This is a genomic window from Cryobacterium aureum (genome assembly GCF_002954245.1).
Taxonomy (GTDB): Bacteria; Actinomycetota; Actinomycetes; order Actinomycetales; family Microbacteriaceae; genus Cryobacterium; species Cryobacterium aureum.
In genome coordinates this window covers 1-56,423 of record NZ_PPTG01000046.1, presented here as the reverse complement: position 1 = coordinate 56,423, position 56,423 = coordinate 1, and the positions used below count along the sequence as shown (strand labels likewise).

At 64.8% G+C, this 56,423-nt stretch carries 55 protein-coding genes and 1 tRNA gene (1 of these 56 running past the window's edge); 29 read left to right on the top strand and 27 right to left on the bottom strand.

The window, feature by feature from the left end; all coding sequences use genetic code 11:
• The 10 genes from CJ028_RS16215 to CJ028_RS16170 form a co-directional block, all read left to right on the top strand.
• Window positions 1-365, top strand: the 3' portion of a protein-coding gene (locus tag CJ028_RS16215; protein ID WP_105036260.1) for an SDR family NAD(P)-dependent oxidoreductase. 298 nt of this gene lie to the left of the window's left edge; 365 of the gene's 663 nt are visible here — the last part of the coding sequence; its start codon lies off the left edge, out of view; it ends in the stop codon at window positions 363-365.
• A gap of 204 nt (window positions 366-569) precedes the next feature.
• Window positions 570-1,715 (top strand): hypothetical protein, encoded by a 1,146-nt coding sequence (locus tag CJ028_RS16210; protein ID WP_105036259.1) that lies wholly within the window; start codon window positions 570-572, stop codon window positions 1,713-1,715.
• Between the two features lie 69 nt (window positions 1,716-1,784).
• Window positions 1,785-3,104: a sensor histidine kinase gene (locus CJ028_RS16205; protein WP_105036258.1), complete on the top strand. Its 1,320-nt coding sequence runs from the start codon at window positions 1,785-1,787 to the stop codon at window positions 3,102-3,104.
• Window positions 3,101-3,799: a response regulator gene (locus tag CJ028_RS16200; protein ID WP_105036257.1), complete on the top strand. Its 699-nt coding sequence runs from the start codon at window positions 3,101-3,103 to the stop codon at window positions 3,797-3,799. The genes CJ028_RS16205 and CJ028_RS16200 overlap by 4 nt, the downstream gene beginning before the upstream one ends.
• A gap of 90 nt (window positions 3,800-3,889) precedes the next feature.
• A complete protein-coding gene (locus tag CJ028_RS16195) occupies window positions 3,890-4,858 on the top strand; it encodes an ABC transporter ATP-binding protein (RefSeq protein WP_161499011.1) in 969 nt (322 codons plus the stop codon).
• 110 nt (window positions 4,859-4,968) lie between these two features.
• Window positions 4,969-5,898, top strand: coding sequence for an ABC transporter permease (locus tag CJ028_RS16190; protein ID WP_161499010.1), 930 nt, complete (start codon window positions 4,969-4,971; stop codon window positions 5,896-5,898).
• 119 nt (window positions 5,899-6,017) lie between these two features.
• Complete coding sequence (locus CJ028_RS16185) at window positions 6,018-6,902, top strand: ABC transporter ATP-binding protein (protein WP_105036254.1); 885 nt, start codon at window positions 6,018-6,020, stop codon at window positions 6,900-6,902.
• Window positions 6,899-8,011, top strand: a complete 1,113-nt coding sequence (locus CJ028_RS16180) for an ABC transporter permease (protein WP_105036253.1) — start codon at window positions 6,899-6,901, stop codon at window positions 8,009-8,011. Before CJ028_RS16185 ends, CJ028_RS16180 begins: the two co-directional genes overlap by 4 nt.
• Before the next feature lie 16 nt (window positions 8,012-8,027).
• Window positions 8,028-9,110, top strand: coding sequence for a threonine aldolase family protein (locus tag CJ028_RS16175; protein WP_105036252.1), 1,083 nt, complete (start codon window positions 8,028-8,030; stop codon window positions 9,108-9,110).
• A complete protein-coding gene (locus tag CJ028_RS16170; protein WP_105036251.1) occupies window positions 9,107-10,792 on the top strand; it encodes a long-chain-fatty-acid--CoA ligase in 1,686 nt (561 codons plus the stop codon). The genes CJ028_RS16175 and CJ028_RS16170 overlap by 4 nt, the downstream gene beginning before the upstream one ends.
• Before the next feature lie 9 nt (window positions 10,793-10,801).
• On the opposite strand, the gene CJ028_RS16165 is transcribed toward CJ028_RS16170, so the two are convergent.
• Window positions 10,802-11,470: a hypothetical protein gene (locus CJ028_RS16165; protein ID WP_105036250.1), complete on the bottom strand. Its 669-nt coding sequence runs from the start codon at window positions 11,468-11,470 to the stop codon at window positions 10,802-10,804.
• Between the two features lie 122 nt (window positions 11,471-11,592).
• On the opposite strand from CJ028_RS16165, the gene CJ028_RS16160 reads away from it, so the two are divergent.
• Entirely contained in the window at window positions 11,593-12,183 is a 591-nt protein-coding gene (locus CJ028_RS16160) for a nitroreductase family protein (RefSeq protein WP_105036249.1), read from the top strand.
• Here the strand turns inward: CJ028_RS16160 and CJ028_RS16155 are convergent.
• From CJ028_RS16155 to CJ028_RS16140, 4 genes are all read right to left on the bottom strand, one after another.
• Window positions 12,163-12,660 (bottom strand): hypothetical protein, encoded by a 498-nt coding sequence (locus CJ028_RS16155; RefSeq protein ID WP_105036248.1) that lies wholly within the window; start codon window positions 12,658-12,660, stop codon window positions 12,163-12,165. The genes CJ028_RS16160 and CJ028_RS16155 overlap by 21 nt on opposite strands.
• A gap of 22 nt (window positions 12,661-12,682) precedes the next feature.
• On the bottom strand, window positions 12,683-13,732 hold the full coding sequence (locus CJ028_RS16150; protein WP_105036247.1) for a zinc-dependent alcohol dehydrogenase family protein: 1,050 nt from the start codon (window positions 13,730-13,732) through the stop codon (window positions 12,683-12,685).
• Window positions 13,733-13,857: 125 nt separating this feature from the next.
• Window positions 13,858-15,162 carry a leucine-rich repeat domain-containing protein gene (locus tag CJ028_RS16145; protein WP_205684072.1) on the bottom strand — a complete coding sequence of 435 codons (1,305 nt, stop codon included), beginning with the start codon at window positions 15,160-15,162 and terminating at the stop codon, window positions 13,858-13,860.
• A gap of 354 nt (window positions 15,163-15,516) precedes the next feature.
• Window positions 15,517-17,697 carry an ATP-dependent Clp protease ATP-binding subunit gene (locus CJ028_RS16140; protein WP_105036245.1) on the bottom strand — a complete coding sequence of 727 codons (2,181 nt, stop codon included), beginning with the start codon at window positions 17,695-17,697 and terminating at the stop codon, window positions 15,517-15,519.
• A 269-nt stretch (window positions 17,698-17,966) separates the two neighbouring features.
• On the opposite strand from CJ028_RS16140, the gene hisC reads away from it, so the two are divergent.
• The 4 genes from hisC (at window position 17,967) to CJ028_RS16120 (ending at window position 21,839) form a co-directional block, all read left to right on the top strand.
• Window positions 17,967-19,034 (top strand): histidinol-phosphate transaminase, encoded by a 1,068-nt coding sequence (gene hisC, locus CJ028_RS16135; protein ID WP_205684071.1) that lies wholly within the window; start codon window positions 17,967-17,969, stop codon window positions 19,032-19,034.
• A 79-nt stretch (window positions 19,035-19,113) separates the two neighbouring features.
• Entirely contained in the window at window positions 19,114-20,109 is a 996-nt protein-coding gene (locus tag CJ028_RS16130; RefSeq protein WP_105036243.1) for an ABC transporter substrate-binding protein, read from the top strand.
• Between the two features lie 31 nt (window positions 20,110-20,140).
• Window positions 20,141-21,040: an ABC transporter permease gene (locus CJ028_RS16125; protein WP_105036242.1), complete on the top strand. Its 900-nt coding sequence runs from the start codon at window positions 20,141-20,143 to the stop codon at window positions 21,038-21,040.
• 7 nt (window positions 21,041-21,047) lie between these two features.
• Window positions 21,048-21,839, top strand: a complete 792-nt coding sequence (locus CJ028_RS16120) for an ABC transporter ATP-binding protein (protein ID WP_105036241.1) — start codon at window positions 21,048-21,050, stop codon at window positions 21,837-21,839.
• A 339-nt stretch (window positions 21,840-22,178) separates the two neighbouring features.
• Here the strand turns inward: CJ028_RS16120 and CJ028_RS16115 are convergent, their stop codons facing one another.
• Genes CJ028_RS16115 through CJ028_RS16095 form a run of 5 tightly spaced genes read right to left on the bottom strand, consistent with a single transcriptional unit; the run spans window position 22,179 to window position 25,585 of the window.
• On the bottom strand, window positions 22,179-22,406 hold the full coding sequence (locus tag CJ028_RS16115; protein ID WP_105036240.1) for an MmyB family transcriptional regulator: 228 nt from the start codon (window positions 22,404-22,406) through the stop codon (window positions 22,179-22,181).
• Between the two features lie 2 nt (window positions 22,407-22,408).
• On the bottom strand, window positions 22,409-23,188 hold the full coding sequence (locus tag CJ028_RS16110) for an alpha/beta fold hydrolase (protein ID WP_105036239.1): 780 nt from the start codon (window positions 23,186-23,188) through the stop codon (window positions 22,409-22,411).
• Entirely contained in the window at window positions 23,178-23,507 is a 330-nt protein-coding gene (locus CJ028_RS16105; RefSeq protein ID WP_105036238.1) for a biotin/lipoyl-containing protein, read from the bottom strand. The genes CJ028_RS16110 and CJ028_RS16105 overlap by 11 nt, the downstream gene beginning before the upstream one ends.
• Window positions 23,500-24,534 (bottom strand): alpha-ketoacid dehydrogenase subunit beta, encoded by a 1,035-nt coding sequence (locus CJ028_RS16100; protein ID WP_105036237.1) that lies wholly within the window; start codon window positions 24,532-24,534, stop codon window positions 23,500-23,502. Before CJ028_RS16100 ends, CJ028_RS16105 begins: the two co-directional genes overlap by 8 nt.
• Window positions 24,527-25,585, bottom strand: coding sequence for a thiamine pyrophosphate-dependent enzyme (locus tag CJ028_RS16095; RefSeq protein WP_105036236.1), 1,059 nt, complete (start codon window positions 25,583-25,585; stop codon window positions 24,527-24,529). Before CJ028_RS16095 ends, CJ028_RS16100 begins: the two co-directional genes overlap by 8 nt.
• Before the next feature lie 191 nt (window positions 25,586-25,776).
• On the opposite strand from CJ028_RS16095, the gene CJ028_RS16090 reads away from it, so the two are divergent.
• From CJ028_RS16090 to CJ028_RS16075, 4 genes are all read left to right on the top strand, one after another.
• On the top strand, window positions 25,777-26,265 hold the full coding sequence (locus CJ028_RS16090; RefSeq protein WP_105036235.1) for an Lrp/AsnC family transcriptional regulator: 489 nt from the start codon (window positions 25,777-25,779) through the stop codon (window positions 26,263-26,265).
• A gap of 184 nt (window positions 26,266-26,449) precedes the next feature.
• A complete protein-coding gene (locus CJ028_RS20725; RefSeq protein ID WP_129590528.1) occupies window positions 26,450-29,995 on the top strand; it encodes a DEAD/DEAH box helicase in 3,546 nt (1,181 codons plus the stop codon).
• Window positions 29,996-30,193: 198 nt separating this feature from the next.
• The gene (locus CJ028_RS21525) at window positions 30,194-31,501 is read left to right on the top strand and encodes a glycosyltransferase 87 family protein (RefSeq protein WP_105036234.1); all 1,308 of its coding nucleotides are present in this window, start codon (window positions 30,194-30,196) and stop codon (window positions 31,499-31,501) included.
• Between the two features lie 4 nt (window positions 31,502-31,505).
• Window positions 31,506-32,099 carry a histidine phosphatase family protein gene (locus CJ028_RS16075; RefSeq protein WP_240607359.1) on the top strand — a complete coding sequence of 198 codons (594 nt, stop codon included), beginning with the start codon at window positions 31,506-31,508 and terminating at the stop codon, window positions 32,097-32,099.
• A gap of 14 nt (window positions 32,100-32,113) precedes the next feature.
• Here the strand turns inward: CJ028_RS16075 and CJ028_RS16070 are convergent, their stop codons facing one another.
• The 5 genes from CJ028_RS16070 to dnaK all read right to left on the bottom strand — a co-directional run bounded on the left by CJ028_RS16070 (window position 32,114) and on the right by dnaK (window position 37,289).
• On the bottom strand, window positions 32,114-33,238 hold the full coding sequence (locus CJ028_RS16070) for a class I SAM-dependent methyltransferase (RefSeq protein ID WP_240607358.1): 1,125 nt from the start codon (window positions 33,236-33,238) through the stop codon (window positions 32,114-32,116).
• 130 nt (window positions 33,239-33,368) lie between these two features.
• Complete coding sequence (locus tag CJ028_RS16065) at window positions 33,369-33,782, bottom strand: heat shock protein transcriptional repressor HspR (RefSeq protein ID WP_092338270.1); 414 nt, start codon at window positions 33,780-33,782, stop codon at window positions 33,369-33,371.
• Between the two features lie 2 nt (window positions 33,783-33,784).
• A complete protein-coding gene (locus CJ028_RS16060; RefSeq protein ID WP_105036231.1) occupies window positions 33,785-34,786 on the bottom strand; it encodes a DnaJ C-terminal domain-containing protein in 1,002 nt (333 codons plus the stop codon).
• Window positions 34,779-35,405 (bottom strand): nucleotide exchange factor GrpE, encoded by a 627-nt coding sequence (locus CJ028_RS16055; RefSeq protein WP_105036230.1) that lies wholly within the window; start codon window positions 35,403-35,405, stop codon window positions 34,779-34,781. The genes CJ028_RS16060 and CJ028_RS16055 overlap by 8 nt, the downstream gene beginning before the upstream one ends.
• A 9-nt stretch (window positions 35,406-35,414) precedes the next feature.
• On the bottom strand, window positions 35,415-37,289 hold the full coding sequence (gene dnaK, locus CJ028_RS16050; RefSeq protein WP_105036229.1) for a molecular chaperone DnaK: 1,875 nt from the start codon (window positions 37,287-37,289) through the stop codon (window positions 35,415-35,417).
• A 205-nt stretch (window positions 37,290-37,494) separates the two neighbouring features.
• Here dnaK and CJ028_RS16045 point away from each other — a divergent pair, with 205 nt between their 5' ends.
• Window positions 37,495-38,877 (top strand): MFS transporter, encoded by a 1,383-nt coding sequence (locus CJ028_RS16045; RefSeq protein WP_105036228.1) that lies wholly within the window; start codon window positions 37,495-37,497, stop codon window positions 38,875-38,877.
• 101 nt (window positions 38,878-38,978) lie between these two features.
• Here the strand turns inward: CJ028_RS16045 and CJ028_RS16040 are convergent, their stop codons facing one another.
• The 6 genes from CJ028_RS16040 to CJ028_RS16015 are packed head-to-tail and all read right to left on the bottom strand — an operon-like array spanning window position 38,979 to window position 45,216.
• Window positions 38,979-40,082 carry a C45 family autoproteolytic acyltransferase/hydrolase gene (locus CJ028_RS16040; protein WP_105036227.1) on the bottom strand — a complete coding sequence of 368 codons (1,104 nt, stop codon included), beginning with the start codon at window positions 40,080-40,082 and terminating at the stop codon, window positions 38,979-38,981.
• Window positions 40,079-40,930 (bottom strand): ABC transporter ATP-binding protein, encoded by an 852-nt coding sequence (locus tag CJ028_RS16035; RefSeq protein ID WP_105036226.1) that lies wholly within the window; start codon window positions 40,928-40,930, stop codon window positions 40,079-40,081. The genes CJ028_RS16040 and CJ028_RS16035 overlap by 4 nt, the downstream gene beginning before the upstream one ends.
• Window positions 40,927-41,730, bottom strand: a complete 804-nt coding sequence (locus CJ028_RS16030; RefSeq protein WP_105036225.1) for an ABC transporter ATP-binding protein — start codon at window positions 41,728-41,730, stop codon at window positions 40,927-40,929. The genes CJ028_RS16035 and CJ028_RS16030 overlap by 4 nt, the downstream gene beginning before the upstream one ends.
• Window positions 41,730-42,617 (bottom strand): ABC transporter permease, encoded by an 888-nt coding sequence (locus tag CJ028_RS16025; protein ID WP_105036224.1) that lies wholly within the window; start codon window positions 42,615-42,617, stop codon window positions 41,730-41,732. The genes CJ028_RS16030 and CJ028_RS16025 overlap by 1 nt, the downstream gene beginning before the upstream one ends.
• Entirely contained in the window at window positions 42,614-43,552 is a 939-nt protein-coding gene (locus CJ028_RS16020) for an ABC transporter permease (protein WP_240607375.1), read from the bottom strand. Before CJ028_RS16020 ends, CJ028_RS16025 begins: the two co-directional genes overlap by 4 nt.
• 35 nt (window positions 43,553-43,587) lie before the next feature.
• On the bottom strand, window positions 43,588-45,216 hold the full coding sequence (locus CJ028_RS16015) for an ABC transporter substrate-binding protein (protein WP_105036222.1): 1,629 nt from the start codon (window positions 45,214-45,216) through the stop codon (window positions 43,588-43,590).
• A gap of 129 nt (window positions 45,217-45,345) precedes the next feature.
• Here CJ028_RS16015 and CJ028_RS16010 point away from each other — a divergent pair, with 129 nt between their 5' ends.
• Complete coding sequence (locus CJ028_RS16010) at window positions 45,346-46,392, top strand: LacI family DNA-binding transcriptional regulator (protein WP_105036221.1); 1,047 nt, start codon at window positions 45,346-45,348, stop codon at window positions 46,390-46,392.
• A 133-nt stretch (window positions 46,393-46,525) separates the two neighbouring features.
• A complete protein-coding gene (locus CJ028_RS16005; protein WP_105036220.1) occupies window positions 46,526-47,326 on the top strand; it encodes an isocitrate lyase/PEP mutase family protein in 801 nt (266 codons plus the stop codon).
• A gap of 35 nt (window positions 47,327-47,361) precedes the next feature.
• Here CJ028_RS16005 and CJ028_RS16000 read toward each other — a convergent pair whose 3' ends face one another.
• Together CJ028_RS16000 and dcd are read right to left on the bottom strand one after the other, a co-directional pair.
• Window positions 47,362-47,883 carry a hypothetical protein gene (locus CJ028_RS16000; RefSeq protein ID WP_105036219.1) on the bottom strand — a complete coding sequence of 174 codons (522 nt, stop codon included), beginning with the start codon at window positions 47,881-47,883 and terminating at the stop codon, window positions 47,362-47,364.
• A gap of 78 nt (window positions 47,884-47,961) precedes the next feature.
• On the bottom strand, window positions 47,962-48,543 hold the full coding sequence (dcd, locus tag CJ028_RS15995) for a dCTP deaminase (RefSeq protein WP_105036218.1): 582 nt from the start codon (window positions 48,541-48,543) through the stop codon (window positions 47,962-47,964).
• Between the two features lie 71 nt (window positions 48,544-48,614).
• Between dcd and CJ028_RS15990 the strand changes: the two genes are divergently transcribed.
• Window positions 48,615-48,688, top strand: a tRNA-Gly gene (locus tag CJ028_RS15990).
• Between the two features lie 74 nt (window positions 48,689-48,762).
• Here the strand turns inward: CJ028_RS15990 and CJ028_RS15985 are convergent.
• Both CJ028_RS15985 and CJ028_RS15980 read right to left on the bottom strand, forming a co-directional pair.
• Window positions 48,763-49,383 carry a dihydrofolate reductase family protein gene (locus CJ028_RS15985; RefSeq protein ID WP_105036217.1) on the bottom strand — a complete coding sequence of 207 codons (621 nt, stop codon included), beginning with the start codon at window positions 49,381-49,383 and terminating at the stop codon, window positions 48,763-48,765.
• Window positions 49,384-49,558: 175 nt separating this feature from the next.
• A complete protein-coding gene (locus CJ028_RS15980) occupies window positions 49,559-50,080 on the bottom strand; it encodes a DinB family protein (RefSeq protein ID WP_105036216.1) in 522 nt (173 codons plus the stop codon).
• A gap of 87 nt (window positions 50,081-50,167) precedes the next feature.
• Between CJ028_RS15980 and CJ028_RS15975 the strand changes: the two genes are divergently transcribed.
• The gene (locus tag CJ028_RS15975; RefSeq protein ID WP_105036215.1) at window positions 50,168-51,031 is read left to right on the top strand and encodes a Rossmann-fold NAD(P)-binding domain-containing protein; all 864 of its coding nucleotides are present in this window, start codon (window positions 50,168-50,170) and stop codon (window positions 51,029-51,031) included.
• A gap of 20 nt (window positions 51,032-51,051) precedes the next feature.
• On the opposite strand, the gene CJ028_RS15970 is transcribed toward CJ028_RS15975, so the two are convergent.
• The gene (locus CJ028_RS15970) at window positions 51,052-51,528 is read right to left on the bottom strand and encodes a MarR family winged helix-turn-helix transcriptional regulator (RefSeq protein WP_105036214.1); all 477 of its coding nucleotides are present in this window, start codon (window positions 51,526-51,528) and stop codon (window positions 51,052-51,054) included.
• 228 nt (window positions 51,529-51,756) lie between these two features.
• Between CJ028_RS15970 and CJ028_RS15965 the strand changes: the two genes are divergently transcribed.
• From CJ028_RS15965 to CJ028_RS15950, 4 genes are all read left to right on the top strand, one after another.
• The gene (locus CJ028_RS15965) at window positions 51,757-52,044 is read left to right on the top strand and encodes a hypothetical protein (protein ID WP_129590527.1); all 288 of its coding nucleotides are present in this window, start codon (window positions 51,757-51,759) and stop codon (window positions 52,042-52,044) included.
• Window positions 52,045-52,198: 154 nt separating this feature from the next.
• A complete protein-coding gene (locus CJ028_RS15960; RefSeq protein ID WP_105036212.1) occupies window positions 52,199-52,468 on the top strand; it encodes a GlsB/YeaQ/YmgE family stress response membrane protein in 270 nt (89 codons plus the stop codon).
• Between the two features lie 191 nt (window positions 52,469-52,659).
• Window positions 52,660-53,070, top strand: a complete 411-nt coding sequence (locus tag CJ028_RS15955) for a DUF4383 domain-containing protein (RefSeq protein ID WP_105036211.1) — start codon at window positions 52,660-52,662, stop codon at window positions 53,068-53,070.
• Between the two features lie 62 nt (window positions 53,071-53,132).
• A complete protein-coding gene (locus tag CJ028_RS15950; RefSeq protein ID WP_105036210.1) occupies window positions 53,133-53,672 on the top strand; it encodes a hypothetical protein in 540 nt (179 codons plus the stop codon).
• Window positions 53,673-53,723: 51 nt separating this feature from the next.
• Here the strand turns inward: CJ028_RS15950 and CJ028_RS15945 are convergent, their stop codons facing one another.
• A complete protein-coding gene (locus tag CJ028_RS15945; protein ID WP_105036209.1) occupies window positions 53,724-55,079 on the bottom strand; it encodes an ATP-dependent DNA helicase in 1,356 nt (451 codons plus the stop codon).
• Between the two features lie 133 nt (window positions 55,080-55,212).
• On the opposite strand from CJ028_RS15945, the gene CJ028_RS15940 reads away from it, so the two are divergent.
• Window positions 55,213-56,295: a hypothetical protein gene (locus CJ028_RS15940; protein WP_105036208.1), complete on the top strand. Its 1,083-nt coding sequence runs from the start codon at window positions 55,213-55,215 to the stop codon at window positions 56,293-56,295.
• The last annotated feature ends 128 nt before the right edge of the window (window positions 56,296-56,423 follow it).

Sequence of the window (56,423 nt, the reverse complement as noted above, 5' to 3'; positions counted from 1 at the left end):
ACGAGGACTGGGATTTTTTGCACTCGCACGTGGTCACCACACTGAGGAACACCACCCGGGCGTTCAACGCCCACGTGTTGGCCTCGCCCGCCGGGCGGCTCGCCATCGTGTCGAGCGTGTCGGTCGACCGGCCGGCTGCCGGCGGCGCGAACTATGCGGCCGCAAAGTCCGCGGCCGAAACCTGGGTGCGCGCGGTCGGTGCGGGGTTTGCGAAAGCCGGCGACCGGGCCGCGGTCGTGATTTTCGTCGTGCTTTCGCTCGACGGGCTCGAAACCGAGCTGGCTACCCGCGTGAGCGGTCTGTGGGACGAGGCAGCGGCATCCGCTAATGGCAGTCGGGTCGTGCTCGCGCCTCCCGAAACCTGACGCTTACTCGCGTAGCGGCCCCGTTTCCACCCCCAGTAGGGCCGGAAACCGTTTTGGGCCGGGACTTTTCCCTAGGCTCAATCGGGGCTCTCGCATCACCACAGCATTCTGTGGCCAGAACTTGAACCAGCGGACAGGCAGACACCCCAGCCGACGGTCCCGTCACCAGTGTGATCCACACGTCCAGCTTCAGGATTGGCCCCAATGACTTCCGCACGTGTTCGTTTTCGAAATCGCGGCTCCGCCGTCGCCCTGACCGTCGCGGCCGTACTCGTGTTCGGCACCCTATTCGCCGCGCCGGCCAGCGCCGTTATTGTCGAATCCGGTCCGATCACCATCGTTGGGGATGCCATCGTTGGACAGACGTTGACTATCAACGAAGGCACTTGGGGCGGTGATTCGCTAAATCACACGTACCAGTGGTACGGAGTAAGTCTCTCTCCTTCGGCCGATACCGCGATCGACGGCGCGACCAGCTCGTCATTCACTGTTACCGAGGCGTTTCTTGGTCAGCAACTCTTCATCGAAGTGACGGGACTCGGCTCGGATGGACTCGAAATCGTCAGGAGCGAGCCGACGGCCACAGTCACTTCGGCCGCCTTGCCCGTTCTGACGGCAGGTACCGTCACGATCTCGGGCTCGCCCGTTGTCGGCAGCGTGCTGACCGCGACCTCCACCGGCTGGCCGACTGGTACGGCCCTCTCCTATGAATGGTTCTACAGTGGCGGCGAGTTCGGCGGCGGCATCGACGGTGCGACATCGAGCACGTACACCGTGACCGATGAGTACGTCGGACTGACCATCGGCATCAACGTGACCGGCACCCTCGAGGGCTTCGAACCGTCGGCCGTCTTCGGCACGACGGGTGCTCTCGTCACCGCCCCGAAGACCGCTGCCGCTGCCGCCCCGGTCGCCAACTCGACGGACCTCGCCGCCTTCCTCAGCACAGCGGGCGTTGAAATCGCGACCCCGGCATCCGCTGGACTGCCAGCCGGTTCGCTGAACCCGGGTCAGCCGTACACGGCCACCGTGGAATGGATCTCCGGCGACTCGTTCGTCGACGTCTACGCGTACTCCACGCCGACACTCGTCGGCACGTTCCCCGTCGTCAATGGCAAGGTGCAGGTCGTTCTGAGCCCCGCCATGCTCGCACTGCTCGCCTCGGGCTCACACACCCTGGTCTTCACCGGCCAGTCCTCGGGTGCCGTGTCGGCCGTTGCGTTCAGCATCAGCAAGACCCTCGCCGCCACCGGCGTCGATCCCATCGTGCCGCTCGGCTCCGCCGCGCTGCTGCTGATGCTCGGTGCCGCGCTCATCATCGTGCGCCGCCGCCGCCGCACGCTCGCATAACGCAGCAACAACATGAAGGGGCGTGGCCAACTGGCCGCGCCCCTTTTGCGTGCACGCTAGCGTGTAGTCATGAGCTCCACCGACTCCCACCTCAGCGACGAGTGGCAGAGGCCCAGCCCCGTCGGGCCGAGCCTGCGTAAAGACCTGTGGGTTGCGCTGGTTCTGGCTGGCGCTACCGCCCTAAGCGTCTCACTCACTCGCAGCGCCGGCGTCTTCACCGAAGCGCCAGTCTGGCACGTGGCGCTCTGGGTAGCGCTCATCAGCCTGCCGCTCGCGCTGCGTCGTCGGTGGCCCGAAGTTGTGGCCATAACGGCATCCGTGGTCTTCACCGCTGGCGCAATGCTCGAGGCGAGCGACATGCTCTTCTCCAACATCTGCCTGTATATCGCTCTCTACTCGATTGGGGCCTGGAGCCGCCACCGAGTGGCCGCCAAGTGGGTGCGGGTCGCGATCGTGGTCGGCATGTTCATCTGGCTGTTCGCGCAACTCATCGTGCAGGCCAACCAGCTCACCATGATGCCCGACCTCTCTCGCGATGGCTTCTTCTCCCCCTATGCGGCGTTCGGGGTGCTGCAGGTCTTGATCAACCTGGTCTATTTCGGTGCGGCCTGGTATTTCGGGGAATCGGCCTGGAACTCCGCCCGCAAGGGCGCTGCCCTGAAGAACAGCACCGCCGAGCTCGCAGCCGAGCGCGAGCGCACGGCCGCCCAGGCCATCACCCTGGAACGGGTGCGCATCGCCCGCGAGTTGCACGACGTCGTCGCCCACCACGTCTCGGTCATGGGCGTGCAGGCCGGCGCGGCCCGCCGCATCCTCTCGAGTGACCCCGGGCAGGCGGCCGACGCGCTCACCATCATCGAACAGAGCGCGCGCAGCGCGGTCGACGAACTGCACACCATGCTCGGAGCCCTGCGTGGCGATGATGCGCCAGGCCTCGAACAGACCAGCCAGAGCAGCAGCACCCGCGGCATCGCCCAGCTCGGTGAACTTGCCGACGAATCCCGCACCGCCGGTGTTCCCGTGCGTCTCTCGATCGTAGGCGAGGAGCGCGCGATTCCCGCCACAATCGGCCTCAGCATCTATCGCATCGCGCAGGAAGCCCTGACCAACACTCGCAAGCACGCCGGTCCCGGCGTCAGCACCGACCTGCGTCTGCGCTACGAAACGGATGCCGTCGAGCTCGAGATCACCGACGACGGCGTCGGTCCCCGACGGCAATTCGCTGCGGCAGTTACCAGTGGTGCGAGCGCCGAAACGACCGGGCTCGGCCAGCGGGGCATGCGCGAACGGGTCGCAGCCGTCGGCGGCGAACTGCACCTCGGCGGACGACCACGCGGCGGCTACCTCGTGCGCGCCCGGTTTCCGCTCATGAATCGAGAGAACGCATGAGCGAGCCAGCCGGCATCCGCGTGCTGCTCGTCGACGACCAGGCGCTCGTGCGCGCTGGGTTTCACATCATTCTGCAATCCGAGCCGGGCATTCACGTCGTCGGCGAGGCCTCGGACGGCGCCGCCGCTCTCGTTTTGGCCCGAACGCTTCAGCCCGACGTCATCTGCATGGACGTGCAGATGCCCGGCGTCGACGGCCTCACCGCTACCCAATCCATCGTCGACGACCCGTCGATCCACGCCGCAGTGCTCATGCTCACGACCTTCGACCGCGAGGACTACCTTTTTGCCGCGCTGCAACACGGCGCGAGCGGATTCATCCTGAAGAACTCCACCCCCGAAGCGCTGATCGAGGCCGTTCAGGTGCTCGCCCGCGGCGATGCACTGCTGGCCCCCGACGTGACCCGGCGCGTGATTGAGCGGTGCGTAAATCCGGGCGGGGCATCCGTTGTGGCGGTTGCAGCGGCGCCGAGCGAACTGCAGGACCTCACCGAACGCGAGTCCGAGGTGTTCTCGCTGCTCGCCCAGGGCCTCGCCAACGCCGAGATCGCCACGCAGCTCTTTCTCGGTGAGGCCACGGTGAAATCGCACGTCTCCAAGGTGCTGATGAAGCTGGGACTGCGCGACCGCATTCAGGCCGTCGTCTACGCCTACGAGCACCGCGTGATCGTGCCCGGCGGCGCGCTCGAAGCGTAGCTCCGCCGCCCGGCGGAGACCGGTTCACCCGCCAGAGGGATGTGCCGACTGAAGGCTCCGCGCTACCGTGAAGGGAACAAGGGGGCGGGCATGCTCGACAACAGAGACAGCACTTCGGGCCTGGCAGAAGATGTGGTGACACTGACCGGTGTGAGCAAGTCGTACGGATCCAAACTCGTTGTGGACGACGTGTCATTCAGGGTGCGACGAGGGGAAATCTTCGGTTTGCTGGGGCCGAACGGTGCCGGCAAATCGACGCTGCTTGAGAGCATCGTCGGCTTGCGGTCGGTCAGCGCTGGCACCATATCGGTGCTGGGGGCCGAACCGGTCAGGCAACGCGCGTTCATCACCGCGAATGTCTCGATTCAACCGCAATCGGCGAGTCTGTTCGACACGCTGTCCGTACGTGAGACGTTGCGGTTGTACGCCTCCTTCCATAGCCGCCCCGGCGATGTGGACGAGGTGATGCAGAGGGTCGGGCTCGCCAACCAGGCCGACACGTGGGCACGGAACCTCTCCGGCGGTCAGCTCAGGCGTCTACTTGTCGGAGTCGCCATCGTCGGCAGACCACAGATTGTCGTGCTCGATGAGCCTTCAGCCGGACTGGACCCCGGGGCCAGGCAGAGCTTGCTCGGTTTGATCCGAGGGCTGAAGGAGTCAGGGACCACGGTTCTCTTCTCCACGCACGACATGCAGGAGGCCAGTGACCTGTGCGACCGAGTCGCGATCCTCGCCGGGGGTCGGATCCAGGCGCTGGGCAGTCCAGACGAACTGATTCGCCTCAGCGATGCGACCAGCACCGTGTCATTCCTCGTTCCGGCTGACACCGACCTCTCGTTCCTCGACGAGCAATTTGATAGCAGCGCGTTCTCTCGATCGACGGTCTCGATTGGAATCAGAGTTGTGGTCACCACCTCCGACCCCGACGCGATACTTCGCCAGCTCACATTCAGATGCCGAGTAGCCGCCCGCGAATACAGCGTGCGGCAGAGCACCCTGGAAGACTACTTCCTCAAAATTGTGGCAACCAGCAGCGCTGCAACGAGCGATCTCCGATGACTACCTCCCGGGCAACGACGCCAAGGGTCCGCTCCGCGTTCTATGAACTCAGCGCATCAAATGCGAGAGAGCTGTACCGCAATAAGAAGGGATCGTTCTCGATTCTTTTCATGTTCTTCTTTCTTTTGCTACTCATCGTGGGCCTCAACTTTGCTGTGAATGACGGAAACAGGCCGGAACCGATCGTGGCAGTCACCGGAGCTGCCGCAGGCATGACGCCTCTGCTGGTTACCCTCGATTCTCGAGGTGTCGAGGCAACATCGGCCCGCATCACCGGCGAAGAGAACGCCACCATCAACGTGAATGACAATCACGCTGCGGTTGTACTGACGGGGCAGGACCCACCACGATGGATCCCCCTGGTCGAAGCCATCGAGGCATCCGGAATCCCCTACGCCAACATCGCAGTCCAGGACGAGTCAGGGTTTGCCCAGGTCGACCTTCTCCGCGCCAACCTTCCCGCCGTCGCCGCGATCGGCTTCATGGCGATTGCCTTTATGGGTACGGCTGTGCCGCTGGTCTCGCTTCGCCAGCGCGGCACGCTTCGCCTCCTTGGCACCACCCCCGTCAAGAAACTGACCTTCATCGCTGCCCAGACGCCGGTTCGCTTCGCCTCGGGGATGGTAGTCGCGTTGCTGGTGTCGGTGATTTCCATAGCGATGGGTTACGTCAGCGTCGTGGGCCTGGCACGACTCACGGCGACGTTCCTGCTCGGGCTGCTGATGTTCTTTGCCTTCGCCTACTTACTCGCGTCTCGATCACGGAATGCCGAACTGATCAACCACATCTCAGCCGTCATCCCGGTTCTGGCCCTGTTCGCATCAGGGGAGGTCTTTCCCAAGCAAATATTGCCGGAGCCCGTTCTGGTGGCGCTCAATGTGCTACCGACAACCTGGTTCGCGCAAGCCGCCGGAACGGACCTCTCGGGAACGACGCCATTCATAGACGTTTACCTGCTGTGGGCCATGATGCTGGCAGTGACGATTGGCGTGGCACTTCTGGCCGCGCGAATCTTCGTCTGGGATGACCGGGACCGCTGAGCGCGTCTTCGTGTTCTGACCGACTCCACCGTGCGGCGGAGACCGATTCACCCGCCAGACGGATGCGCCGGCTGAAGACTCCGCGCTAGCGTGAAGACACGCACAACGAAAGGGCGGTAATGCTCGACATCAGGGGAGTCACCAAGAGCTACGGCACGAGAGAGGTGCTGACCGACGTGAGCTTCACTGTCGGGGACGGCTGCATGACCGGCTTCGTCGGCGCCAACGGCGCCGGCAAAACCACGACAATGCGCATCATTCTCGGCGTACTCTCGCCGGACGAAGGCACCGTTCTTATCGACAGCGTGCCGGTCACCGCGAGCGACCGCCGCCGGTTCGGCTACATGCCCGAGGAGCGCGGCCTCTACCCGAAGATGAAGGTCGCCGAGCAGCTGGTGTACCTGGCGCGCCTGCATGGGTTGTCACCGGCATCCGCTCGCCGCAATACTGCCGACCTGCTCGAGCGTCTCGGACTCACCGAACGCGCCGGCGACACCGTCGAGTCGCTCTCGCTCGGCAACCAGCAACGCGCCCAGATCGCGGCCGCACTCGTGCACGACCCCGAGTTTCTCGTGCTCGACGAGCCGTTCTCCGGCCTCGATCCACTCGCGGTGGAGGTGGTGATGAGCGTGCTCGCCGGCTACGCCGCCCAGGGCGCGCCCGTGCTGTTCTCCTCGCACCAGCTTGATATTGTCGAACGGCTCTGCGACGACCTCGTTATCATCGCCGACGGCGAAATTCGCGCGAACGGCTCCGGCGAGGCCCTGCGCGAGCAGCACAGCAGCCCCCGCTTCGAAATTCGTACCGAAGGCGACACCGGCTGGATCCGCTCACAGCCGGGCATCACCGTGATCGACTTCGACGGCGACTTCGCCGTCTTTGAAGCCGAAACGGATGCCGCCAGCCAGGCCGTCCTGCGGCACGCGATCACGCTCGGAGCGGTCCAGACGTTCAGTCAGCAGAGACCGTCACTCGCCACCATCTTCAAGGAGGTCATCGCATGAGCAACACCACCCGCCCGGTGCACACCGCGCCCACCTTCGCCCAGAGCGTCTGGCTGGTTTCCAACCGCGAGATCACGGCACGCCTCCGCAGCAAATCCTTTCTTATCGCGACCGGCATTCTGCTTCTCATCTCCGTGGCGTCGGTCGTCGTCGGCAGTCTGCTCAGTCAGAATGAAAGCCTGACCAAGGTCGCCGTAGTCGGCACAGCCATCAGCGTCGTCGAACAGACCGAAGCCTTCGATATCGTGGAATCCGACACTGTCAAGGAGGCCGAAGCACTCGTGCGCGACGGCACGGTCGACGCGGCCGTTGTGCCGTCAGACGGCGCCGATTCGCTGCTCGGCATCACCGTGATCGGCTTGGACTCGACGCCGAGCGAAGTTCTTGGCACGCTCAGCGTGAGCCCCGACCTGAAAATTCTCGAGCCTGCCTCGCAGGACGGTTTTCTCGCCTACCTCGTTGCCATTGGCTTCGGCATCATCTTTCTGATGTCGGCGACCACCTTCGGTGCCACGATCGCGCAGAGTGTGGTCGAAGAGAAGCAGACCCGCATCGTGGAGATTCTCATGTCGACCATCTCGGTGCGGGCGCTGCTCGCCGGCAAGGTGCTCGGCAATAGTCTCATGGCCTTCGGGCAGATCGTGGCCATCGGGCTGCTGGTCTCCGTGGGTTTGGCGGTAACCGGGCAACGGGTGCTGCTGGCCGATGTGGGCCCGGCCATCGTGTGGTTCGCCGCGTTCTTCGCCTTCGGATTCGTGCTGCTCGCCGCGCTCTACGCGGCTACGGCCTCGATGGTGTCGCGGCAGGAAGACGTCGGCTCGGCGACCTCACCGGTGCTGTTCCTCGTCATGATCCCGTACTTTCTGGTGGTCTTCTTCAATGACAACCCGCTCGTGCTGGCGATTATGTCGTACGTTCCGTTCTCGGCGCCGGTCGGGATGCCGGTGCGCATCTTCCTCGGTCAGGCCGAATGGTGGGAGCCCGTGCTCTCGCTGATCGTGCTGGTCCTGTCGACGATGGTGGTGATTTTGATCGGGTCACGCATCTACTCCAATGCTCTGCTGCGCATGGGTGCCCGCGTCTCGCTGCGCGAGGCCTTGCACAGGTAGGGTGACGACCAGCAGAATGCGGGAGGATGGAGGAGTGACCCAACTCCATGATTTGTCCTCCCGCGGTTTTGCCTCCGACAACTACTCCGGAATTCATCCGGAAATTCTGGAGGCGATTGTCTTGGCCAACGGCGCCCACCAGATCGCCTACGGCGAAGACGTCTACACAGCCCGGTTGCACGAGGTCTTCGTCGAACAGTTCGGTGAAGGCGTCGAAGCCTTTCCCGTTTTCAACGGCACCGGCGCCAACGTCACCGGGCTGCAGTCGATGCTGCCGCGCTGGGGCGCCGTGATCTGCTCGGCCACCGCACACATCCACAACGACGAGGGCGGCGCCCCCGAACACGTCGGCGGATTCAAGCTGCTGCCGGTGACCACCCCCGACGGCAAGCTCACCCCCGAACTCATCGACCAGGAGGCCTGGGGCTGGGGCGATGAACACCGCGCCCAGCCGCTCGTCGTGGCTATCACCCAGACCACTGAGCTTGGCACCGCGTACACCGTCGACGAGGTGCGTGCCATCGCCGATCACGCCCATTCCAAGGGCATGACGCTGCACATGGACGGCGCGCGCATCTCCAACGCCGCTGCGAGCCTCGGGGTTCCGCTTCGGGCGTTCACCCGCGATGCTGGCGTCGACGTGCTCAGCTTTGGCGGTACCAAGAACGGCATGATGCTGGGTGAGTGCATCGTGGTACTGAACCCGGCGGCATCCACTGGTTTGAAGTTTCTGCGCAAGTCGAACATGCAGCTCTCCAGCAAGATGCGTTTCGTCTCGGCGCAGCTGATCGCGCTGCTCGACGGGGACCTGTGGCTGCGCAACGCCGCCCACTCCAATGCGATGGCCGCCCGACTGCGCGGGGCGCTCGAGGGCGCAATCGCCGACGGCACCATCACGGGGCTGGCCTTCAGCCAGGCCACCCAGGCCAACGCCATCTTCGCCACCCTGCCGGCCGGTGTCGCCGACCGCCTACGCGAGCACTTTCGGTTCTACGACTGGAACGCATCCAAGAACGAGGTTCGCTGGATGTGCGGCTTCGACACCACGGAAGACGACATCGACCAGTTCGTCGCCGCCATCACCCGGGAGCTGTCATGACTTTCAAGGACCAGCCCTGGCTCGCCTCCTATGCGCCGGGAGTTCCCGGAACGATCGCCGAGACCACCGAAACCCTCACCGACATGATGGAGACCTCGGCTGAGCGGTTTGTGCCGTGCATCGCCCTGGACTTCTTCGGCTCCACCACCACCTACGCCGAGCTCGGCGAGCAGATCTCGCGCGCCGCCAACGGCCTGCGCAAACTCGGAGTGAGCCCCGGCGACCGCGTTGCCATCGTGCTGCCGAACTGTCCGCAGCACGTCGTCGCGTTCTATGCGGTGCTGCGCCTCGGCGCCATCGTGGTCGAGCACAATCCGCTCTACACCGACCGCGAGCTGCGTCACCAGTTCGAAGACCACGGCGCGAAGGTCGCAATTGTCTGGGACAAGGTCTACGAGTCGGTGCGCACTTTTCCCAAAGACATGGGCGTAGCGGATATCGTCACCGTCGACCTCACCCGTGCGATGCCGTTCTCCAAACGGCTGGCTCTCAGGCTGCCGATCAAGAAGGCGCAGGAGGCCCGCGCCTCGCTGACCACCGCACCCGCAAAGGGCGCAATCGCCTGGGAGTCCATCGTGGGCGCTCGCAAGCTGCACCACTCGCATCAGCGTCCGCTGCTCACGGACACCGCCGTGCTGCAGTACACCAGCGGCACGACCGGCACCCCGAAGGGCGCCATTTTGAGCCACTACAACCTGCGCGCCAATGCCGCGCAGGGTTCCGCCTGGGTGGCGGGCCTTCGCCCCGGCGACGAAACCGTCTACGGTGTGCTGCCGATGTTCCACGCCTACGGCCTTACCCTGTGTCTCACCTTCGCGATGAGCATCGGCGCCCGCCTCGTGCTGTTTCCCAAGTTCGACGAGAAGCTCGTGCTCGACGCTGCCAAGCACGCACCGCCCACGTTCCTACCGGCAGTGCCGCCGATTTACGATCGCCTGGTCACGGCCGCAGCGAAGAAAAAGGTGAGCCTCGCGGGCATCCGCTTTGCTATTTCTGGCGCGATGAACCTGCCGGTGTCGATCGTTGAGCGCTGGGAGAGCGCCACCGGCGGACTTCTGGTCGAGGGCTACGGTATGACCGAGGCGTCGCCGATCGTGGCCGGCAACCCGATCGGCCCGAGCCGTCGCCCCGGAACGGTGGGCGTGCCGTTTCCGAGCACCGACATTCGTGTCGTCAACCCCGACGACCCCACCGTCGAGCGCGGTTTCGAAGAGGAAGGCGAGCTGCTCGTTCACGGCCCCCAGGTCTTCTCCGGCTATTGGGACCGGCCCACCGAGAGCGCCCAGGCGTTGCTGCCCGGCGGCTGGCTGCGCACCGGCGACATCGTGCGGGTCTCCGCTGACGGCTTTATCACCGTCGTCGATCGTCTGAAGGAGCTCATCATCACCGGCGGATTCAACGTGTCGCCGTCGGAGGTGGAGGAAGCGCTGCTGTCGCACCCCGATATCACCGATGCGGCTGCGGTCGGGCTGCCGAGCGCGAACGGCGGCGAAGACGTCGTGGCCGTCGTGGTGCTGCGGCCCGGCGTTGAACTCGACGTTTCCGCGGTGCGCGAGTACTGCCGCACCCGACTCTCGGCTTACAAGGTGCCACGGCGCATCGTGGAGGTCGACGACCTGCCGCGCAGCCTGCTCGGCAAGGTGCTGCGCCGCGAGGTGCGTAACCGCCTGCAAGGCAAATAGGTTCCGCGATTAACTGTGGCTGGGGCAGTAGGACCGTAGCTGCTTTTGGTACAGGGTTTCGGGAAGGAAGTCCTGCACCTCGCCCATGGTCGGCTCCGGCAACGGCTGGCCGCACACCAGCATGGTTGCGTTCAGGCCATTTCCACTAGTTGTCAGCAGTCCGGAGCCCCCGTCAGCGCCGGCACAGGTCAGATCGAACGGCACCTGTATCTGATCGGTTTGAAAGCCCATGATAGTGGTCCCTGCCACGGGGACCGATGGTTTCGCCGCCTCAAAGTCAATCTGCGGATGCCCGAGATCCGTCATCTCGGTTTGTCCCGTGCGCTCGAACTCTCCCAGCAGAAAGTTGACCCACTCCGGCGTGAAATAGTCGCGGGAGAGCAGATCGTCGCTGACGAGACTGGAGGTGTAGGTGAGCTCGGTGTCGACAGCGAACTCCGTGCCGTCGGCGGCGACGGTCAGCTCCCGGTGACCGAGCGTGGCCGGCTCCGCATCCTGCATTGGGTGCCAGGTCAGTTGCGCATCGTTCTGGCTGCAGGCAACTGGTTCCAGGCTCGAAACGGATGCCGTCGGCGTCACGTCCGCGGGGAAGAAAGCACTGCAGCCGGCCAGCGCCGCCACGATCGTGACCGCCACCGCCACTACTCCGACGGAACGCGCGCTGGCCTGGTTCTTCACGTCCCACCCCTTGTCGTCACATCGCGTAATGACACCCTAGACGGAATAGTGCGCAGGCTGCAGCGTTATAGATCGTGGGTCAACGTAGCCCCGCCTACATTCCTCGATCAAAGGATTCGCCCATGACCCTCATTGCAGACACGAGTCGTCGCGCCGACACCGCATCGCCGCTGATCGAAATTTTGGCCGAACGCTGGAGCCCCCGCGCCTACAACAAGAACGCCGTCATCGACGAGGCCACTCTCACGACGGTGCTCGAAGCCGCCCGCTGGGCTCCGTCGGGCAGCAACCGGCAGCCGGGCCGGTTCATCGTGGCTCGGCGCGGTTCGACCAGTTTCGTCAAGATCCACGATGCGCTGATGGGGTTCAATCAGGCCTGGGCCGATTCGGCATCCGTTTTAATCGTGAACGTCGCGCAGCTGCCGGTCGACGGCGAACGTGCGAACCCGTGGGCGCGTTACGACCTCGGCCAGTCCGTGGCCCATCTGTCGATTCAGGCCCAGCACGAGGGACTGCACACGCACCAGATGGGTGGGTTCGACGGTGCTGCCATCGCGGCGGCCTTCGACCTCACGCCCGAGCAGGACGTCGTGACGGTCACCGCGCTCGGCGTGCTCGGCGACGCGTCCTCGTTGACCCCGGAGCTGCGCGAGCGCGAGGTGGCCCCGCGCTCCCGCCTGCCCCTGGCCGACCTACTCCTCGCGAACGACTAGCCCCGCCTGTTGCGCAGCGCGCGGCCCACGGAGCAGAAACGTCGGGATCAACGATCCGACGATGATCACTGCCGCGAGCCACGCGAGGTGCACCACGAGCGGGTACGGCCAGTACATGGTCACTCCCACACCCGCCAGGGTGATGACCAGAGCCGCCAGAGCCGGCCACCACGCTCGTCGCCAGGCGAAGATCAAGGCCGCAGCGGGAACCCAGTAGGCGATTTCACTTCCCACGCCCATTGCGCGCACCGAGTCAGCCGGCACCTGCAGAAACGGCACCGCATCGACCCAGGGGCCAAAGAACATCGCCGCACAGTGGAAAACGAGCAGCAGCCCGCTCACGAACGCGAGGGCAGCCGCCGCCCAGCCCACGCGCACGGAACGGCCACGCAGTACCGGGCGAGCCAGCACGAGCCGCACGACTCCACTGGCTACAACGACGGCCAGCAGGCTTCCCCACAGAATTGGCTGATTCACAGCTGTCGGTCTTCTGCCGGCCCTACGGGCGGAGGAGCACCTTGATGGCCCGGCGCTCGTCCATGGCGGCGTAGGCCTCGGCCACCTCAGCAAGCGGCAGCTCCAGGTCGAAGACCCGGCCGGGGTTGATCTGGCCGGAGAGCACCTCGGGCAGCAACTCCTCGATATAGCCTCGAACGGATGCCACGCCCCCGTTCACACCCACATTGCGCCCGAACAGCGAGCGGATGGGCAGCTCGGCACCACCGTTGGGCACGCCGACGTAGCCGACCATCCCACCGGGCCGGGTCGACCGGATGGCCTGATCCATGGATTCCTTGGTACCGACGCACTCGAGCACACAGTCAGCGCCGATTCCGTCAAACAGAGCTTGCACCGCTGCAACTCCCGCATCGCCGCGCTCTTCGATGATGTCCGTCGCGCCGAATTCACGGGCGACGGCCTGACGGTCAGCGTGACGGGACATGGCGACGATGCGGCTCGCACCGAGGCGCTTGCTCGCGAGAATGGCGCAGAGCCCAACGGCGCCGTCGCCAACGACAACAACGGTGCTTCCGGCGGTCACGCCGGCCGAGACCGCCGCGTGGTGTCCGGTGCCCATCACGTCGGAGAGGGTCAAGAGTCCCGGAATCAGCGCGTCGTCGGGTACTTCGGGTGTTGCTACGAGCGAACCATCAGCATGCGGAACGCGCACCCGCTCACCCTGGGCACCGTCGGCGAAGCCGCCCATGTCGTCTTTGGAGCCCCACGGAACAACGTGGAGGCAGGAAAAGCTCACACCGTTTCGGCAATTGACGCAGGTATTGTCGCAGTCGTAGAACGGCGCAATGACAAAGTCGCCCACCTTGACGGTGGAAACGTCGGGGCCAATTTCTTCGACAATGCCAACAAACTCGTGGCCAATGCGGTGCGGCTCCTTGGTGGCGGTCACACCGCGGTAGGGCCACAGGTCGGACCCACAGACGCAGGCCGCGACCACCCGAACGATGGCATCGCCACCGGTCGACAGCACAGGGTTAGGAACTTCTTCGAGGCGAACATCCCGTTCGCCATAAATCACAGTTGCGAGCATACCTAAACCCTAACCCGGCCATCCTGAACCCACCCCCCTTTCGAGTCACATTCCTCACGCGAGAGCGGGAAAAACGATGCTTCCGGGGTGCCGAAGCAACGTTTTTCCCGCTCTCGCGCACTGGGTTAGGCGCGGATGCCCTTCGCGGCAACCCGAGGACGCCCCACGACCAGTGCGGCTCCAGCAAGGAGCACCAGCAGCGCAGCAAAGCCGAGCGGTGCACCCGTATAGCCGGTCGCCGCCAGGGCCGACGTCTTGGCAACAGCCGCTTCAACGCTCGACAGATACGTCACAATCCCCGCGGCATCAACGGTGAAGTACGCGATGCTGCTGACGGCACTGCCATTGGCAGCCGTGCCACTGAGGGTGACGGTGTGTGCGCCAGCGGCCAGCCCCGCCGGCATGACGCCCGTGCCGGTAAACGTGCCGTCGACGCCGGCGGATCCAAACGCGATCGTGGTCGGAGTCGAACGCACGACCACGGTGTAGGCCGACCCGCTCCGCAGCCCCACACCCGAGACCGTCACGGTCGAGCCACCCACGGCCTTACCAACAGCCAGACCGAGGTCCCAGGTGACGGCGGCGGCAACCGGCGTAATAGTGGTGGCGACCGGGTCAATCACACTGTCGTAGCCCATCCACGTCGGCGACGTGAATCCACCGACAACAATGTCCACGGAGAACTTCGCGAGGTAGTGCACGGTGAGGCCGGCAGGGTCGCCCAGCGACGGGTCACTGGTCGTAGCACCGCTGAGCGTGGGCGCAGCGCCAGCAAAAAACGCCGATTCCAGGTCGTTGCCATTGAACGCGCCCTCGCCGATGGTGGTCACCGACGCTGGAATAACAACCGAAACCAAGCTGTTGCTTTCAAACGCCCAGCCACCAATCTCAGTGAGACCCTCATGCAGGGTGACCGAGGTCATACCGTTCTCATAGAACGCGCCCTCGCTGATAGTGGTCACCGACGCTGGAATAACAACCGAAACCAAGCTGTTGCTTTGAAACGCCCAGCCACCAATCTCAGTGAGCCCGTTGCGCAGGGTGACCGAGGTCAGTGAGTTCCCCAAGAACGCGGCCTCGCCGATGGTGGTCACCGACGCTGGAATATCAACAGATACCAATCTGTTGCTTCCAAACGCCCAAGCACCAATGTCAGTGAGACCCTCATGCAGGGTGACCGAGGTCATACCGTTGCCATAGAACGCGTTTTCGCCGATGGTGGTCACCGACGCTGGAACGTCAACAGAAACCAATCTGTTGATTGCAAACGCAAAATCGCCAATCTCAGTCAGACCATCAGGCAGGGTGACCGAGGTCAGGCCTGTGTTGACGGTGGCCCGATAGCCAATGGCCGTCACCACATAGGCCGTGACCCCGTCCGAAACACTCGCAGGGATCACGAGAACCGCTGAACCGCTGTACCCGGTCACTGTCGCGGTTTCCGTTGCAGCATCCAATTCGTACGTGATGCCATTCGCGCTATCAGTAAATGTCGCCGCCTGTGCTGGCGCAGCGACTAACACCGAGGCCAGTACCAAGACGCCCGCAATGGATGCCGCCACCGCCCGTGACGACTTGCATCGCGAAATCGAAAAACGTGCAAACACTGCGACCTCCAAAACGGTCAACGCTGGAGTCCTTGTCGTGCCCGTTGGCAGCCGTGGACTGAAGATTCTCGGCACACGCCGACTTCTCACGTTACCGAACGAATCACCCATTTGCGCCGCTGTGGTCTTTCTGGGGGTAGGCGACGTGCCTAAGATCGGCCCGCGAAACCCAGTGACTTACAGCAGATCCTCCTCGAGCGGCACCTCCCGCAGCGCAGGAGCGGATGCTACGGTGAGCGCGTCACCATCGGCGGCGAGCGCCACGAGCACCGTGTCGCCGTCGCGGATGTCTCCAGAGAGCAGAGCCCGGGCCAGACGGTCGTCGATCTCGCGCTGCATCAGGCGGCGCAAGGGGCGAGCGCCGTAGATCGGGTCGTAACCACGCTCGGCCAGCCAGCGGCGGGCATCCGGTGTCACGGCCAGCTCGAGCCGGCGCTCGGCGAGGCGTTTCTGCAGCCGGTCGACGTCGAGCTCCACGATCTCACCGAGCTCTTCGGTGGTGAGCGAGGAGAACACCACGATGTCGTCGAGTCGGTTGACGAACTCGGGCTTGAAAGCCTGGCGCACGAGGCCCTGCACTGCCTCCTCCTTCTGCTCCACCGACAGGGTCGGATCGACCAGAAACTGTGAACCGAGGTTCGAGGTGAGTACGAGGATGGTGTTGCGAAAGTCCACCGTGCGGCCCTGGCCATCGGTGAGCCGGCCGTCATCGAGCACCTGCAACAGCACATCGAAAACCTCGGGATGCGCCTTCTCCACCTCGTCGAACAGAATCACCGAGTATGGACGACGCCGCACGGCCTCGGTGAGCTGACCGCCCTGCTCGTAGCCGATATAGCCCGGAGGCGCCCCGACCAGGCGGCTCACCGAGAACTTCTCGCCGTACTCGCTCATGTCGATGCGCACCATGGCTTTTTCGTCGTCGAACAGAAACTCGGCGAGTGCCTTGGCCAGCTCGGTCTTGCCGACGCCGGTTGGGCCGAGAAACAGAAACGATCCGGTCGGCCGGTCGGGGTCGGAGATGCCGGCCCGGGAACGCCGCACGGCGTCGGCCACGGCACGCACGGCACGCTTCTGGCCGATCAGGCGGTGGCCGAGCTCATTTTCGAGGTTCAACAGCTTCTCGGTTTCGCCCTGCAGCAGTCGACCGACCGGAATGCCGGTCCAGGCGGCGACCACGGCGGCGATGTCCTCGCTCGTGACCTGGTCGTTGACCATGCGCGGCCCGACGGATTCTTCCTTCTCGGCGTCGGCGAGCGCCCGCTCCATCACGGGGATGTCGCCGTAGAGCAGCCGTGACGCCTTCTCGAGGTTGCCCTCACGCTGGGCCCGGTCGGATTCGATGCGCGCGGTGTCGAGCCGCTCACGCAGTTCACCGACCCGGTTCAGGGAGGCCCGCTCGTTGTCCCAGCGAGCCTGCAGTTCTTTGAGACTGGCCTGACGTTCGGTCAGGTCACTACGCAATTTCACCAGCCGTGCCTTCGAGGCCTCGTCTTTTTCCTTCTTCAAAGCGAGCTCTTCGAGCTTCAACCGATCGACGCTGCGCCGCAGCTCGTCGATCTCCACCGGCGAGGAGTCGATCTCCATGCGCAGCCGGCTCGCGGCCTCGTCGATCAAGTCGATGGCCTTGTCGGGCAGCTGGCGCGCGGTGATATACCGATTCGAGAGGGATGCCGCGGCCACGAGAGCAGAATCGGCGATCGTCACCTTGTGGTGGGCTTCATAACGTTCCTTGAGCCCGCGCAGAATGGCGACGGTGTCTTCCACTGACGGTTCGTCGACGAGAACCGGCTGGAAGCGGCGCTCGAGCGCGGCATCCTTTTCGATGAATTCGCGGTATTCGTTGAGGGTGGTGGCGCCGATCAGGCGCAGTTCACCGCGGGCGAGCATTGGCTTAAGCATGTTGCTGGCCGCGACGGAACCTTCGCCGCCGCCGGCTCCCATGAGGGTGTGCAGTTCATCGACGAAGGTGATGATCTGCCCGTCGGCGTCGTTGATCTCCTTGAGAACGGCCTTGAGCCGCTCTTCGAACTCGCCGCGATACTTCGCGCCGGCCACGAGGGCGGCCAGGTCGAGGGAGACCAGCTGCTTGTCTTTGAGCGAGTCAGCCACGTCACCGGCCACGATGCGCTGCGCCAGGCCTTCGACCACGGCCGTCTTGCCGACGCCGGGTTCACCGATCAGTACCGGGTTGTTCTTGGTGCGCCGGGTGAGCACCTGGCTGATCCGGCGAATCTCGGCGTCGCGCCCAATCACCGGGTCGAGCTTGCCGCTACGGGCGATGTCGGTGAGGTTCACCCCATACAGTTCGAGGGCCGTCTTGGCGTCTTGCTGCGGTGGTTGCTGACCGGCTTGCATGAGCTGTCTCCTCTAAAGTTGAGCCTTGCTGACTCAAGTTTAGTACCAGACGGCTGACCGCCAAAATAGGTGACCCAGGAATAAACGACTGAGCAGTTTGTTCGTCAAATGGACCTGAACACCAGTCAAATAATGCAGTTTGTGTCGTTCATATTGGTCGAATTGTCAAACTTCGGCCCGTTCACTACGCTTCGAATCAACCCGTCATCGCCGACGCTTTACTCGTCGGCCGTATCTGGACCAGGGTTCACGAGTGAGGTTGAGAGATTATGGTGCAGCAACGCGAAGCCATCAGCAGGCTGCCCGCCTACAAGCAGGGCGCCGCAGCGGGCAATTCGGGAGCGTTCAAGCTCTCCTCCAACGAGAACCCGTTCCCCCCGCTTGCCTCGGTGACCGACGCCATCGCATCCGCTCTGGGGGAGATTCACCTGTACCCGAGCATGGCCGTGACCGAGGTAACCGACCGCATCGCGGCGCGGTTCGACGTTTCGAGCGAAAACGTGGCCTTCGGGGCCGGTTCGGTGGAGGTGCTGGCGCAGATCATCCACGCGAGCGCGGGGGCAGGCGACGAGGTCATCTTCGCCTGGCGTTCCTTCGAGGCCTACCCGATTCTGGTGCAGGTAGCCGGCGCAACGCCGGTGCCGGTGCCCCTCACCGCGGATGAGCGCCACGACCTCGCCGCCATGGCCGACGCCATCACCCCGCAGACCCGACTCATTCTGGTCTGCAACCCCAACAACCCCACCGGCGCCTTCGTTACCGCCGACGAACTGCACGCGTTTCTGGCTCGGGTGCCCGAAAATGTGCTCGTCGTTGTCGACGAGGCCTACGTACACTTCAACCGCGACGCCGCCTCGGCCGTCGGCATCGACTTCTTTCGCCGCTACCCCAACGTGGCCGTGCTGCACACCTTCTCCAAGGCCTACGGCCTGGCCGGCCTGCGCATCGGCTACGCCATTGCGCCCACCAGTGTCGCGGCGAACCTGCGCCGCGTCGCCCTGCCCTTCGGCGTGACCGCCCTCGCCCAGCGAGCCGCGCTCGCCTCCCTCGACGCCGAAGCCGAGCTGGCCCTGCGCATCGACGAGATCGTCGCCGAACGCACCCGGGTGCTGGCCTCATTGCGGGCAAGCGGATGGCGCGTCACCTCCTCGCAGGGAAACTTCATCTGGCTGCGCACCGGTGACGACACCGACCGGGTGAACACGGTGTTCATCGCCGAAGGCATCCTGGCCCGAGCCTTTGGCGGCGAGGGCCTGCGCGTGACGATCGGCACGCGAGAGCAGAACGACCGATTCCTGGTCGCGGCCGCTGCAGCCCTCACTCCCGTGATCGCTTAGTCCCCCAACTTTCGACCGCGGGTATTCGCGCGCGTCGCAAATCCGTTCGACCGAAGAATTCAAAGGAGAATTTCCCAGCATGAAGCACACGAAATCGCTATCAACCCTCGCCCTGGTCGCCGCGGGCGCCCTCGCTCTCAGCGGCTGCGCGGCCAGCGAGCCGGAAGTATCCGCTTCGGATGACATGATCACGATCGGCATTAGCCAGATCGTGCAGCACCAGGCGCTCGATGATGCCCGTGAGGGCTTCAAGAAGGCGTTCGCTGACGCCGGTTACGTCGAGGGCACCGATATTGAGTTCGACGAGCAGAACGCGCAGGGCGAGCAGGCCACCGCGAGCACCATCGCCGCCAAGTTCGCTGCCGACAAGGTTGACCTCGTGCTCGCCATTGCCACGCCCACAGCGCAGGCCGCCGCGCAGACCATCATCGACATTCCGGTGCTGTTCACCGCGGTGACCGAGCCGGAAGAAGCCGGACTGGTCGAGAGCTGGGAGAAGCCGGGCAGCAACATCACCGGCACCAGCGACCTGAACCCGGTCAAGGAGCAGCTCGAACTGATTCAGGAGATTCTGCCGGACGCCAAGTCGGTCGGCATCATCTACAGCTCGGGTGAGGTCAACTCCGACGTGCAGGTTGAACTGGCCAAGGAGGCGGCCGAGGACCTCGGCCTGACCATCAAGGAAGCCACCGTCACCAACTCGAGCGAGGTCGCCCAGGCCACCGTGTCGCTCGGCGACGTCGACGCCATTTACATCCCGACCGACAACCGCGTGACGGAGGGCCTCGAAGCCGTCATCCAGTACTCCGAGTCGAACCAGATTCCGCTGTTCGGTGCTGAAAACGGTCAGGTCGAGCGTGGCGCCATCGCGACCTACGGCATCAGCTACACCGACCTCGGCTACCAGACCGGCCAGATGGCCATCCGCATTCTCGAAGACGGCGACAACCCGGGCGACATGCCGGTCGAGACCCTCGACACGATCGAGTTCATCCTCAACCCGGCCGCTGCGAAGCGTATGGGAGTGACCCTCTCCGAGGAACTCATCGCCAAGGCCGACCGAATCATCGAATAACAGCCGCTCCTCGACTAAAAGGAAAAACCAGATGAACGCGGCTCTCGAACTCGGCCTGCTCTACGGAATCATGGCGTTGGGTGTCTACCTGACGTTTCGAATCCTCAACTTTCCCGACCTCACGGTTGACGGGAGTTTCACGACCGGGGCCGCGGTAGCCGCGTCGCTCATCATCAATGGCGTGCCAGCTCCCCTCGCCACCCTCGCTGGGGCGGCGTCGGGGGCGGTGGCTGGTCTGGTCACCGGCGTGCTCTATACCAAGGGCCGCATCGACGGCTTGCTCGCCGGCATCCTCACGATGATCGCCCTGTGGTCGATCAATCTGCGCATCATGGGCAAATCCAACCTGCCGCTGTTGCGGGAGGACACCCTGATGACCCCGCTGCGTGACGCCGGTTTGCTCGGCGGGGTGTGGAGCATCCTGATTTTCGCCGTCGCCGCCCTCGTGATCAAGTTCGCGATCGACTGGTTTCTCAGCACGGATCTCGGCCTGTCAATTCAGGCGACCGGCAACAACGAGCAGATGATCCGCAGCCTCGGCGTCAACACGCACCGCACGACGATTCTCACCCTGGCAATCTCGAACGGCCTCGTCGCCCTGTGCGGCGCACTCATCGCGCAGTACCAGGGTTTTGCCGACGTCAGCATGGGCATCGGCCTCATTCTGGTCGGGCTCGCCTCGGTCATCGTCGGCCAGGCCGTTTTCGGGCGCCGCACCATCTTCCTCGCCTCGCTCGCCGTCATCGGCGGCGCCGTCATCTACCGCCTGGTGATCTTCTTCGCCCTCGGTGCCGGCCTCAACCCGAACGACATGAAGCTCATCTCGGCGTTGCTCGTCGTTGCCGCGCTGCTGTTGCCGCGCTGGGGCTTCCTGAAGCGAGTCCCCTCGCTGCGCCAGATGCGCAGCAACGCCGCAGTGAAAGCCAACTAGGAGTCTCATGCTGCTCATCGAGAACATCACCAAGACCTTCTTTCCCGGCACGGTCAACGAACGCGTCGCCCTGAACGACGTGTCGCTGCAGCTGAACACCGGCGATTTCGTCACCGTCATCGGCAGCAACGGCGCCGGCAAATCTACCCTGCTCAACATGATCAGCGGCAAGCTGCCGATCGATTCCGGCGACCTGTCGATCGATGGCAGTTCCGTCAAGCGGATGCCCGACTACGCCCGCGCCGCCTACGTCGGCCGCGTCTTTCAGGATCCGATGGCCGGCACCGCGCCCGACCTGAGCATCGAACAGAACCTCGCGCTCGCGCTGCGTCGTGGCCAGCGCCGCGGACTGGCCTGGGGCGTCACCCACAAGCGCCGCGAATTCTTTCGCACCGAGCTGCTCTCGCTCGAACTCGGCCTCGAGAACCGGCTCAAGGCTCGGGTCGGGCTGCTCTCCGGCGGCCAGCGCCAGGCCCTGTCACTGCTCATGGCGAGCTTCACCCAGCCGCGCATTCTGCTGCTCGACGAGCACACCGCTGCCCTCGATCCGCAGCGGGCCGAACTGGTCACGACGCTCACCGAGAGCATCGTCGAAAAGCACCACCTGACCACCCTCATGGTCACGCACAACATGGAACAGGCACTGCGCCTCGGCAACCGACTCATCATGATGCACGAGGGTCAAATCATTCTCGACGTCGACGCCGAACGCAAGGCCACCATGACCGTGCCAGATCTGCTCGCCGAATTCGCGAAGATCAAGGGCGCGTCCCTCGACGACCGCGCCCTGCTCGGGTAGTTGGCGACTGCGAGAGCGCCGGCTCGGAACTGCGCGATGCGCGGGTATTTCTGCGCACCCAGCGGGCGAAAAGCTCGATTGCCGCCAGCTTGAAGCTAGGGTGACGCCTCAGCGAAAATACGCAAATTCGCGGTCTACGGATGTAGACGTTGCCGCAACCCGCAGCGGCCGGTCATGCTGTTTGGAGTGCACCGTTTAGCCTCCCTTCACCCGGCATTTTCTCGCACGGGTCCCACGGGGATCCGGCGTCCAAACATCGCGCAGATCTGCAAAATACCGCTTACCCGCATCGGTGTCCCGGTGGGCGTCCCGCTTGCGGGCAACGAGCCGGGACGTTTGCTAGGGCACGTCCGAGGTTCCCGGTAGCCAGAGGGTCACACGGAGCCCATCTTCGGGGAGGTGGAGCACTTCGTATCGTCGAGCGATGGTGTCGCCGTCCGTCGCGCGAATGTGCTTGATGGGGGTGCGCCGTCGCTCGACGATGTGCTCGCTCCACCATTCCTCGAACAGCGCGCTGTTCTCACGCAACTCCGCAACGAGAGCCTGCAATTCGGGGTCGACCCCCACGGTCAGCGACCGAGAAACTCGATCGCGGCCTGCTTGAACACCCGAGAGCTCACCGCGTTGGTGTGGCTGCGGGCGGGCAGCCAGAGCGTTTCAGTGTCGGCGGCGAGCGCCGCGAGTTGGGTGGTTCCGGTCGCGAGCACGTCGCGGTCCCCGGTCACGAATAGTAGCGGCCGCGAAGGAACGGATGCGCCCGGCTCGAACCGTTCCTGCTTGATCGCAGCGACCAGCCGCAACAGGGCGGGGGTGTTGGCACCAGGTGCGAGTTGCATCAGGGTCATCAGCGAGGCGGTCGACTCGTGCGCGATCGCACTGGCGTCGGCGAGAAACCGATCGGCAGCATCGAGGTCGAAGTCGGCGAGTGGATCCTCGCCGCTCATTCCGCCGAGTACCGCACGATTGATCAGGTCGGGCCGCTCGGCGGTGAGCTCCCAGACCAGGCGCGACCCGAGCGAATAGCCGACCAGGTCGACACCCGATGCAGGGTCGCCAGCCTCGCGTGGCCGGGCGCCGGCCAGGGCGAGCGCCTCGAGAATAGCCGCGCGCAGGCGGCTCGGAGCGTAGGCATCCGTTTCGAGCGGGGCGTGACTCTCGCCGTGACCGAGCAGGTCGATGGTCAGCACGCGCCGACCGGCGGCGGTCAGGTCGCGAACCCAGCCGGTCGCATCCCAATTAAGCGCGGTCGACGAGGCGAAACCGTGCAAGAGCAGCACCGGGGCGAGGCCAGCGTCGAGAGCGGGCTCGTGCTGCTGCCAGTGCAGCGCGCTGGCCAGGTCAGTCTTCATCGAGCACGGCCGAGAGGCGCACGCGGCGTTTCGGAGCGGCCTCCTGGGGCACGGTGCCGACGATTCCGGCGGAATCGTCGGCGACCACGAAGGTGATCAGCGGGGTATCGACGAGCACCACGTCGCCGGGTTCACCGTGCAGCGTGAGCACGATACCGGCGATCGGTGAGGGAAGCTCCACCGACGACTTGGTCGTTTCGACCTCGACGAACGGCTGGTTGCGTTCGACCTGGTCGCCGACCTTGACGAGCCATTCCAGCACGGTCGCCTCAAGCAGTCCCTCACCGAGGTCGGGCAGGGGAAAAGAGATTTCAGCCACGGCGGTACTCCAATACTCGCTGAACTCCGAAAAGAATTCGATCAATGTTCGGGATGTACTCGTCCTCCAGATCGCCAGAGGGGTACGGCACGTCGAAGCCGGTCACCCGCTCGACCGGCGCGCGCAGCGTGTCGAAGCAGCTCTGCGAGACGAGCGCGGCGATCTCGGCGCCGAGGCCAGCGGTGTGCGGCCCCTCATGCACGACAATGGCGCGACGGGTGCGCGAAACGGATGCCGCCAGCCCCGCCTCGTCGATCGGCTTCAGCCAGCGCAAATCGAGCACCTCGAGTTCGATGCCATCTTCCGCGGCCAGCTCCGCAACCTGGAGGCAGCGGGAGACCATGGCACCCCAGGCGATGAGGGTCGCGTGCTTGCCCGGTCGCGCGATCACCGAGCCCTCGAGGGAGGCAGTGTCTTCGTCAGCAGCCAGGTTGACCCCGGCCTTGTTCCAGTAGCGCGCCTTCGGTTCCATGAAGATGACCGGGTCGGGCATCGAAGCAGCGTGCTTGAGCAGGTGATACGCCTGCTGCGGGTTTGACGGCGATGCAACCTTGAGTCCGGGCACGTGCGCGAACAGCGATTCGAGGCTCTCACCGTGGTGTTCGGGAGCGCGAATCCCGCCGAAACTCGGCACCCGCAGCGTCACCTGCATCGGCAGGCGTCCGCGGCTGCGATAGTTCATGCGGGCGAGCTGGGTGATGATCTGGTTCACGGCCGGGTAGGCGAAGCCGTCGAACTGCACCTCGGGAATCGGGTGAAAACCGGCCATGGCCAGCCCGATCGCGGTGCCGAGAATGCCCGATTCTGCCAGCGGCGTGTCAAAGACCCGGTTCGCACCGAAGCGCTGCTGCAGGCCGTCTGTAACTCGAAAGACACCGCCAAGCACGCCGACATCTTCGCCGAAGATGAGCGCTCGGTCGTCGCTTTCGAGAATCTCGCCGAGCGCTCGGTTGATGGCCTGCTGCATTGAGAGCTGCAGGAGCGGGGTCGGCGCGGTCTCCCGCACACCTTCAAGGACTTCAGACATGCTCGGATTCCTCTCTCCACTGGCGCGCCTGGGCGCCGAGCGTCGGGGTTGATTCTTGAAAAACGAAGTCGAACATTTCACTGCCGGGGCGGCTGTCCAGGGCCACCACACCGTCGCGAATTTCGTCGGCGCGCGTCTGCGCCCCCGCGTCAGCTTCGGCGAAGAAGGACGCATCAGCCAGTCCTTGCGTAAGCAACACCGAACGAAACCGGTTGAGTGGATCTTCGCCGCCGTCGATTTTCTCGTCCTCGAGGGTGCGATAGCGGCCGGGGTCATCGCTCGTGGAGTGCGGACCTCGTCGATAGGTCATGGCCTCGACCACGACCGGGCCGAGTCCGGCCCTGGCATGAGCGACGGCGCGCTGGGTGGCCTCGACAACGGCGAGCACATCATTGCCATCAACCCGCACCGCCGGCATGCCGTAGCCGGCAGCGCGAGCGGCGACCGAGCCGCCGGCCACCTGCTGCTCAGTGGGCACCGAAATAGCCCAACCATTGTTCTGCACGAAGAACACCACCGGAGCTTTCAAAATGGCGGCGAAGTTCATGGCCTCGTGCACGTCACCCTGTGAGCTTGCGCCATCGCCGAGGAAGGCCACGCCCACGCCTAGCCCGTCAGCGGATGCGCCGTTCAGCGTCTGGCCGTGTGCCCAACCCACCGCGTGCAGTACGGATCCACCGACGACTGCCTGAAAGGGCGCAAAGTGGCTGGCGACCGGGTCGTAGAGCCCGCCGTGCCAGATCGCTTTGTGGGTCGACATGTACTCGACCATGTTGACGCCGAGCGTGTAGGCCACGCCCATCTCGCGGTAGGTCGGAAAGACAAAGTCGCGGGTCTTATCGACGCCGAAACCGGCACCGACCTGCGCCGCTTCCTGGCCGAGCATCGGCGCATAGCCGGGAATGAGACCCTGCCGCTGCCAGGCGACCGCCGACGTGTCGAGCTGCCGCACGTTGGAGAGCAGGCGATACAGGTCGCGCAGCTGATCGGGGTCGGGGGCTGCGGCATCCGCTTGTCGCGGAGGAAGGGTGTCAAGGGCGCGAGGCGCCATGTTGGCTCCTTCTGGTCGGTGTGTGGGCGGGCTACAGCAAAGTTAGTGACTTTGCCGAGCGTCTGCCACAGTGACTAATTGGAGTGCACAGTCTGCGAGTATTTGTGTTTCTTTTTCACCAAACACCATACAATTGGTACATTCTTCCGGCGCGGCAATGTGGCCCAGCCGGCACACGAAAGGTCACGCCCATGGATGTCGATTCTCTGGATTCCCGCCTCGTCACCCTGTTCTGCGAACGGCCCAAGCTCTCCGTGCTCGAGGCCTCGCGCCGGCTCAAGGTCGCCAGGGCCACCGTGCAGGCCCGGCTCGACCGACTGATGAGCCGCGGGGTGATCAAGTCGTGGGCGCCCATGCTCAACCCGAGCGAGTTCGGCTTTCCGGTCACCGCCTACTGCTCGCTCACCGTACGGCAGGACTCCGGCCACGCGGTCGTCGTGGCGGCCCTGGCCAAGATTCCGGAGATTCTCGAACTGCACACGGTCTCGGGCGACAGCGACATGCTCGCCCGGGTCGTCGCCCGGTCGAACGCCGACGTGCAGCGTGTGCTCGATCTGATCGTCGCCACGCAAACGGTCGTGCGCTCCTCGAGCGTGATCGTGCTGCAGACCCACATTGAAGCGCAGGCTCTCGCCCTGCTGCAGGCCACCGCCGCCGCACCGGTCGGTTTTGGTGGCTAATTCAGGAGATTTGGCGCGCCCCACCCCGCGGCACCCGGATCAGTGCGGCGAAACGACCCCGCCCGCGAAGGTCTCCTGAATTAGCCACCACGCAGCCCCGTGACACATCAGGTTGCGCTGGGCCGTTCAGCCGCCCGTGAGACAATAAGGGTTGGTCCCTTGTTCTTACGGAGCTCCCACACCTATGGCCCATTCCCTCAGCACGCACGAGATCGCCCGCATAGTCGGCAGCCAGTCGTTCTCGCGCGGTGAACGATATGCCCGCAACGGACACGTCACCGAACAGTCCTGGGCCCCGTCGGGAACACACCTCACCGGTCGCGTCAGCGGCACCAGCCCGCAGCCCTACACGGTGCTGGTTTCGTTCACGCTCAATGCGGCCGGCCAGGCCGTTCGAGCCAGCGGGACCTGCACCTGCCCGATGGGCAGCAACTGCAAGCACGTCGCCGCTCTGCTGCTGGCGAGCCAACGCACCCCCGCGGAGCTGAACGCCGAACGCACCGCTTCCAACGTGCGTGCCATCGGCGACCGCCGCACTCCCGTCTTCGAATCGACGTTCGTGCCGGCCGCGTACCAGCCACCAACTCCGGCCCCCGTCATTCCCATTCGTCCGCCGGTACCTGCCTGGCGCGCCGCCCTGGCCCCGCTCGCCAAACCTTCGGGGGAGGCAGCCACCAGCACGGCCCTCGCGCTGCAATTCGACCTGCTCGACCCGGCATACAGCCCCAACCGACGCGTCGGCCCCCGCCGGCTCGGCGCACGCCCCATGGTCATGGGCAAAAAGGGCAAGTGGATTCGCGGCAACCTCACGTGGGACAACCTGTCCTGGACGCCCGGCACCTACAACCGCGGACACCGCAAAATTCTCAACGCCCTCTACGCCCTCTCGGCCACCGGCCAGCGCTATTACAGCTACACCGACCACTGGCTCTACCTCGACAACTTCGAGAACAAGGCCCTCTGGGACCTGTTGCACGAAGCCCAGTTGAGCGGCCTGCCCATGGTCTGCGCGACGGATGCCCAGAATCCCGTTCTGCTCTCCCCCACGCCGGCCGCGCTCGAGATCGACATTCGCCGCGACGATGAGGGCCTGCTGCTCACGCCGCTGCTCGTGCTGAACGAGCAGCGGCATCGCGGTGCCGAATTCGGATTCATCGGGGACCCGGCGCACGGCGCGTACACGTTCACCAGCGCCGCCGACCCGCTCGCCGCCGGCAACCAGCTCATCCTCGCCCCGTTGAATGCCCCGGTCAGCTCCGAAATTAGGGCCCTCGCAGTCACCGGTGGCTTCGACATTCCGGCCGACGATGAGGCCGCCTTCCTCGCCGACTACTACCCCTTCCTCCAGCAAAAACTGACTCTGACCAGCCACGACGCCTCGTTTGAGCTGCCCAAGACGGCCCGGCCCCAGCTGGCCCTCACCATCACCCACCAAACGGATGCCCGCATCACCCTGGCCTGGGAGTGGCAGTACGTCGCGCCCAGCGACGCGAGCACGAGCACGAACACGGACGAGAACCGCGAACCCGACCAGGCCGGGCCCGCCTCGGCCACCGCCGCCGCATCCGCTATGCCGGCCACCGTTACGCCGGTCGGCGCGGCCGAAATCGCGACCGCCAGCGAACCCGTGCTCTACCGCCACCCCCTGCGCCCGACGCCCGGCGACACCCGCTTTCGCGACCTGACCCGTGAAAACTGCACCCTGCACGACGTGGAACGCGTGACGATGTCGTTCACCCCGCTTTGGCAACTCGCCACGCCGATCAGCCCGGCCCGACTGCTCGAGCACTCCGAGCTGCGCGGGGCCGTCATGATCAGCTTTCTGGGCGAGGCCGTGCCGAAGCTCGAGACGGCCGGTATCGTCGTGCAGGTTTCGGCCGACGCCCCGAGCTACCGCGAAGCCGACGAAGCACCCGTGATCAGCCTCGCGACCACCGAAAGCACCGATACCCGCGACTGGTTCGACCTCGCCGTCACCGTGTCGATCGAGGGCGAAGATATCCCCTTCGACGATCTGTTTCGGGCGCTGGCTACCGACCAGGACCTGATGATTCTCCACAGCGGCACCTATTTCAGCCTCGACCGGCCCGAACTGCAGCAGCTGCGGCGCCTGATCGAAGAGGCGCGCGGCCTACAGGAGAGCAATGCCGGCACGCTCGGCCTCAGCCGGTTTCAGGCCGACCTGTGGGACGAACTACAGCTGCTCGGCGTCGTCGCCGAACAGGCCGCCACCTGGCGCAGCGCCGTTGAAGGCCTGGCCGCCGTTCAGGGGCTCAACGGGGCGGCGCCCATCGCCGAACGCCCACTACCGACGGCCGTGCACGCCACCCTGCGCGCCTACCAGCAGACCGGTTTCGACTGGCTCAGCTTTCTCTACGACCACCAGCTCGGCGGCGTGCTCGCCGACGATATGGGTCTCGGCAAGACCCTGCAGGCCATCGCCCTCATCGCCCACGCCCGCGACAGCCAGCGCGCCTCGGCAGGCACCCCCCGCAAACCCTTCCTCGTCGTCGCCCCCACGAGCGTCGTCTCCAACTGGGCCACCGAGTGTGCCCGGTTCGCCCCCGACCTCACCACGGTCGCCATAACGCAGACCGCTGGCAAGCGCGGCTCCAGCCTGCAAGACGAAATGGGTGAAGCGGATGTCGTGATCACCTCCTACACGCTTTTTCGCCTCGACTTCGAGGAGTACAACGCAAAGGACTGGGCCGGGCTGCTGCTCGACGAGGCTCAGTTCGTGAAAAACCACCAGAGCAAGGCACACGTCTGTGCCCGCCGGCTGCGCACCCCGTTCAAGCTCGCCATCACCGGCACTCCCATGGAAAATAACCTGATGGAACTGTGGTCTCTGCTCTCCATCACCGCTCCCGGACTGTTCCCGAGCCCCAGCCGCTTCGCCGACTACTACCGCAAGCCCATCGAAACGGATGCCGACGGCGAACGTCTCGCGCAGCTGCGCCGCCGCATCCGCCCTTTCATGTTGCGACGCACCAAGGCCGAGGTGGCCAGCGACCTGCCCGAGAAGCAGGAACAGGTGCTCGAACTCGACCTGCACCCGCGGCACCGCAAGGTTTACGATATGCACCTCGCCCGCGAGCGCCAGAAGGTGCTCGGCCTGATCGACGACATGAATGCGAACCGGTTCGAGATCTTTCGCTCGCTCACCATGTTGCGTCAGCTCAGCCTCGACGCCAGCCTGTACGACGCGAAGTACGACGCGATCCCGTCAACCAAACTTGACGCCCTGCTCGAACTACTCGAAGACACCGTCGCCGAGGGCCACCGCACCCTCATCTTCAGCCAGTTCACCCAGTACCTCGGAAAGGCGCGCGACCGGCTTGACGCCGCCGGCATCAGCTATTCCTACCTCGACGGCAAGACCCGCAACAGGGCCAAGGCCATCAGCGACTTCAAGGAAGGCTCGAGCTCGGTCTTTCTGATCAGCCTCAAAGCTGGCGGATTCGGCCTCAACCTCACCGAGGCCGACTATGTTATTCTGCTCGACCCCTGGTGGAATCCGGCGACCGAGGCCCAGGCCGTCGACCGGGTGCACCGCATCGGTCAGACCAAGAACGTCATGGTCTATCGACTGGTTTCCAAGGACACCATCGAGGAGAAGGTCATGGCCCTCAAGGCCACGAAGGCCCGTCTGTTCGAGAGCGTGATGACCGACGGTGCCCCGGCCGGTACCGCCCTGACCGCCGCCGATATCCGTGAGCTCCTGGCCTGACCGCAGCCCCGCTCCTGCTCGCCTTCCGGCACAAAAATCTGGACGGGGCCCGGGCCCGGACCGTGGGCCCAGTCTATAAACTGGGCCCACGGACACAACATGGGCCGTAACCGCAGCTTCCGAGCCGACACCGCACGTTAACCCGACCCCCCTAGACTGCACGCGACGGCCCCACCGCGCACCTGCAGAAACGGTCCAATGTCCACTATTTTCGATCGGGTTGACGCCCGACTGGCCAAAGCGCTCACCCCGAGTCGCCGACTCTCACTCCAGCGCCCGCGCACCCTCGTGCTCGGATTTCTCAGTCTCCACACAGTATTCCTATTCGCGCTCCTGCCGACCATCCTCACCGGCGGGGTTCTGGGCGACCTGCCGCTGTACCGCACCTGGGCTGAACTCGGCCTGGAGCACGGCGTCTGGCAGGGCATCGACACCGAGTGGGTGTACCCGATCGGCGCCATGCTGCCGATCGCCTTCGCGGGCATCGCCGGCCCCCTGCTCTACCAACTGCTCTGGTTTCTGCTGACCGCCGGGTTGAACGCCATCGCGGTCGGGGCACTGACCGATTGGGGTCGCCGCCGCAGCGGGTATAAATCCGCCTGGTACTGGCTGTTCGCGTCGTTTCTGCTGAGCCCGGTCGGGCTGCTGCGGCTGGAAGGGATCACGGCGCCACTGGTCATCGTCTCTCTCGTTCTGCTCGCGAAACGGCCGGTCGTCGCCGCGGCCGTGCTGACCCTGGCCACCTGGATCAAGGTCTGGCCGGCCGCGGTCTTCCTCGCGGTGGTCACGGTATCGCTCCGCCGACGCACGGTAGTGCTCACCGGGGCGGCTGTATCAGCCGGGGTGGCGGCATCCGCTTGGTTATTGGGTGGACTGCAATTTCTCACCGGATTCGTCACCGAGCAGTCCGACCGCGCCCTGCAACTCGAGGCACCCATCACGACTGGGTGGGTGTGGCTGGCCACACTCGGCCACCACAACACGGTCATCTACGAGAATTTCGCCATCGCCACCCGTGAAGTGAGCGGCCTCGGCACCGATCTCGTCGCCTCCCTCATGACACCGGTCATGTTCGGTGCCATCGCGGCGATCTTCGTGCTGATGCTCATTGCCCAGCACCATCGAGCGGATGCCGCCCAGCTGCTGCTGATCGGCGCCCTCGCCCTGGTCAGCGCATTCATCGTCTTCAACAAGGTCGGGTCGCCGCAGTACATGCTGTGGCTCGTACCGGTGGTCGCGGTCGGTGTGGGCACGAGTTGGGCCGAGTGGCGCGTGCCCGCCGTGCTGATGCTGGCCATCTCGGGCCTGACAACGCTGGTCTTTCCTATTTTTTACTTGCCTCTCATCGATGGGGACCTGTTCTCGTTACTGCTGCTCACCGCTCGCAACGCTCTGCTGGTCGTACTGTTCGCCTGGTCGATCAAGCAGCTCGCACGATTGGCCGGGCCACGCAGGGAGGGGAGAGTCGGGTCCGTCGCACGCTCCCAGTCGGCCAAGGCAGAATAGACGGGTGACCACGACGACGACCTTCGCCCTCATTCGCCACGGCCAGACCGATTGGAACGCTGCCGCGCGAATCCAGGGCGCCACCGACATTCCGCTCAACGACGTGGGGCGCGGCCAGGCAGCGGATGCTGTCGCTCCCCTGAAACGCTACAGCTGGGACTTCATCGTGTCGTCGCCGCTCTCTCGCGCGGCCGAAACCGCCGACCTCATCGGCGAACAGCTCGGACTCGACGAAGCCCGGCGCATCCCGGGTCTGATCGAGCGCAACTATGGGCCAGCAGAGGGCCTGCGCGCCGGTGCCGAACTCGACGCGCTGCGTTTCCCCGGCGGATTCCACGGTGCCGAGACCGAGGAAGCTGTCGCTGCGCGGGGTATCGACGCCCTGCGCGAGCTGGCCCGCGAGCACCCCGGAGCCCGCATCATCGTTGTCGCCCACGGCACTCTCATTCGATTGAGCCTCGCGCGGGCGCTCGATGCGCGCATCGAGAGCATCAGCAACGCCTCGCTCAACCTCGTGCAGCATCACCACGCGCACCTTGACGGGGCCACCGCCTGGCAGCTCGACGTACTGAACGGTCAACCGCTGCTGCACGCCTGACCCAGCACACGACCTCAGCGGCCGGTCGACACCGTCACGGTGAATTTGGTGTTGCGGCCAACCTGGCGGGTCGAACCGACGATGCGGGTGAGCATCGGACGGTAACCGAGGTGCGTGTTCCATACCGTCCACAGCTCGCCGCCGGGTGCGAGCACTCGAGCCGCGTCATTGAACAGCTTCTCGGCCAGGCCGGCGTGCACCGACGCTCCAATATGAAACGGCGGGTTGAGCAAAATCAGGTCGGCTGAGTTATCCGCTTGGCCGGACAGACCGTCGGCGCGCACGACCGTGACGCGATCGGCGAGCGCGTTGGCGTCGACGGTTGCGCGAGCGGATGCGACGGCCACGGCCGACTGGTCCGTCGCCAGCACTCGCAGTAGCGGTCGCTGCGCGGCCAGTGCCGCGGCGAGCACGCCGGTACCGCAGCCGAGGTCGATGGCACGTTCGGAGTCGGGCTTCATGCGGTCGAGCACCTCGAGCAGCGCCCGGGTGCCGATGTCGATGCTGGTTCCGGCGAAGACTCCGCCGTGGCCGCGTACGGTCAGGTCGAAGTCGTCGTGCTTCTCACTGTGCGGCCAGTCGGTAACGGAGGTGGCGAGCGGGGAGGAGGCGATGAGCACGCGGGACTTCTGGCGGGCCGGACGCACGTTGAGGGCGCCGAAGTGGCGACGCAGCACCTCGTTCATGCTCACGGTCATGTGCTTGATGCGACCACCGGCGAAGACGATCACGTCGGGGGCGGCGTACTTCGCGATGGCGCCAGCGATCTCGTCCAGCGCGTCGAGGCTTTTGGGCAGCTGCAGCAGCACGACGTGCGCGTCGTTCAGCAGCTCTTCACCCAGCGGCAGGGAGCGGTAGGCATCCGTCAGGTCGACGCCGGAGGCGTTGCTGTCGAGCGCGTATTCGCCCGAGAGCGCGTCCTGGTAGACGCGAATTCCGCGGGCACCGTGCAGGGCCGCAGCACCGAGCGTGAGGGCGCCGTAGCGGTCCTCGAGAACGACGACGCCAGCGGAACGGTAGGCGGCGAGCGCGCCAGCAGCTTCATCGAGAATGAGTCGATCGCTTGCATCGACGGCGAATAAGTTCTCGGCCTCAATGTCGGGCCTGCGCCGAAGTCGGTCGAAATCAAATTCGTTCACGATGTCTTTCGAAAACGTGTTGGTGTTCCGCAGCGCGGACTGGTCATTCGTGCCCGATTCGGACATGGTTCCCCCTGAAAGTGGTGCTGGTGCAACCAGTTCGTGCCGTGAAACAAAAACGTGGAGCTGACTATGGTCTGGGCTGCCGCCAGATGACAATCTGGTTGCTGCGTCTGGTGCGAGTGCCCGCCTTCATCGAAATGACATCGCCGGCCGAGCCAGCCGCGAAAACGCGGCGGCCCGGACGGTTCAGTAGTTCGTCGGCGAGCGTCGATTCCAACTCGCGCACACGGTTTTCGAGACCGCGCACGTGATCCTCGAGTTCGAGGATACGACGGATGCCTTCCAGACTCACACCTTCGGAGCCAAGTTCCGCAATTTCACGGAGCTTTGCCACGTCGAGCATGGAGTATCGGCGGCTCTTGCCGGGAGTACGTTCCGGGCTGACCAGGCCCAGGCGATCGTATTGGCGCAGGGTTTGCGGGTGCATTCCCGCAAGCTCAGCAGCCGTGGAAATTACGAAAACCCGGGTGGTCTCGTCCATGACTAGCCCTTCGCCCGAGCGATCAGTTCATCGCGCGGGTTTTCCTTGGGCAGCGCTTCGGCGAACGCGGCGAGTTTCTCTTCCGCGTCCTTCGACAGGTGTGAGGGCACAGCGACCTGCACGACGGCGAGCAGGTCGCCCGTGCCCTTGGCCGTAATGACGCCACGACCCTTGACCCGCAGCACGCGGCCACTGGGAGTACCGGGGGCAACGCGCAACTTGACGGGGCTGCCACCGAGAGTGGGTACCTCGATCGTCGCGCCGAGACTGGCCTCGACGAAAGTGACCGGTACGGTCACCCGCAGGTTGAGGCCGTCCCGGTCGAACACCGGATGCTTGCGCACGGTGATCGTGAGCACGATATCGCCCGATTCTCCGCCGTCGGGGCTGGACTGGCCTTTACCGCGCAGACGAATCTTCTGCCCGTCGGCGACTCCGGCCGGAACCTTGACCTTGATCGGTCGACCGTCCTGAGTTTGCAGACTGATCTGGTCGCCCTGGGTGGCCGTGATGAAGTCGATGGTCGTCGAGGCGATCACGTCGCGCCCGCGCGTCGGTGCGCCCGACCCGCGGTAGCCGCCGGTGGGGTTGCCGAAACCGCCCCCGCCTCCGCCACCTCTGCCGAACATACCCCCGAGGATATCGTCGAAACCGCCCTGCTCGAAGGTATAACTCTGCTGACGGCTTCCGCCGCCGAACATGCCTCCGAAAGCGTCCTCGAACCCGCCGCTCTGGGCCCGGCCGCCGGGCGCGGCGAACCGCGCCCCGCTGCCCATAGCCCGAACGGCGTCATATTCCTTGCGCTGCGCGGCATCGTTCAGAACCGAGTGGGCCTCGCTCAGTTCCTTGAACTTCGCCTCAGCGGCGGGGTTCCCCGGGTTGGAATCCGGGTGGTACTTGCGAGCGAGTTTGCGGTATGCCTTCTTCAACTCGGCCGGCGTGACATCTTTCGATACCCCGAGAACCTTGTAGAAGTCTTTGTCGAACCAGTCCTGGCTAGCCATCGCTCGGTACCTGAACGACGACCTTGGCCGCGCGCAACAGCGTTGAACCGAGGTAGTACCCCGTTTCCGCGACGTCGCCGACGGTTTCGGTGTCGACGGCTGCACTGGGCTGCTGGAAGATCGCCTCGTGCATGGTCGGGTCGAACGGGTCGCCGACCGCACCGAACGAGGTGAGTCCGAGACGCTCAACGCTCGAACGCAGCTTGGCCGCGATCGTGGCGAAAGCCGAATCTGGCACGAGGTCGCCGTGCTTCTCTGCCCGATAGATATCGTCGAGTACCGGAATCAGTATCTTAACGATATCCCCGATCACGCGCTCTTTCTCGATGGCACGGTTGGCTTCGGTACGCCGACGGTAGTTGGCGTACTCGGCCGTGACACGCTTGAGGTCGGCGAGGTGTTCGCTCGTCGGCTCCGCAACTTCGCGTTCTGCCGCGTCCAGAATGTCCTGAACGGTCAGCTCATCTTCTTCGATTCCGTCGGCCGAGGCATCAGCGTCGGCAGCGGATGCTGCGTCGGGCGTTGCGTCATCGGGCGCGGGCGCGCCCGCCGCGGTGGTGCCGTCATCCGGCACCCCCGCAGCGGACGCGTCGTTGTCTGGATGTTTCTTGTCAGCCATAGTTGCGGCCTACTTCTTCTTGTCGTCTTCGTCGTCGTCAACAACCTCGGCGTCGACAACGTCTTCATCCTTGTTCTCCTCGGTGGGAGCCTCATCGGTACCGGCTTCGTCGGCGCCGGCTGCGGCATCCGCCTGGCTGGACTTGTAGATGGCTTCGCCCAGCTTGCCCTGGCTTTCGTTGAGCTTGTCGAACGCGGTCTTCACCGCGTCGTCGTCGTCGCCGGCCAGAGCGGACTTGAGGGCGTCGACATCGGCCTGCACCTCATTCTTCACGTCTTCGGGCAGCTTGTCGACGTTGTCCTTGATCAGCTTCTCGATCGAGTAGGCGAGCTGCTCGGCCGTGTTGCGGGTCTCGGCGACTTCGCGCAGGCGCTTGTCTTCAGCGGCGTGCTCTTCACCCTCGCGCACCATGCGCTCGATGTCTTCCTTCGCGAGCGAGGAGCCACCGGTGATGGTCATCGACTGCTCGGTTCCGGTGCCCTTGTCCTTGGCGGACACGTGCACGATGCCGTTGGCGTCGATGTCGAAGGTAACCTCAACCTGCGGAATTCCGCGCGGCGCCGGTGCGATGCCGGTGAGCTCGAAGGTTCCGAGGTTCTTGTTGTCGCGGGTGAACTCGCGCTCGCCCTGGAACACCTGGATCGCAACGGACGGCTGGTTGTCGTCGGCCGTGGTGAAGGTTTCGCTGCGCTTGGTCGGAATGGCCGTGTTGCGTTCGATCAGGCGCGTCATGATGCCGCCCTTGGTTTCGATGCCGAGGCTCAGCGGGGTGACGTCGATGAGCAGAACGTCCTTGCGCTCGCCCTTCAGCACGCCGGCCTGCAGCGCGGCACCGACAGCGACGACCTCGTCCGGGTTGACGCCCTTGTTCGGGTCCTTGCCGCCGGTCTCGCTCTTGACGAGCTCGTACACGGCGGGCATGCGGGTGGAACCACCGACGAGGACGACGTGGGCGATGTCGCCGACCTTGACGCCGGCCTCACGGATGACGTCCTGGAAGGGCTTCTTGGTGCGGTCGAGCAGGTCTTCGGTCATCTTCTCGAACTGAGCGCGGGTGAGCGTCTCGTCGAGGTTGGCCGGGCCGTTTTCGGTCAGCGAGAGGTAGGGCAGCTGGATGCTCGTCGACATGCTCGAGGAGAGTTCCTTCTTCGCCTGCTCAGCGGCTTCCTTCAGGCGCTGCTTGGCGATCTTGTCCTTGGACACGTCGACGCCGGTGGTCTCCTTGAAGCGCTTGATCAGGTGATCAACGATGCGCTGGTCCCAGTCGTCGCCACCGAGGCGGTTGTCGCCGGCGGTCGAGCGCACCTGGATGGTGCTGAAGTCGTCGTCCTTGCCCACCTCAAGCAGCGACACGTCAAAGGTTCCGCCTCCGAGGTCGAAGACCAGGATGAGCTCGTCTTCCTTGCCCTTGTCGAGGCCATAAGCGAGCGCGGCGGCGGTGGGCTCGTTGATGATGCGCAGCACGTTGAGTCCGGCGATCTCACCGGCCTCCTTGGTGGCCTGGCGCTCGGCGTCGTTGAAGTACGCGGGCACGGTCACGACGGCGTCGGTGACCTTCTCGCCCAGGTACTGCTCGGCGTCACGCTTGAGCTTGGCGAGAATACGCGCGGAAATCTCCTGCGGGGTGTACTTCTTGTCGTCGATGGCGACGTTCCAGTCGGTGCCCATGTGGCGCTTGACGCTGGAGATGGTGCGGTCGACGTTGGTGACGTTCTGGCGCTTGGCGGTTTCTCCGACGAGCACTTCGCCGTCCTTGGTGAACGCGACCACCGAGGGGGTGGTGCGCAAGCCTTCAGCGTTGGCGATGACGGTGGGTTCTCCACCTTCGAGCACGGCCACCACAGAGTTGGTGGTTCCGAGGTCAATACCTACTGCACGAGCCATGTGGGTTGTTCTCCTTCAATGATGTGCGAAACGAACTACAAAGTAATCTCAAGACTTGAGCCTCGATGACTCAAGTATTCCAGAGCCGTTTCGTCCCTGTCAATTTCTCCGGCTGAAAGTTGAGTGTGAGTGACTCAAGTTTCAAGAAGTGGATGCTGCGGACCGGCAAAACCGGATGTTTACCCCGGACCAGTAGATTGTGCACATGACCGAGACTGTCGCCGTAGACGCGGGTACCCCTCCAACTCGAGGCCGGGTGGTGGCCTGGGCGTTCTGGGACTGGGGATCGGCGGCCTTCAACGCGGTCGTCACCACCTTCGTCTTCAGCACCTACCTGGCGAGCGGCCTGTTCGTCGATCCGGTAATCCGCGAAGCGGCCGGTGACAATGCGAAGGACCCCGCGCTCGTGCGGGCGCTGGCCGAGAATGCCGCCACCATTTCGTGGGCCCTCGCGATCGCCGGCATCCTCGTGGCCATCGCGGCCCCCGTGATCGGGCAACGCTCCGACGGTTCCGGACGGCGCAAGTTCTGGCTCGGCGTCAACAGCTTTCTCGTCGTGGCCTGCATGCTCGGCATGTTCTTCGTGGAACCGTTCCCGGGCTATTTGTGGCTCGGAGCCGCGCTGCTCGCGGCGGGCAACGTGTTCTTCGAGTTCGCCGCGGTCAACAACAACGCCATGCTCGTGCAGGTGTCCACGCCCAAAACGGTCGGCCGCGTCTCCGGTTTCGGCTGGGGCATGGGCTACATGGGCGGCATCGTGCTGCTCATCATTCTGCTCGCGGGCTTTCTGTTCAACTTCGGCGACGACGCCGCCCGCGGGCTGCTCGGGCTGCCAACGGGTGAGGCCGGCGGGTCGCTCGACGTGCGCCTCGCGATCGTCGTGGCCGCCGTGTGGTTCGGCATCTTCGCCCTGCCCCTGCTCGTCAAAGTTCCCGAGATACCGCGCCGGTTCGGTGCTGAGCGGATCGGCTTCCTCGACTCCTACCGCCTTTTGTGGCGCACCATCGCGGCGCTCTGGCGCAACAACCCGAATGTGCTGCGCTTTCTGCTGGCCAGTGCCGTTTTTCGTGACGGCTTGGCCGCCATCTTCACCTTCGGTGCCATCATCGCCGCGCAGGTGTTCGGGTTCACGTTCACCGAGGTTTTGCTGTTCGGCATCGCCGCCAACGTCGTGGCCGGCGTTGGAACGTTCATCGGCGGCTGGGTCGACGACCGGTTGGGTGCCAAGGCGGTCATCGCTTTCTCTCTGGTCTGCCTCGTCATCGGCGGTTCGGCGGTTTTGTTCGTCGGTGACGCAAAAATCGGCTTCTGGATCGTCGGCCTCTTCCTCTGCCTCTTCGTCGGCCCGATCCAATCCTCTGGACGGTCCTTTTTGGCTCGCATCACCCCGGCCGGGCGCGAGGGCGAAATCTTCGGCCTCTACGCCACGACCGGCCGCGCGGTGAGTTTTCTCGCACCGACCCTGTTCGGTGTCGCCGTGGCGATCGCCGGCGACACCCGCTGGGGCATCGTCGGGATCATGCTCGTGCTGCTGCTCGGGCTGATCCTGCTCGTGCCAGTGAAGACCACGATGCAGCAGATCGACTGATACCCGCGCTCTCAGGCGCCCAGTACCGGTGGGCGCGCCATCTGTAGCTGGCGCGGCCACCGATAGCTGGCGCGGCCACGGCGGAAACAAGTGGATGCCCGCTACCGCGCGACCAGGGTCGTCACGGGCGCATTCTCGGTAACGGCGGCCAGGGGCGACCCGGCCGATACCGTCATGGTGCGCGCGAACGCATCGAGGGTGACCGTGGCCAGGGTGGCCCACCGGTCGCCGAGCGTCGCGCCGGGCGCTGGAATGCAGCACAGGTCGGCGACGTCGCCGGGCCGCGAGACCAGGTAGGGCACGAGCTCCGACGCTACGGTCGGCAGGGCACCGGCCGCCGCCCGTTCGACGAGCAGACCGTGCCGCAGCTGCGAGTCCGGATCGTAGAGTCCCGGCTTCTCCCCGCGAGCGAGCTGCGGATCGAGAAAGTGATTGGTGTGCAGCAGCACGCCCTGGCTCGGCTGAACCACTCTCGAGCCGGTGGGGTTGAGCTCGACCGTCACCGCGGCATCCGGTGTGAGCACCGTGATGGCGCTCGAGGTGCTGACCGGTGCGGACTGCAGAATCTGCAGGGCCTCGTCGAGCGTGCCCGCCTCGGCGAGCACTCGCGCGCCCACCAGGTGCACCGGCACACCGTCGGCGCGATCGGCGCGATGGCCGAGAATGTTGAGCATTATGCCCACGCCGGCATCGTTGATTCCGATCTTGCTGAGGATTCCGTGCTCGGTCAACCCGACGTAGCCGTGCGGTGTGCCGTGCACGTGTTGCAGGTGCCAGCAGCCGGCGAGTTCGTCGTGCCAATCCCAGGTTTGCGCGCCCACCGGACTGGACTTGGTGCTCACGATGGTCGAGCATTCGCCCGGCTTCGTACCGGTCGAACCGTTCGCGCCCGACAGAATCTCGGTGCGAGCATTGAGCGCTGCGATCTTCCACAGCTCCTGCCCGCTCGCGTCGGCAGTGCCGCGCAGTTCCGCGGCGAGGGTCGGGCTCCAGGCTTCGGTCGCGATCAACGCGCTCTCGGCATTGGCCTGCACCACGCGCAGGTCGATCCCGGCCACGGTGAACAGATACAGGTATATGCCGATGCCGGTGTCGAGGGCATCCCCGAGCCGCTTGCCGCGCTGCCGGCCGCGCTCGTAGCCATCCGCTGAATCGATGCTGATCAGCTGCGGGGCGAGCGGGCGACCGAGGCCCTGCACGATCATGAGGCGATCTCGTCGCGCAGGGCGCGAATCACGCCGCGCTGGGGTTTCCAGCCGGGCCGGGGCGCGCACTCCAGCAGAAGCTGCGTATACGGATGCTGTGGGTCGCCCAGGACCGCGGCCGTCGTTCCGCGCTCCACGATCACCCCGCGCCGCATAACGACGACGTGATCGGCGATCTGCTGCACCACCGAGAGATCGTGGGTGATGAAGAGGTAGGTGAGCCCCTTTTCGGCACGCAACTCCGCGAGCAGCTGCAAGATCTGCGCCTGCACGGTGACGTCGAGGGCCGCAACGGATTCGTCGAGCACGATCACGGCCGGGTCGGCGGCGAGCGCCCTGGCGATGGCCACGCGCTGCCGCTGCCCGCCGGACAGCTCGTCCGGGCGTGCGGCGAGGTGTCGGGGCTCAAGCCCCACCTGCTCGAACAGGGCCGCACACCGCTCACGCCGTGCCCGAGCGCCGAGTCCGGAATGTGCCCGCAGTACCTCGTCGACCGCCGCACTCACCGGCAAGCGCCGGTTGAGCGAACTCTGCGGATCTTGAAACACCATCTGAATCTGCCGGGCCCGACGCCGCAATTCGCGACGGCGGGCCTTCGGTGCCACCGCGCGCCCGGCCAGGGTGACCGTGCCGGCGTCCGCTCGCTCGAGGCCCACGATGATGCGAGCGAGTGTCGTTTTGCCCGAACCCGATTCGCCGACCACGGCGAGACAGGTGCCGGCCTCAACCGTGAGCGAGATCCGGTCGAGTGCGGTGACCGTGCGGCCGTGACCGGTGTGAAAGGTGCGGGTCAGGTTGTCGACGACAATGACCGGTGCTGTGCCTGCCGCTACTTCTGCCGCGTTCATACCGTGCCTCCGCGTCGGGTCCAGCCGATGCCCGCCGGCCGGGAAGCCATCAGTGCGCGGGTGTACGGATGCTGCGGGTCGTCGCGCAACTGTTCGGGTACGCCGGTTTCCACTATTTCGCCGTCTTTCATCACGTTGATGCGATCACAGACCGCGGCCGCGAGGTCGAGGTCGTGGGTCACGAAGAGCATGGCCATGCCGAGCTCGCGGCGACACTCGTCGAGAATGGCGCAGACCTCGGCCTGCGTGGTCACGTCGAGTGCCGTCGTCGGCTCGTCGGCGAGCAACAGCCGCGGTTTGCCGGCGATGGCACCGGCGATCACGACGCGCTGCAGCATGCCGCCCGACAGCTGGTGCGGGTAAGAGCGCAGCACCCGGTCCACCTCGTCGATGCCGACCTGTTCGAGCAGTTCGCCCGCGCGCACCCGGGCCAGGCGGGTCGCCAGCCCCTGAGCGTCGTGCATACCCTCCACGAGGTACCGTTCGACCGGCAGTACGGGGTTCAGGACCGCGTGCGGGTTCTGGGCGATCATCGACACGTCGCGGGAACGCATCCGTCGCAGGTCTTCGCCGCGCAGGCTGAGCACGTCGAGCCCGTCGAGCAGGATCTGCCCGGTGACGGTGGCGTTCACGGGGGCCATGTGCAGGATCGAGCGCAGGGTCATCGACTTGCCGCTGCCCGACTCGCCGACCAGGCCCACCGCCTCGCCGGTCGCGACCGCGAGGGTGACTGAGCGCAGAATAGCGAGGTCAGCGTGTTTGCCGGCCAGAGTGAGCGAGAGATCGGTAATCGACAGCATCAGGCCTTCCTTCCCGCAGCGGCACGGCCGCCGAGTTTCTCGCCGATGTAGCCGAGCGAGGCGACGGTCAACACGATGCACAGCCCGGCCAGCAGACTTTCTGCGGGGTAGCCCTTGAGAAGGGATTGCTGTCCGTTGCTGACCATCAGGCCCCAGTCTGCGGCGGGCGGTTGTACGCCGAGGCCGAGGAAGGAGAGCGCGGCGAGTTCGATCATGGCGAAGCCGAAGTTGATGGTGGCGCCGGTCACGATCAGTGGCGCGATGTTGGGCAGCAGGTGCCGCACCGTGATGACGGCACCGGAGATGCCCTGCAGTTGCGGGGACTGCACGTAGGGCAGGTTGCGTTCCCGCAGCGCCGTGCTGCGAATCACCCGTGCTGTGTACGGAATGTAAGCGATTGACAGGGCGAGGGCTGCTGTCGTCAGGCTTGGCCCGAACACGGCGATGGCGAGCACGGCGAGCAGCAGGTTGGGAAAAGCGAAGAGCAGGTCGAGTACCCGGCTGAGCAGGGAGTCGACCAGCCCGCCCCACCACACGCTGACCAGCGCGATGAGGTTGCCGAACACGGCCGTCACCCCCACGACGATGAGCGGTCCGGCCAAGCTTGACCTGGCACCCCAGAGCAGACGGGAGAAAATGTCCCGGCCAGCCTGGTCGGTGCCGAGCAGGTGCTCGGCGGTCATTCCGGTGTAGCGCTGCGTGACCGAGCCGACCGTCGGGTCGTACGGTGCAATGCCCGGGGCCAGCACCGCACCGAGCACCACCAGGAGCACGATGCCGATCGCGATCAGGCCGAGCACGCCCATCCGCTCGTAAAGCGCCACCAGGAAGCGGGCCAACGGTGGAGCAGCCGGCCGGGTGTGCGTGGGCAGAATCTGTGTACTCATGCGCCGAGCCCCAATCTCACTCGTGGGTCGATACTGGCGTAGAACAGGTCGACCAGCAGGTTGATGATGCCGAAGGCAGCCACCAGAATGATGGCGATCGCCTGCACGACGGCGAAGTCTTTGCGCTGCACGGCGCCGACCAACAGGGTGCCGAGGCCGTCGAGGGTGAAGGCGTACTCCACCACGAACGATCCGGCGATGAGGCCGGCCACGTGTACACCGACGATGGTACTGACCGGCAGCATGGAGTTGCGAATGACGTGGCGGCGCAGCACGAGCCCGCCGGGCACGCCGCGTGCCCGGGCCATCGCGGAGTGTTCGCTGTCGCGTTCTTCGCGAATGGCGGTGCGAGTGATGCGGGCCACAACCGCCGCCGACGGCAATGCGAGAGCGAAGGCCGGCAGGGTGAGGTGCCAGATGCGATCGAGAAAGCCGTCGCCGCTGCCGAACACCGGAAACCAGCCGAGACCCACGCTGAACACACTCATCAGGATGAGCGCGGCGAAAAAGGTCGGTATGGCGAAGCCGAGATTCGAGCCGAGAATGATGATCTTGTCCACCACGCCGTCGCGCGTGCCGGCGATGATGCCCAGGCCGATGCCGAGAATCACGATGATCACTGCGGCGAGTGAGACGAGCATGAGAGTGGTGGGCAGGCGGTTGGCCAAGAGCTCCCCCACGTCTTGCCGATTGCTCAGGGATTGGCCGAAATCTCCGTGCAGCACATTGGTGATCCAGTTCCAGAATCGAACCAGGAAGGGGTCGTCCAGTGAATATTGTTCCCGAATGGCCGCGAGAACGTCCGGTGAGACCGTGCGGCCCTGCACCAGAAAGTTCTCCGGGCTGCCGGGAGCGGCGTACATCGCGGCGAAGACCAGAAAACTCGACACGATGAGCACCCCGGCGAGCGCCAGGAGCCTGCGTATGACAAACATCACGGGAACGACCCTTTCCAGGTGGTGAATGGTGGTTACTCGGCAGCGCCGAGGTCAGCCGCCCACGGGTAGTACAGGTAGACGAACGACGCCGGCACACCCGTAACCCGGTCATTGAGGAACAGGCGCACCGACGGGTCGACGATCGGAATCCACGGGAGTTCGGCCATAGCCATGCCCTGGATCTCGTTCACGATCGTGGCGCGGTCGTCGTCGTCACTCGCAGCGCCCGCATCGGCCAGGAGGCCATCCATCTCGGCATTGCTGTAGCCGTTGTAGTTCTGGCCACCGGTGCTGCCGAGAATGGTGCGCAGAAACGCCAGCGGGTCTGGAATGTCGAGGTAGTTTGCCGTGACGAAGGCGTCGTGGCCGGCCCGGGCCTCCGGGTCAGAGAAGAACGCACCGAACTGTGCGCTGGGCACGCCCTCCGGTTCGACCGTGAGGCCGATGGCCGTGGCGCCGTTGGAGATCTCCGAGATGATATCGGCGTAGTAGGTGCGCTCGGCCGGGTAGACGATGGAGATCGGCTGGGTCAGGTCTGTCGTGGCGTCTTTCAGAGCTTCTTTCGCCGCTTCGATGTCGACGGCGGCCTGGGCCAGGTCGGCCCGGCCCGCTTCGTAGACATCGCTGCCGTACGACCAGGAGTTGTTCGGGACCAGAGAAGCGGATGCCTCGGCGGTGCCCTCGAAGACGGTCGCGGCGATCGCCTCCCGGTCGGTGGCCAGCATGAGCGCCTTGCGCACGGCGGGGTCGGCAAAGGCACCGTTGCCGGTGCCGATGATGGCCACGACCTGCAGTGAACGGCCGAGGATCAGGCTGCCGTCAGTGGCGGATTCGAGAGCGCCGATCGAGCCGAGCGGCACGTCGTAAGAGCCGTCGATTGCCCCGGTGGTGAGGGCGTTCGAGATGGCGGCGGAGTCGACGATGAAGCTGATGTCGATCTGCTTGGTCTTGGCGATTTTTTCGGTCTTCCAGTAGTTGTCGTTGCGCTCGAGGGAGATGCTCTGGCCCTGGTTCCAGGTGCCGACCGAGTACGGTCCGGTGCACATGACCCCGCCGGTCGGGGTTCCGTAGCTGTCGCCGGTGGCCACGCGGTGCGTCTGGGAGACGACATTGCCGATGGGGGTGGCGAGGTAGGAGTTGAAAGTGGCGTCGGGCTCGTTGAGCGTGACCGTAACTTCCCAGTCGCCGGTTTTCTCAATCGAGGCGATGTTGTCGACGACCCCGCCGGCCCAGTAGCTGCCCTCGTTCGGGTCGAGCTGGCGTCCGAGGCTGTAGGCGACGTCATCGGCCGTCATGGTCTCACCGTTCCAGAATTCGACGCCCTGACGAATCGTGTACACCCAGGTGGAGGCATCCGGGCTCTCGACGTTTTCGGCCAAGTTAGGCGTGATGCTGTAATCCGGCTGCAGTTGCATGAGGCCCTCGCACAGGTTGGCCACGACCGTGTTCTCCGCGTAGTTGTATGCCTTGATCGGGTCGAGCGAGGCTGGCTCGCCGAAGGGCAGATTCCACGTCGCCAGGTCGAGTTCCCCACCGGCTGGCGTGATCACCGCCAGATCGTCGGTGCTGAGGCTGGGCGCTGCTCCGTCGGGGTTTCCCGCGGCGCAGCCGCTGAGAGCGACGGCCAACACGCCGAAGATGGCGACTATTTTCTTCTTCATCATTGTGCTCCTAGTAATCATCAACTGTGACGTGCAAGGGCTTTTATGAGAACCTAATCGACCAAAACGTTTTGGTCCAGCTTTTTCCAAAACGTTTTGGTCATGGAAATATGACGGTAACGTGCAGGTATGAACTTCACCCCGGAACGCAGACGCGTCACCATCCACGATGTGGCGCGCGAGGCCGGGGTGTCGATCACGACGGTGTCGCACTCTCTCAACGGCAAAGGAGTCGTGGCCGCGGCGACCCGCCAGCGCGTTCTCGACACCGCCGAGCGCCTCGGTTACAGCGCGGATGCCATCGCCCGGGGGTTACGAAGCAACCGGCTCGGCGTGCTCGGCCTCGTCATCCGACCGCTCGATACGCTCGACTCCTACCAGCCGGTCGGGGTGGACTATTTCGTGCGGTTCGCCGGGGCCGCCGCGGTCGAAGCCCTTGATCGCGGTTTCGGACTGATGCTGGTGCGCGACCCCACCACGAAGAACGTGCCAGGCATCGCCCTGGCCGTCGACGGCTTCATTATCTCCGACCCACTGGGCCACGACCCGGTGATCGAGTTACTGCAACGCAACGGCATTCCACTGGTCACCGTGGGGCGCGACGTGGACCGCGCCGACTTCACCGACTGGCTCGGTCTCGGCACGGACGGTGACACCCGCGCGGTGCTCAACCATCTCACCGACCGCGGAGCCAGGCGCGTCGCCCTCGTCATCGGAACCGACACGAACGCCTGGAATGCCGACAGCGAGCAGAGCTACCGGGTGTGGGCCGCCGAACGCGGCCAGACCGCCATGGTCTTTCAGCAAGACGAAACCGCCGGCGAGCCCGGCGGCGAAGCCATCGCCGAACGGATGCTCACTGCTGCCAAGCAGCAGGCCGTGCCCGACGCCGTGTATTGCCTGACCGGCCGGCACGCGGCCGGTCTGCAGCGCCGATTCCAGCTGGCGGGCTACGAGGTGCCCGCCGACGTCATGATCGTGGCGGGTTCGGATTCCGAGCAGACCCGCAACAGCACTCCGCCGATCACCTCAATCGACCTCGCGCCCGAGATCACTGCAAAGGCCGCGGTCAGCTTTCTGGTGCGGCGCATCGAGGGCGATATCGAGAGCAGCCCGCCGGTTATCGAAAACGTGCTCCGGCCGCGGCAATCGACGAACCGCGTGGCGGTCGGGTAGCCGCGCCGCGCGGCGCCCGCAGCGCGCAGCGCGGTCTGCGCCCAGCTGGGCGCGGGCAAGCGTTTGCCTGAGCATCCGCTGAAATGAGGCTATTCCCTCGCTTGAAGGCCAGCAGCCAGTCAGACTGAAACGCATGACACTTACCCAGCTCCAGAAGGCCGAACTTTTGCTCTCGCTGCACGTGCCCGGCGAGCCCCTCATCGTGACCAACGTATGGGATGCCATCACGGCCAAGATCGTGGCCGATGCCCCCGGCGTCAAGGCCCTCGCCACCGCGAGCCACTCCATCTCGAACGTGCGCGGCCTGCCAGACGGCGAAGGCCTCTCGCTCGACGAGGCCATCATTGCTGCCACGATCATCGCTGGTGCCGTCGATCTGCCGGTCTCGGCCGACTTCGAAAAGGGCTACGCCCCGGATGCCGCGGGCGTGACGCGCAATGTACGTCGCCTGATCGAGGAATCCGGCATCGTCGGTATCAACATCGAAGACTCGGTCGGCGCCGAGAAGGCCCCGCAATTCGACATCGAGACGGCCGCCGCTCGCGTGGCAGCCGCCAGAGCGGGTGCCGACCAGAGCGGCATTCCGCTCGTCATCAACGCGCGCGTCGATACCCTGGCCGGCGGCGGGGACTGGGACGAGGCCGTCGCCCGCGCCAACGCCTATCTCGGAGCCGGAGCCGACGTTATCTTCTTCCTCGGCCTCACCGACGAAGACAAGGTGTCGCGCGCGATCGAGCAGGTCAACGGCAAAATTTCCGTGATCGGCGCGCCCGGACTCGTTCCACTGGGGCGACTCGCCGAACTCGGCATCAGCCGAGTCAGCTTCGGCCCTGGCACCCTCGCTCTGACCCTTGCAGCCCTGCAAGCCGCAGCCACGAACCTCACCGCTCTCGGCGACTACCCCGCCGATCTCGGCTTCAAGTTCGCACTGTAGGCCGCCTGAACAACGCGGCCGTCAGCATCCGTTTCTTAGCGGATGCGGGTGGCTTCGGTGTGCTCGATCAGTTGCCAGGTCGCACCCTCGTCGGCCGAGACCCAGTACTCCCAGTTGTAACTGTCTGGGGTGATGGCGGTGAAGTTCCAGCGGATGGGGCGACCGTCGGTGCGGGTACCCTCCTGACGCACGCCGTGCCGGTAAGGCGTGGCAACGAGCTGGCAGTATTCGCCCAGTGCCGGGGCGAAATAGCTCACGCGCCAGGCTCCGGCGAACGGGTCGTAGACACGCACGGTGGTGGCGACGGTTTCAAACCCAGACGGATGCGTTGTGCTCGCGACCACCTCGATGTCTTGCACGGCCCGGCCGTCGAGAATGAACTCGACCATCCACACGAAGTCGCGTTCGATCCACTCGCCCGTGGTTTCGTCGAGGCGGGTGCCCTTAGCGGCCCAGGAGCCGACCATCTGGCCGAAGCGGTGCATGCGCCCTGGATACTCCGGCGTCGGGCCGTGCGCGATGAGCGCCTCGTCGAATCGGGTGGGCATAGAGGTCATAGCCAGATTTTACCCGACCCGAGGTTACGTTCGACGTACTGCGTTTGCTCGGCCCGCTGGCATCCGCTTACCGCCGGCTCAGCGGTCGATGGTGGTGCGGTGAAAGTTTTGGAACGATCTGGAGGCCGTCGGGCCGCGCTGGCCCTGGTAACGGGAGCCGTACTCGCTCGAGCCGTACGGCTTCTCGGCCGGGGAGCTGAGCTGAAAGAAGCACAGCTGGCCGATCTTCATTCCGGGCCACAGCTTGATCGGCAGGGTCGCGACGTTGCTGAGTTCGAGCGTGACATGGCCGGAGAACCCAGGGTCGATGAAGCCGGCCGTCGAGTGCGTGAGCAGACCGAGACGGCCGAGTGAGCTCTTGCCCTCGAGCCTGGCAGCAACATTGTCGGGCAGGGTGACCTGCTCGTAGGTGGCACCGAGCACGAACTCGCCCGGGTGCAGAATGAACGGCTCGTCGGGCTTGGTCTCGATGAGGTGGGTCAGTTCGGGCTGGTCTTCGGCCGGATCGATGTAGGCGTACTTGTGGTTGTCGAACAGCCGAAACAAGCGGTCGAGGCGCACATCGATGCTCGAGGGTTGGATCATCGCCGGGTCGAGCGGCTCCAAACCGATTCGTCCAGCGTCGAGTTCGGCCTTGATATCGCGATCGGAGAGCAGCACGGTGCCAGCCTAGCCGCGCGAGGTTGATATGCTGGCACGGTTCCGATTGTTGTTCATCCATGGTCGGGCGCGCGGATGTAGTTCAATGGTAGAACTTCAGCTTCCCAAGCTGATAGCGCGGGTTCGATTCCCGTCATCCGCTCCACTCAAGCCCACTCGCGTTCTCACTGGACGACTTTGTGTGGTGTGGCCCGGCGCACACCCCACAAAGTTGTCTAGTCAGCTCATGTCTCCCGTCTCCGGCATCAACCCCTTCCACGCGTAGCGCAGCAGAACCACGCCCTTCTTTGACGCGGGCTCGGCGGCGATCAGTTCCAGGGATGCGGGCGGGCCATCGGCGGTGAACAGTCGCTTGCCAGCCCCGAGCACGATCGGGTACACCCACAGGTTCAACTGGTCGAACAGGCCCTGGGCGACGAGAGTACGGGCGAAGTCGATGCTGCCGATCACGTGGATCTCGTCGTGCCGCTCGCGAAGTACTGCCAGTTCCGCAGCGAGATCACCGCCGAGAAGATGGGCGTCACGCCATTCGAGACTTGGCGCACCGCGCGACACGACGTACTTGGGGATCGCGTTGAACTTGCGCGCAATGCCGGAGGACGGCCCGTCGACTTGATGTGGCCAGTACGAGGCGAAGATGTCATACGTGCGCCGTCCCAGCAGCAAAGCATCCATCGCCTCAATCCCCGCGCCGATCTGAGCGCCGTCGGTCTCGTCGAACAGGGGCGCCTGCCAGCCGCCGAACGCGAAGCCACCGTCGGGGTCTTCGTCGGGGCCGCCGGGAGCCTGCGCGACTCCGTCGAGCGTGGTGAACAGGTCGATGTGGATGCGGCCGGACATGACTGTCTCCTTTCAACGACGTGCCGACATGCTGGCCGGTCACGTTCGCGCTGTCAAGGTGCCACAGCGAGCCGCGTCGCCGTGAGCGCGCCTGATGTGCGTGGCCGCGACGGTAACCGTCTGAGCGCGCACCCGGATGGGGCGCGCTCATCCGCGGTCGAGGCTCAGGCGCCTCTTAGGCGGCACCCACGTCGTGGCGGTGGTGCACGATGTCGTGCAGAAAGTAGGCCCCGAAGGTCTCCACCGTGAACGACGGCCCGTCGCTGCGGCGCGCGGTGCGATGGCTGGCATCCGCTGGCACCGCGGCGAAGGCGTCGGCGACGCCGGACGCGGCTGCCGTCAGTTCGCCCGCGACGGTGCGCGGTACCTGCAGGTCGTAGCGCTCGAATATCGCCGTGGCGTCCTGATCCCAGTTATCCAGCAGCGGGTCCTCTTCGTCGAGGATGCGGTGCAGTCTCTCGGCGAACAGCCGACAGACATCACGAACGTGGGCCGCATATTCGAGGGGCGACCAGGTGTGATCATCCGGGCGCAGCGCAGCATCCGCACGGTCGAGGACCGCAGGCCAGGCAGCGGCGTTCTGGCGGATCAGGCCCGGCAAGTCGCCGAACACGACCTCGCTCGCCCGAAATCCACAAGCCGGGCAGGGGCGTTCGAGCACCCAGGTCCAGTCAGACGTGTCAGGAACAATAGGCATGCCTTCATGCTAGCGACCAGGCGGCGTGGCGCTCCGGGCGAACTGTCAAGGTCTGCCCGATACCGTGGAAACAACACAGGGAGACAGATGACGTTACTCATTGCTGGCTGCGGCGACCTCGGCACCGAGGTGGGCTTACGGTTCGCACGGCTCGGGCACCAGGTGGTGGGGCTGCGGCGCAATGCGCGGCTGCTCCCGGCAGAAATCTCCGGCCAATCCGTCGACCTGAGCCTGGCGAAACCCGTCATTCCGGCCGACACCGAGTTCGTGGTCGTCGCCATCTCCGCCGGCAGCACCACTGTCGACGCCTACCGCGCCGCCTACCTCGACGGCCTGCGCAACCTGCTCGACGCGATCGATGATGCCCACGTCACTCCGCAACGCGTGCTGCTGGTGTCATCGACGGCGGTCTTTGACGTCAACGACGGCAGCCGGGTCGACGAGCAGACCCCGGCGAACCCGCAGCCGGGCACCGATTCGATCGTGCTCGATGCCGAACGGATGCTCCACTCCCGTCTCCCCGCCGCCACAGTGCTGCGCCTGGCCGGCATCTACGGCCCCGGCCGGGAGCGACTCATCAGGCAGGTACAAGACGGTGTCGCACTTTCCGCCGAGTCGCGCCACACCAACCGCATACATCGGGACGACGCAGCCGCCGCGATCGTTCACCTGCTGCTGCGCACTGATCAGCCAGCGCCGCTCTATCTCGGCGTCGACAACGCGCCGGTGCCGGCGAACGAGGTGCTGACCTTTCTCGCGGCCGAGCTCGGTCTGCCAGAGCCAACCCTCAATGAGTCAAAGGAACCGAGCCCGGCTCGCGAAAGCAAGCGCGGCGGCGACAAGCTCCTGAGCAACCAGCTGCTGCGCGACACCGGTTTCACCTTCAGCTATCCAACGTACCGAGAGGGCTACCGCGCTCTTCTCTCCGGGCGAGGGACGCGCCACTCCTAGGCCCGCTCCTGCCGCCATACCTACGTTGTTGGCGCGGCGTGGCTGGCCTTGGAGTCCGATGCGATGATGACTGCCATCGAGGTTAACAACGACCCGAGCCGCGTCTGGTCCTCCGGCGTCACGTTGCGGGCGGCATGAGCGAACAGCACTTGAAATTCGTTTTGGAGTCTCGCCGCAGTTTCTTGCCCCGCCGAGGTGAGTTCCAGCAGGAGGCTACGTCGGTCGTGCGGGTGCGGCACGCGGGTAAGCATATTTAGAGCCACGAGATGATTGGAAATGGCCGTTACAGCGCCCGTCGTCATCTCCAGGAACTCAGCGAGCAACTTCGGAGTGATGCTTCCAGCCTCGGCTACCCGGGACAAGGCTCGCAGTTCGCTGCTGGACACGCCGATTTCGGCCGCGACGTGACTGCGGTTGTGGTCCATCGCGCGCAGGAAAACGAGTGCCGGTATCGACAGGCACTCCTGAGTGCGTACCAAGTTGTTTGCGTCGTCCATGCGTTCCTGACCTCTGGTCGTTACTGATTCCCCGCGCTGCGGGTCCGGTAATTGCCCGTATCAGGGCTTTCCATTCCGCCAGTGTATCGAAGCGATCAATTTCTAAAGTTTCTCACGTTTTAAATAGTTCACTATTTGAGCTACTTGCCGTATATTGACAATCTGGTGAGTCCGTGACCCCCACCTGGGGCTCGCGGGCCAGTGCGCCCATGAACTCACCACAATGGAATGGATCAGGCAATGCAAAGCTACCGGTTGACCATCAACGATGACTGGTATTACCTGTCAGACTCCTACAACGTCGCAGATTTGAAGGCGACCCTCGCCGCCGCCGTGCATAGTGGCGGTGGCTTCGTGGACATCGTAAGCTCCGTGCAAGCGCAGGTGTCCCTGCTGATCACTGCTTGCTCGGTAGTAAAACTTGAGACCATTTCCGAACAGAACCTTCCCGACGCCGGCTCAGGCTCATCGGTGGTCGGACCGACGTATATAGATGACGACTATTGGCTCGACTGAGCGTTGGCACAGGGAGAATTCACTGATCTGCAGCCACTGTTCGGGATTGTCGTCAAATCGTCGATTTTGCGCCATTGACGAGAAGCAGGCACATGAGTAGGTTCACGCGAACGGCACACGCCCGATTCGCACACGTCTACTGAAAGGCAGTCTCATGAGTTTCCTCGGATTCCTCTTACTCGGTCTCATCGCCGGCGCTATCGCGAAGGCAATCCTGCCCGGCCGGCAGGGCGGAGGCTGGTTCATCACTTTGCTGCTCGGAGTAATCGGCGCCTTCCTCGGTGGGTGGCTGGGCGGGCTCCTGTTCAACGTGAACCTGGGCGAGTTCTTCTCCCTGACGACGTGGATCCTCGCGATCGTCGGATCGCTCATCGTGCTCCTCATCTACGGGGCGATCACGAACCGCCGCCACGCCAAGTCGTAATACAACCACCAGACCGTTTCAACAGCGTGGTACCCGATTTGGGTGCCACGCTGTTGACGATTGCGAAAAGTTGAGGCGCCGACACCCAAAAGGGGAGATTAGGGGCACAATTGGTACCAATCCGAAGTTGATGGAGCTCCGAACTCATAGCAAGCACGGGTTAGCCGTGAAACAAACAGGAGGCACCTGAAATGCGCACATCACCTAATCGTCTGATCGCTACTATCTTCGGCGTGGTCTATCTCCTCGTCGGATTGATTGGTTTCGCCGTCACCGGTGGAGTCGACTTCCTCGCAACTGAGGGTGGACTGGTCCTCGGCCTGTTCATGGTCAATCCATTTGCCAACGTCGTCCACCTCCTCATCGGTGCTGCACTGTTGATCGCCGGCTTGTCGAACGTTTCGGCCGCCAAGGCGACGAACACCACAATCGGTGCCGTCTACCTGCTGCTCGGTATTGTCGGGTTCTTCCTGGTGAATACCGCTCTGAACGTGCTGGCCCTGAACACGGCCGACCACTTCCTGCACCTTGCCAGCGCAATCGTGCTCCTCGGCGTCGGACTGACCGCGGATAAGCACGTCCATAACTCCGTTCACGCCTAGTCGGCTTGTCCTCAGCAGCGTCATTCCATCACTTCGATTTCGTCACACTGAAGGGAGCTGTCATGACCCCCGTCATCCGCATGTGGCTTGGCTTCGCCGCTCTCGGCGCAGCGCTGATCCACCTCGCCGTCGGGGCGGGAGCTCCTCTTCCGCTGTCGATCCTCCTGGTCGGGTTCGGTCTCGCTGAACTCGGCTGGGCGGTCGTCACCCTCTCTCAAACCAGACCGGTCGCGATACGGGTCGTCTTCGGCGCAACCCTGATTCCCGTTCTGGTCTTTGCGACAACGGCCACCCTGGGCAGCGGCCTGGGCGTCTCCGCCGCAGAAACCGGCCTGCCGATGTACCCGATGGTGATCGCCTCACTGTTCAACCTCTACCTCGCAGGCTCGCTCGCCGTCATCATCCGGAAAAAGGCCAACACGTCGCCGTCAACCGAGCGGACCAGGAAGGTAGCCCAGCCGGGGGGCTGGCGCTTTCTCACCGCGCTGGTCGTGGCCGGGCTGGTCGTTTCCGGCCTCACGACGCCCGCATTGGCTGCAACGAATGCCGGTCTGTATGCCGTTCCGCACGGAGCTCCAAGCGGCGGCCACTCGTCCCACTAGTTGCGCCATGCTGTTCGGTGCATCAGCCGCACCCTCACCGGCCGGCACCAGTCAGGCTGGTTGCCCGGTTTCCGGTTCGTCGGGGGCTGACCCTGACGCATCCAAGCTCGCCAGGTCGGCCACCGGCGGCACGACCTCAATGTTCATGAATCGCTTCACGTTCTCGTCGACGATGATGTCGCTCGGCCGCAACGGGCGGGTGAGGTACAGCCCATCCAGGCTGGTCAGCCGGCTCAGGGCCACATAGGTCTGGCCAGGGCTGAACACCCGCGCACCGAGGTCGACGATCGCCCGCTCGTACGTCGCGCCCTGCGATTTGTGGATGGTGACCGCCCAGGCCAGCCGCAGCGGAAACTGCGTGAATTCAGCCACGACATCCCGACTCAGCTTCTTGGTCGCGGCGTTATAGGTGTACTTGTATTTCTCCCACACGGTCGGCTCGACCTCGTGTACGTCACCGTCGATGTTGACGAACACCGTCGACGTGACCTTGGTTACCGTGCCGATGCTGCCGTTCACCCAGCGCGGCCCACCGTCGAGTGGTGAATCATTGCGCAGGAACATGACCTGCGCACCCACCTTGAGCTCGAGCACCTCGTCGGCCGGAAACTGCTTGCCGCCGAAATCCCCGGTGATATCGGCCTTGGCGGTGAGCGATTTGCCCGACAGTTTCTTCAAAGCGGATGCGTTGATGCGGTTCACAGCGTCGTTGCGCGTCGCGAGGGTGATCACCCCCTCGGTCGGCGGTGTTCGCGCTCCAGCACCGTTGAGGGCACCACCGATCTCGGGAGTGACCTGACCGTGCCGCACAGCGTTGAGCATCAGCTTGAAGTCATTGTCGTGCTGGCGGTGAATCTCGGTGAGCTCGAAGATGCGCAGCTCAGCGTCACGCCAGACCTTCGCGTCGAAGAACCACATCGACCGGTAGTGGTCGGCGAAATAGGCGCGCTCGTCGGGGCCGCCTGGCACCGGGGCGAGCTGGTAAGGGTCTCCGAACAGCACGATCTGCACCCCGCCGAACACGTCAAACGGCCGCTGTCTGGCCTGGCGCAGGCTGCGGTCGATCGCGTCCATGAGATCGGCGTTGACCATCGAGACCTCGTCGATCACGAGGGTGTCGATGGTGTTCAGGAGCTTGCGCACCTGGTCGTTCTGGTCGATCGGGCTGTCAGCGATCACGCCGATCGGCAGGCGAAAGAGCGAGTGAATGGTCTGGCCGCCCACGTTCAGCGCGGCGACGCCGGTGGGCGCGGCGATCACGATCTGCTTACTGGTGTTCCATGACAGGTGGTTCAGCAGCGTGGACTTGCCCGTTCCCGCTCGGCCGGTGACGAACACGTTCTGCTTGGTGCCCTCGATCGCCGCGAAGACCAGCGCCTGTTCACGGCTGAGCGGAATCTCTGGCACGGCACACTCTCTCTGACTCTCGAATGCTGCACGGGACCAGTGCAGGGGACATCCCACTGTAACCGCCCAGCCCGCACGGGCGCGAGACGGGACGTGGCCGACTGGCCGACCCACCTCCCCGTACAATATTCAAGTGACCATTCCGGCCGAACAGCATCGGGCGAGCGGGCACCGCGGCAGTATGCTCCGGGCCGTTCTCGCCATTGTGGTGGTCGCCGGGTTGCTCGCTGCCGGCCTCGCTGGCACCATCAGCGCCCTCAATCGCACGGTGTACAGCGCCGGCGGCTTTGTGGAGCAGTACCTCGATGCCCTGGCCCGCGGTGACACCGTCGGAGCCCTCGCCCTCGGCGGCGTCATGCCCAGCCAGGCCGATCTGGCCTCCTGGGGGCTGACCGACGAGGCTACGAAGGATCTGCCGAAGACGCTGCTGCGGGCATCCGTTCTGAATGGCCTCGATAACATCGAACTCACCAGCACGACCGACACACCCGCCACCGACGACGGAACCGCCCAGACCGTGGTGTTCGACTTCGATCTGAACGGCACCGCGTCGAGCATGGTGTTCACCGTCGAACGGGCTGGCACGTTCGGCGGCGTTTTCAACGCCTGGGCCTTCAGCACCAGCCCCCTCGCCGTGCTGCAGGTCGAGGTTTTGCACGAACGATCGTTCACGGTCAACGGCCTCACCCTCGACACACGCGCCCACAGCGCCGCGGATGCCCCAGCCACGTTCTCCACATCCGCCGCGTACCTCGCCTTCGCTCCGAACCGCTACACCTTCGAACACGAGTCGGCCATGCTGACCGCCGAAAAGGCCAGCCTGCGCGCGACGGCGGCCGGTCCTACCGCCGTCGCGGTCAACGCCTTGCCGAACGAGGACATGGTGGGCCAGGTGCAGTCGGAGCTGAACAAGTTCCTCGACGACTGCGCCACCCAAACGGTACTGCAACCGACCAGCTGCCCGTGGGGCATCACCATCGATGATCGGATCGAGAGCACTCCGGCTTGGTCGATCACTGCCTACCCCACCGTCGCGCTCACGGCCGGCGAGCTGTCCTTTGAAATGGTTGCCACCCCCGGGCAGGCCCATATCGTGGTCGACGTGCAGTCCCTGTTCGACGGCGACGTCAGCACCCGCGACGAAGACGTACCGTTCACGATGGGGCTCAGCGTGATCGTGCAGCCCAGCGGCGCCCTCGCAATCCAGCTGCACTAGGTGTACTGCCCAGGCAGGTTGGTTGAGTAAATGTGACGACACGCTGTAGTCATTGAACGTGGGTGAGGACCTCCGGTTGTGTAGTGGAGCTGTCAAAGGCCAACCACTTCAGACCAGGAGGTCCTCGT

Coding starts and splice junctions, on each gene's coding strand:
- CJ028_RS16210 (WP_105036259.1), top strand. CDS start 570: ATGACTTCCGCACGTGTTCGTTTTCGAAATCGCGGCTCCGCCGTCGCC.
- CJ028_RS16205 (WP_105036258.1), top strand. CDS start 1,785: ATGAGCTCCACCGACTCCCACCTCAGCGACGAGTGGCAGAGGCCCAGC.
- CJ028_RS16200 (WP_105036257.1), top strand. CDS start 3,101: ATGAGCGAGCCAGCCGGCATCCGCGTGCTGCTCGTCGACGACCAGGCG.
- CJ028_RS16195 (WP_161499011.1), top strand. CDS start 3,890: ATGCTCGACAACAGAGACAGCACTTCGGGCCTGGCAGAAGATGTGGTG.
- CJ028_RS16190 (WP_161499010.1), top strand. CDS start 4,969: ATGTTCTTCTTTCTTTTGCTACTCATCGTGGGCCTCAACTTTGCTGTG.
- CJ028_RS16185 (WP_105036254.1), top strand. CDS start 6,018: ATGCTCGACATCAGGGGAGTCACCAAGAGCTACGGCACGAGAGAGGTG.
- CJ028_RS16180 (WP_105036253.1), top strand. CDS start 6,899: ATGAGCAACACCACCCGCCCGGTGCACACCGCGCCCACCTTCGCCCAG.
- CJ028_RS16175 (WP_105036252.1), top strand. CDS start 8,028: ATGCGGGAGGATGGAGGAGTGACCCAACTCCATGATTTGTCCTCCCGC.
- CJ028_RS16170 (WP_105036251.1), top strand. CDS start 9,107: ATGACTTTCAAGGACCAGCCCTGGCTCGCCTCCTATGCGCCGGGAGTT.
- CJ028_RS16160 (WP_105036249.1), top strand. CDS start 11,593: ATGACCCTCATTGCAGACACGAGTCGTCGCGCCGACACCGCATCGCCG.
- CJ028_RS16150 (WP_105036247.1), bottom strand. CDS start 13,732: ATGCTCGCAACTGTGATTTATGGCGAACGGGATGTTCGCCTCGAAGAA.
- CJ028_RS16140 (WP_105036245.1), bottom strand. CDS start 17,697: ATGCAAGCCGGTCAGCAACCACCGCAGCAAGACGCCAAGACGGCCCTC.
- hisC (WP_205684071.1), top strand. CDS start 17,967: ATGGTGCAGCAACGCGAAGCCATCAGCAGGCTGCCCGCCTACAAGCAG.
- CJ028_RS16130 (WP_105036243.1), top strand. CDS start 19,114: ATGAAGCACACGAAATCGCTATCAACCCTCGCCCTGGTCGCCGCGGGC.
- CJ028_RS16125 (WP_105036242.1), top strand. CDS start 20,141: ATGAACGCGGCTCTCGAACTCGGCCTGCTCTACGGAATCATGGCGTTG.
- CJ028_RS16120 (WP_105036241.1), top strand. CDS start 21,048: ATGCTGCTCATCGAGAACATCACCAAGACCTTCTTTCCCGGCACGGTC.
- CJ028_RS16110 (WP_105036239.1), bottom strand. CDS start 23,188: ATGAAGACTGACCTGGCCAGCGCGCTGCACTGGCAGCAGCACGAGCCC.
- CJ028_RS16100 (WP_105036237.1), bottom strand. CDS start 24,534: ATGTCTGAAGTCCTTGAAGGTGTGCGGGAGACCGCGCCGACCCCGCTC.
- CJ028_RS16095 (WP_105036236.1), bottom strand. CDS start 25,585: ATGGCGCCTCGCGCCCTTGACACCCTTCCTCCGCGACAAGCGGATGCC.
- CJ028_RS16090 (WP_105036235.1), top strand. CDS start 25,777: ATGGATGTCGATTCTCTGGATTCCCGCCTCGTCACCCTGTTCTGCGAA.
- CJ028_RS20725 (WP_129590528.1), top strand. CDS start 26,450: ATGGCCCATTCCCTCAGCACGCACGAGATCGCCCGCATAGTCGGCAGC.
- CJ028_RS21525 (WP_105036234.1), top strand. CDS start 30,194: ATGTCCACTATTTTCGATCGGGTTGACGCCCGACTGGCCAAAGCGCTC.
- CJ028_RS16065 (WP_092338270.1), bottom strand. CDS start 33,782: ATGGACGAGACCACCCGGGTTTTCGTAATTTCCACGGCTGCTGAGCTT.
- CJ028_RS16060 (WP_105036231.1), bottom strand. CDS start 34,786: ATGGCTAGCCAGGACTGGTTCGACAAAGACTTCTACAAGGTTCTCGGG.
- CJ028_RS16055 (WP_105036230.1), bottom strand. CDS start 35,405: ATGGCTGACAAGAAACATCCAGACAACGACGCGTCCGCTGCGGGGGTG.
- dnaK (WP_105036229.1), bottom strand. CDS start 37,289: ATGGCTCGTGCAGTAGGTATTGACCTCGGAACCACCAACTCTGTGGTG.
- CJ028_RS16045 (WP_105036228.1), top strand. CDS start 37,495: ATGACCGAGACTGTCGCCGTAGACGCGGGTACCCCTCCAACTCGAGGC.
- CJ028_RS16040 (WP_105036227.1), bottom strand. CDS start 40,082: ATGATCGTGCAGGGCCTCGGTCGCCCGCTCGCCCCGCAGCTGATCAGC.
- CJ028_RS16035 (WP_105036226.1), bottom strand. CDS start 40,930: ATGAACGCGGCAGAAGTAGCGGCAGGCACAGCACCGGTCATTGTCGTC.
- CJ028_RS16030 (WP_105036225.1), bottom strand. CDS start 41,730: ATGCTGTCGATTACCGATCTCTCGCTCACTCTGGCCGGCAAACACGCT.
- CJ028_RS16025 (WP_105036224.1), bottom strand. CDS start 42,617: ATGAGTACACAGATTCTGCCCACGCACACCCGGCCGGCTGCTCCACCG.
- CJ028_RS16020 (WP_240607375.1), bottom strand. CDS start 43,552: ATGTTTGTCATACGCAGGCTCCTGGCGCTCGCCGGGGTGCTCATCGTG.
- CJ028_RS16015 (WP_105036222.1), bottom strand. CDS start 45,216: ATGAAGAAGAAAATAGTCGCCATCTTCGGCGTGTTGGCCGTCGCTCTC.
- CJ028_RS16010 (WP_105036221.1), top strand. CDS start 45,346: ATGAACTTCACCCCGGAACGCAGACGCGTCACCATCCACGATGTGGCG.
- CJ028_RS16005 (WP_105036220.1), top strand. CDS start 46,526: ATGACACTTACCCAGCTCCAGAAGGCCGAACTTTTGCTCTCGCTGCAC.
- CJ028_RS16000 (WP_105036219.1), bottom strand. CDS start 47,883: ATGACCTCTATGCCCACCCGATTCGACGAGGCGCTCATCGCGCACGGC.
- CJ028_RS15985 (WP_105036217.1), bottom strand. CDS start 49,383: ATGTCCGGCCGCATCCACATCGACCTGTTCACCACGCTCGACGGAGTC.
- CJ028_RS15980 (WP_105036216.1), bottom strand. CDS start 50,080: ATGCCTATTGTTCCTGACACGTCTGACTGGACCTGGGTGCTCGAACGC.
- CJ028_RS15975 (WP_105036215.1), top strand. CDS start 50,168: ATGACGTTACTCATTGCTGGCTGCGGCGACCTCGGCACCGAGGTGGGC.
- CJ028_RS15970 (WP_105036214.1), bottom strand. CDS start 51,528: ATGGACGACGCAAACAACTTGGTACGCACTCAGGAGTGCCTGTCGATA.
- CJ028_RS15965 (WP_129590527.1), top strand. CDS start 51,757: ATGGATCAGGCAATGCAAAGCTACCGGTTGACCATCAACGATGACTGG.
- CJ028_RS15960 (WP_105036212.1), top strand. CDS start 52,199: ATGAGTTTCCTCGGATTCCTCTTACTCGGTCTCATCGCCGGCGCTATC.
- CJ028_RS15955 (WP_105036211.1), top strand. CDS start 52,660: ATGCGCACATCACCTAATCGTCTGATCGCTACTATCTTCGGCGTGGTC.
- CJ028_RS15950 (WP_105036210.1), top strand. CDS start 53,133: ATGACCCCCGTCATCCGCATGTGGCTTGGCTTCGCCGCTCTCGGCGCA.